Source organism: Marinomonas sp. ATLA20, from assembly GCF_057180105.1.
The window spans coordinates 1-57,671 of sequence record NZ_JBXUKU010000017.1 but is presented as its reverse complement, the minus strand read 5'-3'; the positions used below and the strand labels follow the sequence as shown (position 1 = coordinate 57,671).

At 42.7% G+C, this 57,671-nt stretch carries 55 protein-coding genes, 1 pseudogene and 1 riboswitch (1 of these 57 running past the window's edge); of the genes and pseudogenes, 51 read left to right on the top strand and 5 right to left on the bottom strand.

What is annotated here, in order from left to right:
• The 7 genes from hldE to AC2A4J_RS19100 form a co-directional block, all read left to right on the top strand.
• Positions 1-1,302: the 3' portion of a bifunctional D-glycero-beta-D-manno-heptose-7-phosphate kinase/D-glycero-beta-D-manno-heptose 1-phosphate adenylyltransferase HldE gene (gene hldE, locus AC2A4J_RS19130; RefSeq protein WP_484177121.1), read on the top strand. 126 nt of this gene lie to the left of the window's left edge; only the last 1,302 of its 1,428 coding nucleotides appear in the window; the start codon falls outside the window, past its left edge; its stop codon occupies positions 1,300-1,302.
• Positions 1,303-3,090 (top strand): lipid A export permease/ATP-binding protein MsbA, encoded by a 1,788-nt coding sequence (msbA, locus tag AC2A4J_RS19125; RefSeq protein ID WP_484177118.1) that lies wholly within the window; start codon positions 1,303-1,305, stop codon positions 3,088-3,090.
• A 2-nt stretch (positions 3,091-3,092) separates the two neighbouring features.
• The gene (locus tag AC2A4J_RS19120) at positions 3,093-4,319 is read left to right on the top strand and encodes a 3-deoxy-D-manno-octulosonic acid transferase (protein ID WP_484177117.1); all 1,227 of its coding nucleotides are present in this window, start codon (positions 3,093-3,095) and stop codon (positions 4,317-4,319) included.
• 22 nt (positions 4,320-4,341) lie between these two features.
• Positions 4,342-4,461, top strand: a riboswitch (TPP riboswitch).
• Between the two features lie 79 nt (positions 4,462-4,540).
• Entirely contained in the window at positions 4,541-5,554 is a 1,014-nt protein-coding gene (gene thiB / locus AC2A4J_RS19115) for a thiamine ABC transporter substrate binding subunit (RefSeq protein ID WP_484177116.1), read from the top strand.
• A gap of 11 nt (positions 5,555-5,565) precedes the next feature.
• On the top strand, positions 5,566-7,161 hold the full coding sequence (gene thiP / locus AC2A4J_RS19110) for a thiamine/thiamine pyrophosphate ABC transporter permease (RefSeq protein ID WP_484177115.1): 1,596 nt from the start codon (positions 5,566-5,568) through the stop codon (positions 7,159-7,161).
• Positions 7,148-7,870, top strand: coding sequence for a thiamine ABC transporter ATP-binding protein (locus tag AC2A4J_RS19105; RefSeq protein ID WP_484177114.1), 723 nt, complete (start codon positions 7,148-7,150; stop codon positions 7,868-7,870). Before thiP ends, AC2A4J_RS19105 begins: the two co-directional genes overlap by 14 nt.
• Positions 7,871-7,976: 106 nt before the next feature.
• Complete coding sequence (locus AC2A4J_RS19100) at positions 7,977-8,804, top strand: DMT family transporter (RefSeq protein WP_484177113.1); 828 nt, start codon at positions 7,977-7,979, stop codon at positions 8,802-8,804.
• Here the strand turns inward: AC2A4J_RS19100 and AC2A4J_RS19095 are convergent.
• The 3 genes from AC2A4J_RS19095 to AC2A4J_RS19085 are packed head-to-tail and all read right to left on the bottom strand — an operon-like array spanning position 8,801 to position 11,412.
• Entirely contained in the window at positions 8,801-9,709 is a 909-nt protein-coding gene (locus AC2A4J_RS19095; RefSeq protein WP_484177112.1) for a DMT family transporter, read from the bottom strand. The genes AC2A4J_RS19100 and AC2A4J_RS19095 overlap by 4 nt on opposite strands.
• Positions 9,710-9,723: 14 nt before the next feature.
• Positions 9,724-10,626 (bottom strand): DMT family transporter, encoded by a 903-nt coding sequence (locus tag AC2A4J_RS19090; protein ID WP_255826048.1) that lies wholly within the window; start codon positions 10,624-10,626, stop codon positions 9,724-9,726.
• 60 nt (positions 10,627-10,686) lie between these two features.
• Positions 10,687-11,412, bottom strand: a complete 726-nt coding sequence (locus AC2A4J_RS19085; RefSeq protein WP_484177111.1) for a MipA/OmpV family protein — start codon at positions 11,410-11,412, stop codon at positions 10,687-10,689.
• Between the two features lie 277 nt (positions 11,413-11,689).
• On the opposite strand from AC2A4J_RS19085, the gene rpsF reads away from it, so the two are divergent.
• From rpsF to AC2A4J_RS19055, 6 genes are all read left to right on the top strand, one after another.
• On the top strand, positions 11,690-12,094 hold the full coding sequence (gene rpsF, locus AC2A4J_RS19080; RefSeq protein WP_255826046.1) for a 30S ribosomal protein S6: 405 nt from the start codon (positions 11,690-11,692) through the stop codon (positions 12,092-12,094).
• A 23-nt stretch (positions 12,095-12,117) separates the two neighbouring features.
• On the top strand, positions 12,118-12,348 hold the full coding sequence (gene rpsR, locus AC2A4J_RS19075) for a 30S ribosomal protein S18 (RefSeq protein ID WP_012071134.1): 231 nt from the start codon (positions 12,118-12,120) through the stop codon (positions 12,346-12,348).
• A 21-nt stretch (positions 12,349-12,369) separates the two neighbouring features.
• The gene (locus AC2A4J_RS19070) at positions 12,370-13,230 is read left to right on the top strand and encodes a hypothetical protein (RefSeq protein ID WP_484177110.1); all 861 of its coding nucleotides are present in this window, start codon (positions 12,370-12,372) and stop codon (positions 13,228-13,230) included.
• Between the two features lie 22 nt (positions 13,231-13,252).
• On the top strand, positions 13,253-13,696 hold the full coding sequence (rplI, locus tag AC2A4J_RS19065; protein ID WP_255826044.1) for a 50S ribosomal protein L9: 444 nt from the start codon (positions 13,253-13,255) through the stop codon (positions 13,694-13,696).
• Between the two features lie 142 nt (positions 13,697-13,838).
• A complete protein-coding gene (gene dnaB / locus AC2A4J_RS19060) occupies positions 13,839-15,215 on the top strand; it encodes a replicative DNA helicase (RefSeq protein ID WP_012071131.1) in 1,377 nt (458 codons plus the stop codon).
• A 90-nt stretch (positions 15,216-15,305) separates the two neighbouring features.
• Complete coding sequence (locus AC2A4J_RS19055) at positions 15,306-16,868, top strand: methyl-accepting chemotaxis protein (protein WP_255826043.1); 1,563 nt, start codon at positions 15,306-15,308, stop codon at positions 16,866-16,868.
• A gap of 97 nt (positions 16,869-16,965) precedes the next feature.
• On the opposite strand, the gene bioA is transcribed toward AC2A4J_RS19055, so the two are convergent.
• Together bioA and AC2A4J_RS19045 are read right to left on the bottom strand one after the other, a co-directional pair.
• Positions 16,966-18,252 carry an adenosylmethionine--8-amino-7-oxononanoate transaminase gene (gene bioA, locus AC2A4J_RS19050; RefSeq protein ID WP_484177109.1) on the bottom strand — a complete coding sequence of 429 codons (1,287 nt, stop codon included), beginning with the start codon at positions 18,250-18,252 and terminating at the stop codon, positions 16,966-16,968.
• Positions 18,253-18,328: 76 nt separating this feature from the next.
• Positions 18,329-19,075 (bottom strand): ComF family protein, encoded by a 747-nt coding sequence (locus tag AC2A4J_RS19045; protein ID WP_484177108.1) that lies wholly within the window; start codon positions 19,073-19,075, stop codon positions 18,329-18,331.
• 39 nt (positions 19,076-19,114) lie between these two features.
• On the opposite strand from AC2A4J_RS19045, the gene bioB reads away from it, so the two are divergent.
• The 38 genes and pseudogenes from bioB to AC2A4J_RS18855 all read left to right on the top strand — a co-directional run.
• Entirely contained in the window at positions 19,115-20,212 is a 1,098-nt protein-coding gene (gene bioB, locus AC2A4J_RS19040; protein WP_484177107.1) for a biotin synthase BioB, read from the top strand.
• Positions 20,196-21,407 (top strand): 8-amino-7-oxononanoate synthase, encoded by a 1,212-nt coding sequence (gene bioF, locus AC2A4J_RS19035; RefSeq protein WP_484177106.1) that lies wholly within the window; start codon positions 20,196-20,198, stop codon positions 21,405-21,407. The genes bioB and bioF overlap by 17 nt, the downstream gene beginning before the upstream one ends.
• A 12-nt stretch (positions 21,408-21,419) precedes the next feature.
• Positions 21,420-22,223, top strand: coding sequence for an alpha/beta fold hydrolase (locus AC2A4J_RS19030; protein ID WP_484177105.1), 804 nt, complete (start codon positions 21,420-21,422; stop codon positions 22,221-22,223).
• The gene (gene bioC / locus AC2A4J_RS19025; protein WP_484177104.1) at positions 22,207-23,025 is read left to right on the top strand and encodes a malonyl-ACP O-methyltransferase BioC; all 819 of its coding nucleotides are present in this window, start codon (positions 22,207-22,209) and stop codon (positions 23,023-23,025) included. The genes AC2A4J_RS19030 and bioC overlap by 17 nt, the downstream gene beginning before the upstream one ends.
• 3 nt (positions 23,026-23,028) lie before the next feature.
• Positions 23,029-23,706, top strand: coding sequence for a dethiobiotin synthase (bioD, locus tag AC2A4J_RS19020; RefSeq protein WP_484177103.1), 678 nt, complete (start codon positions 23,029-23,031; stop codon positions 23,704-23,706).
• Positions 23,707-23,957: 251 nt separating this feature from the next.
• The gene (locus tag AC2A4J_RS19015; RefSeq protein WP_484177102.1) at positions 23,958-24,428 is read left to right on the top strand and encodes a helix-turn-helix domain-containing protein; all 471 of its coding nucleotides are present in this window, start codon (positions 23,958-23,960) and stop codon (positions 24,426-24,428) included.
• Positions 24,428-25,582, top strand: coding sequence for a sensor histidine kinase (locus AC2A4J_RS19010; protein ID WP_484177101.1), 1,155 nt, complete (start codon positions 24,428-24,430; stop codon positions 25,580-25,582). The genes AC2A4J_RS19015 and AC2A4J_RS19010 overlap by 1 nt, the downstream gene beginning before the upstream one ends.
• 1 nt (position 25,583) lies before the next feature.
• Positions 25,584-26,930 (top strand): sigma-54-dependent transcriptional regulator, encoded by a 1,347-nt coding sequence (locus tag AC2A4J_RS19005; RefSeq protein WP_484177100.1) that lies wholly within the window; start codon positions 25,584-25,586, stop codon positions 26,928-26,930.
• 89 nt (positions 26,931-27,019) lie between these two features.
• Positions 27,020-27,382 (top strand): flagellar hook-basal body complex protein FliE, encoded by a 363-nt coding sequence (fliE, locus tag AC2A4J_RS19000; protein WP_484177099.1) that lies wholly within the window; start codon positions 27,020-27,022, stop codon positions 27,380-27,382.
• Positions 27,383-27,409: 27 nt separating this feature from the next.
• The gene (fliF, locus tag AC2A4J_RS18995; protein WP_484177098.1) at positions 27,410-29,086 is read left to right on the top strand and encodes a flagellar basal-body MS-ring/collar protein FliF; all 1,677 of its coding nucleotides are present in this window, start codon (positions 27,410-27,412) and stop codon (positions 29,084-29,086) included.
• Complete coding sequence (fliG, locus tag AC2A4J_RS18990; protein ID WP_484177097.1) at positions 29,083-30,096, top strand: flagellar motor switch protein FliG; 1,014 nt, start codon at positions 29,083-29,085, stop codon at positions 30,094-30,096. Before fliF ends, fliG begins: the two co-directional genes overlap by 4 nt.
• Before the next feature lie 7 nt (positions 30,097-30,103).
• A complete protein-coding gene (locus AC2A4J_RS18985; RefSeq protein ID WP_255826029.1) occupies positions 30,104-30,910 on the top strand; it encodes a FliH/SctL family protein in 807 nt (268 codons plus the stop codon).
• Between the two features lie 5 nt (positions 30,911-30,915).
• A complete protein-coding gene (gene fliI / locus AC2A4J_RS18980) occupies positions 30,916-32,247 on the top strand; it encodes a flagellar protein export ATPase FliI (protein ID WP_255826028.1) in 1,332 nt (443 codons plus the stop codon).
• A 53-nt stretch (positions 32,248-32,300) separates the two neighbouring features.
• The gene (gene fliJ, locus AC2A4J_RS18975) at positions 32,301-32,735 is read left to right on the top strand and encodes a flagellar export protein FliJ (RefSeq protein WP_484177096.1); all 435 of its coding nucleotides are present in this window, start codon (positions 32,301-32,303) and stop codon (positions 32,733-32,735) included.
• Positions 32,736-32,786: 51 nt separating this feature from the next.
• Positions 32,787-34,679: a hypothetical protein gene (locus AC2A4J_RS18970; RefSeq protein WP_484177095.1), complete on the top strand. Its 1,893-nt coding sequence runs from the start codon at positions 32,787-32,789 to the stop codon at positions 34,677-34,679.
• Between the two features lie 2 nt (positions 34,680-34,681).
• Positions 34,682-36,580, top strand: coding sequence for a hypothetical protein (locus tag AC2A4J_RS18965; protein ID WP_484177094.1), 1,899 nt, complete (start codon positions 34,682-34,684; stop codon positions 36,578-36,580).
• Positions 36,581-36,611: 31 nt separating this feature from the next.
• Entirely contained in the window at positions 36,612-36,914 is a 303-nt protein-coding gene (locus tag AC2A4J_RS18960) for an STAS domain-containing protein (protein WP_484177093.1), read from the top strand.
• A gap of 27 nt (positions 36,915-36,941) precedes the next feature.
• Positions 36,942-38,630: a SpoIIE family protein phosphatase gene (locus tag AC2A4J_RS18955; RefSeq protein WP_484177092.1), complete on the top strand. Its 1,689-nt coding sequence runs from the start codon at positions 36,942-36,944 to the stop codon at positions 38,628-38,630.
• A 53-nt stretch (positions 38,631-38,683) separates the two neighbouring features.
• The gene (locus AC2A4J_RS18950; RefSeq protein ID WP_484177091.1) at positions 38,684-40,492 is read left to right on the top strand and encodes a flagellar hook-length control protein FliK; all 1,809 of its coding nucleotides are present in this window, start codon (positions 38,684-38,686) and stop codon (positions 40,490-40,492) included.
• 117 nt (positions 40,493-40,609) lie between these two features.
• Positions 40,610-41,119: a flagellar basal body-associated FliL family protein gene (locus tag AC2A4J_RS18945; RefSeq protein WP_484177090.1), complete on the top strand. Its 510-nt coding sequence runs from the start codon at positions 40,610-40,612 to the stop codon at positions 41,117-41,119.
• Positions 41,120-41,122: 3 nt separating this feature from the next.
• Positions 41,123-42,097, top strand: a complete 975-nt coding sequence (fliM, locus tag AC2A4J_RS18940; RefSeq protein ID WP_484177089.1) for a flagellar motor switch protein FliM — start codon at positions 41,123-41,125, stop codon at positions 42,095-42,097.
• 1 nt (position 42,098) lies between these two features.
• Entirely contained in the window at positions 42,099-42,560 is a 462-nt protein-coding gene (gene fliN, locus AC2A4J_RS18935; RefSeq protein WP_484177088.1) for a flagellar motor switch protein FliN, read from the top strand.
• A 6-nt stretch (positions 42,561-42,566) separates the two neighbouring features.
• The gene (fliO, locus tag AC2A4J_RS18930; protein ID WP_484177087.1) at positions 42,567-42,992 is read left to right on the top strand and encodes a flagellar biosynthetic protein FliO; all 426 of its coding nucleotides are present in this window, start codon (positions 42,567-42,569) and stop codon (positions 42,990-42,992) included.
• Complete coding sequence (fliP, locus tag AC2A4J_RS18925; protein WP_484177086.1) at positions 42,989-43,726, top strand: flagellar type III secretion system pore protein FliP; 738 nt, start codon at positions 42,989-42,991, stop codon at positions 43,724-43,726. The genes fliO and fliP overlap by 4 nt, the downstream gene beginning before the upstream one ends.
• A gap of 2 nt (positions 43,727-43,728) precedes the next feature.
• A complete protein-coding gene (fliQ, locus tag AC2A4J_RS18920) occupies positions 43,729-43,998 on the top strand; it encodes a flagellar biosynthesis protein FliQ (RefSeq protein ID WP_255826010.1) in 270 nt (89 codons plus the stop codon).
• Positions 43,998-44,780, top strand: coding sequence for a flagellar biosynthetic protein FliR (gene fliR / locus AC2A4J_RS18915; RefSeq protein WP_484177085.1), 783 nt, complete (start codon positions 43,998-44,000; stop codon positions 44,778-44,780). The genes fliQ and fliR overlap by 1 nt, the downstream gene beginning before the upstream one ends.
• A complete protein-coding gene (flhB, locus tag AC2A4J_RS18910; RefSeq protein ID WP_484177084.1) occupies positions 44,773-45,909 on the top strand; it encodes a flagellar biosynthesis protein FlhB in 1,137 nt (378 codons plus the stop codon). The genes fliR and flhB overlap by 8 nt, the downstream gene beginning before the upstream one ends.
• A gap of 37 nt (positions 45,910-45,946) precedes the next feature.
• Positions 45,947-48,064 carry a flagellar biosynthesis protein FlhA gene (flhA, locus tag AC2A4J_RS18905; RefSeq protein ID WP_484177083.1) on the top strand — a complete coding sequence of 706 codons (2,118 nt, stop codon included), beginning with the start codon at positions 45,947-45,949 and terminating at the stop codon, positions 48,062-48,064.
• A gap of 101 nt (positions 48,065-48,165) precedes the next feature.
• Positions 48,166-49,458, top strand: coding sequence for a flagellar biosynthesis GTPase FlhF (gene flhF, locus AC2A4J_RS18900; RefSeq protein ID WP_484177082.1), 1,293 nt, complete (start codon positions 48,166-48,168; stop codon positions 49,456-49,458).
• Between the two features lie 96 nt (positions 49,459-49,554).
• Positions 49,555-50,292, top strand: a complete 738-nt coding sequence (locus AC2A4J_RS18895) for an RNA polymerase sigma factor FliA (RefSeq protein ID WP_484177081.1) — start codon at positions 49,555-49,557, stop codon at positions 50,290-50,292.
• Positions 50,293-50,346: 54 nt separating this feature from the next.
• Positions 50,347-50,727 (top strand): chemotaxis response regulator CheY, encoded by a 381-nt coding sequence (locus AC2A4J_RS18890; RefSeq protein ID WP_012071097.1) that lies wholly within the window; start codon positions 50,347-50,349, stop codon positions 50,725-50,727.
• A gap of 9 nt (positions 50,728-50,736) precedes the next feature.
• Positions 50,737-51,525 (top strand): protein phosphatase CheZ, encoded by a 789-nt coding sequence (locus tag AC2A4J_RS18885; RefSeq protein WP_255826000.1) that lies wholly within the window; start codon positions 50,737-50,739, stop codon positions 51,523-51,525.
• A 12-nt stretch (positions 51,526-51,537) separates the two neighbouring features.
• Positions 51,538-53,790: a chemotaxis protein CheA gene (locus AC2A4J_RS18880; RefSeq protein WP_484177080.1), complete on the top strand. Its 2,253-nt coding sequence runs from the start codon at positions 51,538-51,540 to the stop codon at positions 53,788-53,790.
• A gap of 27 nt (positions 53,791-53,817) precedes the next feature.
• Positions 53,818-54,882, top strand: a complete 1,065-nt coding sequence (locus AC2A4J_RS18875; protein WP_255825996.1) for a protein-glutamate methylesterase/protein-glutamine glutaminase — start codon at positions 53,818-53,820, stop codon at positions 54,880-54,882.
• Entirely contained in the window at positions 54,882-55,619 is a 738-nt protein-coding gene (locus AC2A4J_RS18870) for a flagellar motor protein (protein WP_484177079.1), read from the top strand. Before AC2A4J_RS18875 ends, AC2A4J_RS18870 begins: the two co-directional genes overlap by 1 nt.
• Positions 55,612-56,430: an OmpA family protein gene (locus AC2A4J_RS18865; protein WP_484177078.1), complete on the top strand. Its 819-nt coding sequence runs from the start codon at positions 55,612-55,614 to the stop codon at positions 56,428-56,430. The genes AC2A4J_RS18870 and AC2A4J_RS18865 overlap by 8 nt, the downstream gene beginning before the upstream one ends.
• A gap of 69 nt (positions 56,431-56,499) precedes the next feature.
• Complete coding sequence (locus tag AC2A4J_RS18860) at positions 56,500-57,273, top strand: ParA family protein (protein ID WP_255825991.1); 774 nt, start codon at positions 56,500-56,502, stop codon at positions 57,271-57,273.
• 9 nt (positions 57,274-57,282) lie between these two features.
• Positions 57,283-57,671: pseudogene (locus tag AC2A4J_RS18855) on the top strand (chemotaxis protein CheW); the annotation flags it as partial.

Here is a 57,671-nt window from a genome sequence, read left to right as displayed (position 1 = left end):
GTATCTAACATTGAAGATAGGCCGGGTGGCGCCGCAAACGTTGCACTTGGGCTAGCTAAACTCGGTGTGCCAGTGACCCTTATTGGCGTGGTTGGTAATGATGAGAATGCCGATATATTAGCTCGTTGTTTAGAGACGGCAGGTGTAAATTGTCGTTTTGTTAAGTCAGAAACATTGCCGACTATTACTAAACTGCGGGTAATGAGCCGTCATCAACAGCTCATACGTTTAGATTTCGAAGAGCGTGAAGATAGCCTCTCGCAAAATGAAGCATTGGCGCAAGTGGTTGCAGAGTGTTTACCTCAATCTGATGCTGTTATTTTTTCTGATTATGCAAAAGGTTGTCTTGCGGACGTTCAATCTTTGATCCAACTTTCAAATGATGCCAATGTCCCCAGTTTTGTTGACCCTAAAGGGGATGATTTTTCTATTTATCAAGGGGCGACGTTAGTAAAACCGAATTTCGTTGAGTTTGAAACCATTGTTGGGCAATGTGCCACGGACTCCGAGGTTCAAAGTAAAGGTGAGTTTCTACGAAAACAATTTAGTTGGGGAGCTTTGCTTGTCACCCGCGGAGAAGACGGTTTAGTACTCTTTGAAGAGGGCTGCGTGCCGTTCTCTTTGGCAACAACTGCTAAGGAAGTTTACGATGTTACTGGCGCAGGTGACACCGTTATTGCTGTATTAACCGCAATATATGTTACGAGTAAGCGCTTTAAAGATGCGGTTGAATACGCGAATCAAGCGGCTGGGTTTGTGGTCGGAAAATTAGGTACTGCATCCATTACAGCCGATCAGCTAGCTGGCATTATGTATCAGCGTTCACACTCAACAAACTTTGGTGTCTTGTCTCCTACAGATTTACTAGAGCAAATTAAGCTCGCTCAAGTGAGTGGCGAAAAAGTCGTTTTTACGAATGGCTGCTTTGATATTCTCCACCCTGGTCATATTGCTTATATGAAGCAAGCAAAAGGCTTGGGTGACAGGTTAGTTGTGGCTGTTAATACGGATGCATCTGTAAAACGCCTCAAAGGTGAAAAGCGTCCTATTAATAACCTAGTTCATCGCATGGCTGTATTAGAAGGAGTTGGTGCTATCGATTGGGTGACTTGGTTTGACGAGGATACTCCTAAAGAACTGATTGAAATGCTGTCTCCGGATGTTCTTGTTAAAGGTGGCGACTACACTATTGATACCATTGTTGGCGCCGCTCATGTACTTGAGCATGGCGGTGAAGTCAAAGTGCTTACTTTTGTGGATGGTTACTCCACGACCTCTATTATTGAAAAAGCGAATCTGTAAATGCAAGATAAAGAGCCACTAAAAAACGCGCCGACGAAAGGTTTACCTAAGTCTGGAATCCAAACGTATTTCCGATTGCTTGGTTATGTAAAGTCTTCTTCAGGCTATTTGATACTAAGTGTTATTGGTTATATTTTGTATGCTGCGATGGAGCCCGCACTAGCAGCCTTGCTTAAACATATCGTTGATATTGTGTCCGAAGGTAAAATAACAGAAAGTCGTCTACTAATCCCCCTATCTATATTGGGCATTTTTGTATTGCGAGGTATTGGGACCTTTCTGGGTAGTTACTTTATGGCTCAGGTAGCCAACAAGGTTGTTTTTGACTTACGTACCAGTATGTTTAATAAACTGGTGTTACTACCATCTAGTTACTATCACTCTATTCCTACTGGCAGGCTGTTGGCTAAGCTAACTTATGACACAGAGCAAGTAATTGGCTCAATAACCCAAGCCATAAGAGTGTTGCTACGAGAAGGGCTGACAGTTGTTGGTTTGTTAGGTTATATGATCTATATGAACTGGCGTTTAACTTTATTGTTTTTGTTGGTCGTTCCATTAATCGGTTTGGTTGTATCGTATGCTTCTAAGCGTTTTCGTAGATTAAGTACCCGTATTCAAAATGCTATGGGTGGTGTAACTGACGTTGCTTCTGAAGCGATTAAAGGCCATGAAGTAGTGAAGACGTTTGGCGGAAGCCAATATGAGACAGAGCGCTTTTATAAGGCTGCTTTTGAAAATAGACGCTCTCAGCTAAAAATGGAAAAGACGAAAGCGTTAAATGTTCCTATTGTGCAGTTTATTCTAGCCTTTGCGATGGCTGTTTTGATTTGGTTTGCTCTTAGTCCTTCAATTAGCTCGAATATGACACCTGGGGATTTTATTGCCTTTCTGACCGCTGCGGGCATGTTAGGTAAACCTATTCGCCAGTTGACGGATGTGAATAGTGTTTTGCAGAAGGGTATTGCTGCTTCTCACAGTATTTTTGATTTCCTCGATATGGAAGAGGAAGTGGATAACGGTACAGTATCGATCGACCGCTTAAAGGGGAATGTGGAATGGCGTTCTATGTCTTTCACATACCCAGGCGCTGACAGAAAAGCTTTGAAGAATATTAACCTATCATTGCCTGCTGGTAAGACTCTAGCGCTGGTGGGGCGATCTGGTAGTGGTAAGTCTACCATGGCAAATTTGATTCCTCGTTTTTACGATTTTGATGAAGGCAGCATTAGTATTGATGGTGTTTCTATTAATGATTATAGGCTGACGGAATTGCGTTCTAATATTGCTTTGGTTAATCAACAAGTGGTTCTTTTCAACGGTACGATTCGCGAAAATATTGCTTATGGTCACCTGAGCGATTCTAGCATTGATGCCGTTGTTGATGCGGCGAAAGCAGCTAATGCATGGGAGTTTATTCAGGAGCTGGATAATGGGTTGGATACCATGGTCGGAGAGAATGGTGTGTTGCTCTCTGGTGGACAACGTCAGCGTATAGCCATTGCTCGAGCCATCCTGAAAAATGCGCCGATTTTAATACTAGATGAAGCCACTTCGGCATTGGACACTGAATCTGAGCGTGCTATTCAGACAGCGTTAGACGGTCTTATGGAAAACCGTACGACTATTGCTATTGCCCATCGATTATCCACTATTGAGAACGCCGATATTATTGCTGTTGTGGATCATGGGGAAATCATTGAGCAAGGTTCACATAGTGAATTGTTGCTGATGAATGGCGCTTATGCGCAGCTTCATAATCAGCAATTTAGTGAGACTTCAGCTTAACTATGTGGCTATACCGTTCTTTATTGGTGTTATTAACGCCGGTTATTTTATCGAAAATACGGCGTTTTAAGAAAACCTATAAACATTATCGTGCAAAAGAAGCCTTTGGCTTTTGGCCTTCTGTTGAAGCGGATTTATGGATTCATTGTGCGTCTGTGGGGGAGGTGCTGGCCGTTCGTCCTTTGGTGCTTCAGTGGCGTGAAAAGTACCCTACGCAAAAATTGTTAATTACTACAATGACACCAACGGGTGCAGAGCAAGTGGTTAAAACCTTCCCTTTTGCTGAGCATCGATATTTGCCAATGGACTGGCGCTCAAGTGTTAAAAGGGCGCTGAAAAAGCTGACTTGCAAACATTTATTGATTGTTGAAACTGAGCTTTGGCCAAACTTGTTGCAACTGGCTAAGTATAAAGGTCTGCGTGTTGAAGTTGTGAACGCACGCCTTAGTGATCGTTCTTTTCTACGTTATAAAAAGTTTTCGACTATTTCTAAGTCTTTGTTTGCCTTGCCTGACTGCTTTTTGGCTCATGCCCAAGCTGATGCTGTGCGCTTTGAAGAGTTGGGGGCGAAGAAAGTATTGGTGACAGGAAGTATCAAATTTGATCTTGCTGTCCCCCCTGAAGTATTCCAAGCCAATTGGCGTGGGCAATTAGGTTCTCGTTTTATCTGGGTGGGAGGCAGTACTCACCAAGGTGAGGATGAAATGCTCTTGCGTATTCATAAGGTGCTCTTACAGAAGTACCCTGATGCGTTATTGATACTGGTTCCTCGTCATCCCGAACGTTTTGAAGCCGTGCAAAGTTTGGCAAAACAGTATTTTGATCGAGTTGCGCTTCGCACTCAAACATCTCTCGATCAATGGACTAACTTCGAAGTGGTGGTCGGAGATTCTATGGGGGAGTTGATGCATTATTATCAAGCATCTGACTTGGCGTTTGTTGGTGGTAGCTTAATTAAGCGCGGTGGACATAACCCTATTGAGCCGGCTTTACTTGGTAAAGCTATTTTGGTTGGACCATATACCTTTAACTTTTTAGATATTACCGAACAGCTTTTACAGGTAAATGGCGCGATTCGTTGCCAAGACGAGGCGCAATTAGAGAAAGTTGTCATTGATCTAGCGGGGCAGTCGTCTCAGCGCTTCCGTCTTGGACAAGCTGCATTGCGTTTCGCAGAAAAAAACCAAGGAGCTGTTACTAGAGTGCTTGCCGAAATAGACTTCCGTTGATCGACTCTTTACAATGAGCGCTCATTATCTCATGGGGTGTTTTAGCATTTAATAAATGTTAAAGCTGAGAAGCGGATTGACCGCTAACCCACCGAACCTGATCCAGATCATGCTGGCGTAGGAATCGAGATAGCAAGTTGAGCTACCTACATGTGTAGTGGCTCAAATATCATTCTTGCCATTTCCCCTGTACGCCGCTCACTTATTTTAGGAGCGACACTTTGAAACCCTTTTCTTTATCCTCTCTTTTTTCTGCGGCTGCCGTTAGTCTTAGTGTGGTTATTTCGCCTGTAACATTGGCGACTGACACTCTAAATGTTTATACCTATGATTCGTTTTCATCTGACTGGGGGCCTGGTCCTAAGATAAAAGCTAATTTTGAGAAAGAGTGCGGCTGTAAAGTAAATTTTGTTGCGTTGGACTCTTCGGTTGGTATCTTGTCTCGTGTGCAGCTGGAAGGTAAATCGTCACAAGCAGATGTGCTTTTGGGACTAGATCTCAATCTAATGGAAGCAGCAAAGCAAACAGGCTTATTAATGGATCATAATGTTGATACATCGGCCGTGACGATTGCTGGTGGCTGGTCTGATAAGACCTTTGTACCATTTGATCAAGGTCATTTCGCCTTTATTTACAATTCTGAAACGCTTGCAAACCCACCAAGTAGTTTGAAAGACGTAGTAGATAACCAAGATTTACGAGTGATTTATCAGGACCCTCGTACTAGTACACCGGGGCTTGGTTTATTGCTATGGATGAAATCTGTTTATGGGGACAATGCTGCAGATGCCTGGGAGCGCCTGTCTTCTCATACAGTAACGGTCACGAAAGGCTGGTCCGATGCATACGGTTTATTCTTGAAAGGTGAGGCGGATGTAGTGTTGAGTTACACGACTTCTCCTGCTTACCACATTGTTGCCGAAGGTGAGAATAAGTATAAAGCAGCAACTGCTAGTGAAGGGCTTTACCCACAAATTGAAGTGGCCGCTATGATGAAAGATGCACCTCATCCCGCGTTGGCTAAGCGTTTTATGCAGTTTATTCTACAGCCAGGATTTCAATCGACTGTCGCTACGGGGAACTGGATGTTGCCAGTGGTTAAGCTTGATGAGAAATTGCCAGCGGCTTTTGATAGTGCTTTAAAGCCTACAAACAATTTGGTCTTGCCAGCAAAAGACGTCGCGCAGTATCGAAAAGCGTGGATTAATGAGTGGTTAAATGCCACGACTCGATAATAGGCGTTAAGTTGCTTTCTTTTCGAGCTGTAAAAGGGTTGTGGCCAGCGCTATTGGGCGTTGGTTTTTTCCTGTTAATGGTGGCTGCCAGTTTGGTGGCTCTTTTGCGTTATAGTGAATTATCCTCCTGGTATGGTTACCTGCAGCAGCCTTATCTTTGGCGAGTTGTGCGCTTTTCCTTATGGCAAGCCTTGCTAAGTAGCGGTATTAGTTTGCTTATTGCTATTCCTGTTGCTTCTTGCCTTATTCATCGCCAGTTTTATGGGCGTGCCGCTTTACTTCAATTGTTTTCCGTCTCCATGGTGGTGCCAACCATTGTGGCTATTTTAGGGTTGGTGGTTGTTTATGGCCGAACTGGATGGTTGAACCAGTTGTTTGGGGTGCAAGTTCCCTTATATGGTTTGGTGGGGATCTTACTTGCTCATGTTTTTTTTAATATGCCATTGGCTGTACGTCTTTTATTGCAAGGTTATGACTTGATACCTTCAGGGCAGTGGCGCCAAGCTTCGCAGCTAGGATTCTCTAGGTGGTCGGCTTTTCGCTGGATTGAATGGCACTATATGAAAAAGGTTCTGCCTGGAGCCTTTGTGTTGATTTTTATGTTGTGTTTTTCGAGCTTTGCTGTGGTGCTAAGCTTAGGTGGAGGGCCAAAATTTAGTACTTTGGAGGTGGCTATTTACCAAGCGCTGAGGTTCGATTTTGACCTTGATAAAGCCAGTTTTTTAGCTTTGTTACAGGTGTCTATATGTACTTTATTTGCGATTATTGTATATCGTCTAGCACCTATTAATCGTCAAGATGTGAGTTTGTTGGCCGTAAAAAGTTATGAGTTTAAAGATTCTTTTTGGTCTAAAGCCACTGATTTTTTAGCCATGCTTTGTGCCTTTTTATTGGTTATCCCGCCCTTTTTAGCGATTTTTGATCCAATTTTCTCACCGGTTTTTTTGAAAACATTGCAATCAGTTGCATTGTGGAATGCTGTGCTAGTTTCCTTACAAATTGCGATTCCTGCTGCGTTGGTGAGTTTGCTGCTAGGCGTCTGCTTTGCTGTGCTTGCACGTTTTTGTATGGCACGTCAGTATTTGGTGTTTCTACCAAATAAAATCGAGCATCTGGGAAATATGATTTTGATGGTTCCTGGTTTGGTTATTGCCACTGGTTTGTTTTTGACTTTACGTGATTTTGGCTGGGGGCTGCAGTCTAGTTATTGGATTGTGGTGTGGGTGAATGCGGTAATGGCATTGCCTTTTGTACTGAGAGCTTTGATGCCAGTCATGTACCAACAAGAGCGGCGTTTTCGAAATGTGTATTTGAGTTTGGGGATTCAGTCTTGGTCACGGTGGCGTTTGGAGTGGTCGTTGATTCGAACCAGTGTTGCCCAAGCCTTGGGTTATGCGCTACTACTTTCTTTGGGAGATATGGGAGTCATTGCGTTATTTGGTAGTCAGGGCTTGGTGTCCTTACCCTTGTATTTATTTCAGTTGATTGGTTCTTATCGTTTGGAAGAGGGAGCTTGCGTTGCTGTGGTGTTGATCTCTCTGTGTTTGATTTTGTTTTATTGTTCATCTCGCTTTATTGGTGGAGTCACTGCACGTGTTAAAGATTAACCTTCAATATGATTGGGAGGCTTTTCATGCAAATTATTGCGTGGATATTGCTCCTGGTGTGACTACATTGCTTGGTGGAAGTGGTGAAGGGAAGAGTACGCTGTTGCATTTATTAGGCGGCTTTTTGGATGGACGTGGTGAGCTGTATTTTAATGATGATTCACTGTTGCCTTTGCCCGCCTATGAAAGGCCAATTTCGACCTTATTTCAAAGTGATAATTTATTTCCGCAATTAACCGTTTGGCAAAATGTTGCTATAGGCTTGTCTCCTTCTTTGTCTTTGAGCAAAGAGCAAAAGCAAAAAGTCCAATGGGCACTTGATAAAACGCAATTGATTGATAAAGCCGAACGTTTCCCGCAGGCTTTGTCTGGCGGTCAAGCTCAGCGGGTGGCAATTGCTCGAGCGCTGGTTCGAAAAAAACCGATCTTATTGTTAGATGAGCCCTTTAGTGCACTGGATCCAGCATTGCGTGAAGAAATGCTACATTTGGTTAATGATGTAACCCAGGAGCTTGGGCTGACGACCTTGTTGGTGTCGCATTTACCAAAAGAAGCCAGTCTAGTTGGCGGTCGTGTGATTTTGATAGAGCAGGGTCGTATTACTGCTCATGAGGCTGTGTCGGTATTATCTCAGGCTGAGCCTCATCCACTTTTCTCTCGTTACTTTGGTGTTTCTAGTGCTGGAGAGATTTCGCGTCATAATGTCTAATAGCTCGACAAGTTAATCTTGTTAGGTTAAATACTTCTTCTGCTTTTCTTAAATAAAGAGTGACCGAGTGCTGGATAATCATGAGTTGTTGAAAAAAGGGATTGTGATGACAATCGCATATGCGTTTGTTATGTCCCTTACGGCCTTAGCGGCTAAGCAGGCGCAAACCATGATTGCTGTATCAACTTTGGTTTTTTGGCAAAGCTTGTTTTGCGCCTTAATTTTGTTGCCGCAAATGCGTGGGCGTTGGCAAAAACGGCCGTTTTCAGTGTGGAAAATTCATTTTCTGCGCAGCTTTGGTGGTTTCATTGGCTTTCTTTGCTATTACTGGTCTTTGAATCATATCCCTTTAGTAGAAGCTTCTTTGCTTAGAACTTGTGCGCCATTGTGTGTTCCGTTAGTGGTGTTGATACTGCATAAAATTAGGATTCCTAAGGCTCGTTGGTTGCCGCTAATTATTGGTTTTATTGGTGTGGCATTTATTATTCAGCCTACGCCTGATCACTTAAATCCTTGGCATCTCGTGGGGTTCGCCTCTGCAGTCGGTTTGGCGTTGTCTATGGTGACGACAAGAATGCTGTCTCAACAAGTGTCAGGTCAAGAAACGTTATTTGTGTATTTTCTCGTATCGTCGATTTTGTCTATACCATTGATGTTGGTGCAAGGTGACTCTTTGATTTTACCCGCTTCGGTATGGCCTCTTGTTGCTGTTGTTACTGTGACTTTGTATGTCGGTATGTATCTTTATAATTTAGCTTATACCTACGCGCCAGCAAGTATTGTTTCGCCTGTTAGCTATATTGGTGTGGTGTTTAGTGGGTTTTGGGGCTGGGTTGTTTGGGAACATGTGCCTGATATATACGCCATTCTTGGAATGCTATTTATTTTTTCAAGCATTTTGATTAGTACTCGAATGGCGCGAAATAGAGGTTAAGCAGTTTGTCGTCGTTTTTTGTTTAGCTGTTTTTTATTAAGTATGGTAGCTACAAAAATACCTGAAAAAATCAGTGTAATACCGACATGGTGGAAGCCAAGTAATTGCTCACCTAAAAAAATCACCGATAGACCGATGCTGAATACGGGTAAAAGGTGGATGAAATGTCCAGCTGTCGCCGCGCCAAGTTTTTGTACGCCAGTATTCCAACATAAAAATGCTCCAATTGAAGCAAATACTCCCATGTAGACAATGGCTCCCCAATTGCTTGCTGTAAAATCAGTTATTTGGCTATGTCCAAATAGTAAAAATAGAGGGGCTTGAAACAGGGTACCTATCAGTGCAGTGCAAGCAAAGAAACCAATCAAAGACATCTCTTTTGGTCGTTTAACAATAAGTACGGAATAAATGGCCCAACTAATAGCGGCGGTAATAATCCATAAATCGCCCTGCGAAAAACTGAGATGTAAAAATGTATCCAAACTGCCGCGACTAACAATGGTAATGGCGCCTAATGTGGAAACAAATATACCTGTATTTTGCAGCCAAGATGTTTTGTTTCCCAGTAGCAGACGAGCAGTAATGAGTATCATCACTGGCATGATGGAATTGAGTAAAACCGCATTGGTAACGGTTGTAGTACTGAGTCCAATATATAGGAAAAGATTGTAATTACAGATGCCAAGCCAGCCAAATAGAACGAGTAAAGGCCAGTTTTTGGCAATGACTTTTCGTTCCCGCCACAGCTTTTTATACGCAAAAGGTAAGATGATCAGACAGGCAAGGCTCCAGCGTAAAAAAGAGACAGAAAATGGATCTATCCCGTCAGAGACCAATATACGTCCTAAAATATAGTTGCCAGACCAGAAGGAAATAGGCAGTAATAGATAGATAAAAGCGGGCATTTGTTATCCTATTTTTATTTTGATTGTCTGTTTCTTTTTGATGCGTTTTGGATGAATAAACCAATAAGAATGCAAGCTAAACCAATGATAGTTGAACGTAAAATGGGCTCGCCAGCAAATTGAGATAGCCAGATAATGGAAAGTAAAGGTGACAGAAAAATTAAGTTTGCCACTTGGCTCGCGTTATTGGTTAGCTTTAGTGCTTTGTTCCACAAGACAAAGCTTAGCCCCATTTCAAATAGGCCAATATAAATTGCGCCCCAAAGTCCTTCACTGTCCCAGTGACTTAGTTCACCTGTTAAGCCTGCGAATACAATGATTAAAGGGAGAGCAAAGGCAAAATTTAGTGTTAAGCCAATAAGACTAGGGCGTTTATCTTTTGTGTTTAGTAACCAGTAAAGCGCCCAGATAATGGTGCTTAAAAGGGCAAAAGCAACACCGGTAATGTTTGAGAACTCTAGTGAGGCTATTTGGCCACGAGTGGAAATATAAAGTACCCCAAAGTAGCAAGCGGCAGCAGCAATATAGTCCGCACTTTTTAGGCGTTGTTTAAGAATGGGAACGGCCATAAAGCTAAGCATGATAGCCCAAGTGTAATTAATGGCTTGCGCTTCTTGTGCAGGAAGTGTGTTGTAAGCTTGCAGCAATATCAAATAATAAAGGAATGGGTTAATTGCACCAAAAAACAAAGACGATTTCCATGATTGCTTAGCAAAACCAATAAGTTGTTTTGCTTCACCTTTTATAGTGATTAAGGATACTAAAAAAATCAAGGAGATGATGTTTGCAACAAGTAGCAATTGTGTTGGTGAAAAGTGCCTTAGTGATATGGAAAAGGCAGTAGCGACCGTTGACCAAAGCATGACAGCCCCAAGTCCAAAAAAAATGGCCTGAGTATTATTCGATAGTTTGTTCATGTATCGATTCCGAAAGCGCTAAATATGTCAGTTTATCTTTGGTGGGGACGCATATTCCAATTAAAAAGAATAAGTAAGGCCAGCTAATAAGGATGTTATCGTATTGTCCTCTACAATTGGGCTTTGTAAAATTTTATCGTCGTATCTTGAGTGGCTGATTCCAATAATAAAAGTGGCATTACGAGACAGAGGGTAAATACCTCTTAAGCCATACTTAACCTCAGAAACAGATCCAGTGTTGTAGGCGGCAATAGCGCCACTGGTTAGTGTAGATTCAGCTTGAGTGGTTCCAAATAGGTGGTTACTCATTTTGCCGTCCATATATTGATAAGAAATAGATGGAATTATCTTCCAAGCACCGACAGGAACAGGGAAGCCGGCGGAAATTTGTGCGTAGTATCCATCGTGTGCGCCGCTGATATCTTGTGCGATTTTGGTCGATATTGGGCCAATTCTATAATTCGCAAACATCATTACGCTGTCATCTCTATCATCAAGCATACTGATATTTATGTCTTCTGAATTGTCAGGGTCAAATTTAGCGCGTTCATAAGATAAGCCAACAGAAAAATTTTGTAGTGAGCGTTGTGGAAAAAAGCGATAGCCAATTTCAGGTAAACGTAGAAAAAAGTGCTCACCTTCATAGGCAATGTTTGGTAGGACAGTGGATTTTGAATCTGTATCTTTGTAAACAGTTTCTGATATGACTCCCATGACCCCTAAACGTGCTTCGGCTTGAGCGATAAATGGGGTAAAAAGAGCAAGTATTAGAAATATTGTTTTCATGATGTCCATATCTTCTGTTGAGTAAATTTAGATAGTTGGCCATTGATTCTATGGGCTTCTATGAAAACTGTAAAATGGTTTATCAAATAGCGACTTTTCATTTGTGTAGTTAGTTCTCTAATGAATTAGGTGGTTGTTTTTTCAATGAGGTGTGTATTTCGTTTACTTATTGTTCACTAGTGCTATATAATGCGCGTCCCTGTAAATCAATACTCCTTGTCTCACAGCTTTTTAACAGGGGAAGCGTGGAGACTAAGAACCCATAAGGAGAGCTTAAATGCGTCATTATGAAATCGTCTTTCTGGTTCACCCAGATCAAAGCGAGCAAGTACCAGCAATGGTCGAGCGTTACACTAACCTAATCACTGAAGATGGTGGTCAAGTTCACCGTCTAGAAGATTGGGGCCGTCGTCAACTAGCTTACCCAATTAACAAAATTCACAAAGCACACTATGTTCTTATGAACATCGAGTGTTCTGACAGTGTTTTGTCTGAATTAAACGACACTTTCCGCTACAACGATGCCATCATCCGTAACTTGGTGATTCGTCGTAAAGAAGCGGTAACTGACGTATCTCCTATTAAAGCTTCTGAAGGTCGTGAAGATCGTCGTTCTGCTCCTCAACGTGAAGAGCGTAATAACGACAATTCTGACGAAGTATCTGAAGAATCTGAAGATTAATCTATTTTTATTAGGAGACACTCATGGCTCGTTTTTTCCGTCGTCGTAAGTTCTGCCGTTTCACTGCAGAAGGCGTTAAAGAGATCGATTACAAAGATCTAGACACACTGAAAGGTTATATAACTGAAACTGGTAAAATCGTACCTAGCCGTATTACTGGCACTAAGGCTCGTTACCAGCGTCAGCTAGCGACTGCAATCAAACGCGCTCGCTACATTGCTATTCTTCCTTACACTGACAGCCACTTTAATTAATAGGCTGAAAGAAGCGCTTTTATGAGTGGTTTAGCTAAATGGGTTATGAAAAAACGCTTAAATGCCATTATTGGTGTGATGGTGTTTGGTCTAATCCCTATGATGTTTTGGCTAGCCGCTGCAATCTTAGGGTTGGTGGTGCTTCGTCAAGGTGTAAAAGAAGGAATACCTGTATTAGCTTGGGGTTGTCTACCAGCACTTGTGCTGTGGATGTACCAAGGAGATGCAACGGCACTTATGGTGTTAGTTGATGTGATGTTGTTGAGCTATTTGCTTAGATCAACAATGTCATGGAGTTGGGTTCTATTAGTCGGCAGCTTTTTGGCGGTTATTAGTACTCTGCTTCAGCCTCTTTTGATGGCGGATGTTCTGAATCTAGCAGTAACCTTGGTTCGGAGTGTTTTGACAAAAGAAGGTGTTGAAGTTCCTGATAGAAATTTAATTTTTAACCAGGCGGTGATGGCTATATCCATCTTCCAAGTGGTCATTGCTATTATCTCTTTGTTTTTGGCAAGGAAGTGGCAAGCAGGGCTCTATAATCCAGGCGGATTACGTGCTGAGTTTCATCAGTTAAGATTGCCAGTAGTGTTTAGTTTGATATTGGGTGGAATGATCCTAATTGGCGAAAGCTTAGGTGGATCATTTAGTATTTTGTCCCAAGCCGCTATACCTGCTTTGGTATTGCCGGGGCTCGCTCTAGTGCATGGTGTTTTAGCAAAAAAAGAAATTGGGATTGTTGGACTGATCGCATTTTATCTTGTAGGTTTTTTTGTTCTGAATGTGTATTTTGCAAATATTCTCGTTGCACTTTGTGTGATTGATAGTTTTGTAGATATTCGTTCTAGAATACAAGGTAAGGCGTCCAACTCAAGTGATAGCTAATGATTAATTAGAGGTGATCGAGATGGAAGTTATTCTACTCGACAAAGTAAACAAGCTAGGCGGTATTGGTGACGTTGCAGTTGTTAAACCAGGCTATGCTCGTAACTTTTTGATTCCGAACAAAAAAGCTGTAATGGCTACTAAAGCTAACTTGGCTAGCTTTGAAGAGCGTCGTGTTGAACTTGAAGCGCAAGCTGCAGAGCGTAAAGCGGCTGCTGAAACTCGTGCTCTAACACTAGAAGGCAAAACTTTCACTATCGCGGCAAACGCTGGTGATGAAGGTAAGCTTTTCGGTTCTATCGGTACTCGTGACATCGCTGACGCTATTTCTACGCAAGTAGCAGTAGAAAAAGCTGAAATCCGTCTTCCAGAAGGCGCGATTCGTCACACAGGTTCTTTCGAAGTAGACGTTCAGCTTCATTCTGAAGTTATTGTAACGGTTGTTTTAGAAGTAATCGCTGAGTAATTTGCTTAGGTAAATTGCTTAAGAAAGATGCGAGTCTTTCTTAAATAAGAGAAGGGTATCTTGCTTTGCAAGATGCCCTTTTTTTGTTGGCGTGATAAGCTAATCCTTCTCTATTTTTTCTGTTCTTGTATGGGTATTTTGCGTGCAACTAAATGATTCTGAAGTCGCTTCTATTAAATTACCACCGTATTCCATTGAGGCTGAGCGTTCAGTTGTTGGCGGGTTGATGTTGGATCCTCAAGCTTGGGAGAAGGTTTCCGAGCTTGTTATTGCTGATGATTTTTATCGTCCAGAGCATAAGGCGATTTTTACTGTAATCGCTCGTTTGGCCGATGAGTCAGAGCCTATTGACGTGGTGACTATTGGGGAGCGATTAGACAAGCGCGGAGACTTAGAATCAATTGGTGGAATGGCGTACTTAATTGAGGTCGCCGAGGCGACGCCTAGTGCGTCTAACATTGCTTCTTATGCTGATATTGTTCGCGAGCGTTCTATTTTGCGCCGCCTTATCTCTACAACAAATGATATTTCTGCTCGTGCCTTTCACCCTGAAGGGATGACGGCAGCGGAAGTGTTGGATGAGGCTGAGCGAAAAATCTTTCAAATCGCAGAAGGTGGTGAGAAAAAAGGTGGACCGCGAATTGCGGCAGACATTCTTAGTGCTACCGTGGATAAAATTGATGAGCTCTACCATCAAGATGGTGCCATTACAGGATTAAGTACTGGCTTTACCGATTTAGATGCGATGACCGCAGGGTTGCAGCCTTCTGATTTGATCATTGTTGCGGGTCGTCCTTCCATGGGTAAGACAACGTTTGCGATGAATCTGGTAGAAAATGCCGCCATGATCAGTGATAAACCCGTTATTGTATTCAGTTTGGAGATGCCTGCCGAGTCGCTGATGATGCGTATGTTGTCTTCTCTTGGGCGAATAGATCAGACGCGAATGCGTTCGGGGCAGTTGGTTCAAGAAGACTGGGATAAATTAATGTCTGCGGTGAAGATGTTAAAAGATCGCAAACTTTTTATTGATGATACCGGTGGTATTAGTCCGACCGAAATGCGTTCACGTGTGCGTCGTATTGCTCGTGAACATGGAGGTGTGGCCATGATCATGGTCGATTACCTTCAGTTGATGCAAATTCCTGGTTTTACCGAAGGTCGTACCAATGAAATCTCCGAAATTTCTCGATCGTTAAAGGCGATTGCCAAAGAAATGGAATGTCCTATGGTTGCTCTTTCTCAGCTCAACCGTAGTTTGGAGAACCGACCTAATAAGCGCCCAGTTAACTCGGATTTGCGTGAATCTGGGGCGATCGAGCAGGATGCCGATGTTATCTCCTTTGTTTACCGTGATGAGGTTTATCACGAAGATACGCCACATAAAGGTATTGCGGAAATTATTATTGGTAAGCAGCGTAATGGTCCAATTGGTACCTGTCGACTTGCATTTGTAGGTAAATACACTCGCTTTGAAGATTTGGCGCCGGATGCTTATCGAGACTTTGATGACGAGTAATATTTACTGATGTATTTTGTTTTCTATTTCAATTAGTAACAATCTAAAAGACATGATAAAAATAACTAATATAAAAATCGAGAGTTGTTTATGCGAAAAATGCCAGTAACAAATAAAGAAAATGATTTCCCTGAAAACTACGTTTTAGTTTCCAGTACGGATGTGAAAGGACGCATTACATTTGTAAATGATGTTTTTTGTGAAGTAGCTGGTTACCAGCGTGAAGCTTTAATTGGTGCACCTCATAACCTTATTCGTCACCCAGATGTGCCGTCTGCTGTTTTTGCCGATATGTGGGCTAATCTTAAGCAAGGTAAAAGCTGGATGGGGTTGGTGAAAAATCGATGTGAAAATGGCGATCACTACTGGGTGAGTGCTCATGTCAGCCCGTTGTTGGACGGCAGCAAGGTCATTGGTTATGAGTCAGTGCGTCGCAAAGCAACAAAAGATGAAATTCAGCATGCCCAGTCTATTTATGACCGTATTAATGCAGGTAAAGCTTTATTGCCAACAACGACAAAAGTATCTGCACATCTTAGCAATGCTTCTTGGCCAATAATGTCGTGTTTTATTTTATTAGCCGTTATCGGTCTGCTATCTAATGTGTTGGCTTTACAAATAGCAGCGCCTATTTTGGCTTTATTGGGCATGTGGTTGACATATTATCAGGCTCAGTCATTGAGTTCAGTGGTTTCTGGTTTGTCGTCAGAGGCACATAATCCAATAGGTCAGTATTTATATTGTAAAACCGTTGGCATTAAGGCTGCGATTAAGTTTGCTAAAATACATCAAGAGGCCGCAGGTAATACCTTCCGCTACCGTCTAAAAGAAGGTGCTCAGCAGCTTCGTCAAAGAGCGTCGGATGCTAAGGAAAGTGTCACAGCGAACTTGGCTAACTTTAATAAGCAGCGCAACACTTTTCAGGAAGTGGTTGCTGCTAGTTCTCAGTTATTGGGTAGTGTTACCCATGTTGCGGAACATGTTCATGTGGCGGTTGAAGCGACAGAGTCGGTTGGTGGCTTGTCTCGTGAGAGTCGTTTGTTGGCTCAGCAAACGGGTGAGACTATGCGTCAGGTTTATCAGGATATTTCTGAGGCCAAAAAAGTTGTCGCTATATTGGCAGAGCGCAGTGATAGTATTAACGAGGTGGTGAATTCTATTAGTGATATTGCAGAGCAAACTAACTTGCTTGCCTTGAACGCAGCGATTGAATCTGCTCGTGCGGGCGAGGCGGGACGAGGTTTTGCTGTGGTTGCGGATGAGGTTCGCGCACTGGCAATACGTACTCAGAATGCAACGCAAAACATCAATAGTATGACGGAAGAATTGAAGAAAAATACCCTAGATGTGACAAATACCATAGATAAAGGGACTGCTGTGGCGCAAGAGGGTGTTGATAGTGTGAATAAAGTTGCTCAAAAAATGAGCGATATAGAATCCGCTATAAAACAGGTTGTTGAAATGACAGCGCAAATTAATGTTTCTTCTGAAGAACAGGCAGGTGTGGCGAGAGATCTAAATGATAAGATGCACGATGTGGATCAATTGAGCGTTCATAGTATTGAGCGAGCAGAAAACATTGTCATCAATATTAGTCATATTGAAGAAGAAGCCTATGAGCAGGGAAACCTTGCTGAGCGAATGAAGCAGTAAAAAATAATGCGATTTTGAGAGTTGGATGTGATTTTAAAGGCCTTTGATAGTTATTTATCAAAGGCCTTTTTTGTATAAGCCATTTATTTATTTTGGTTTAGTGAGGGAGTTCGCTAGCGACGTGATAAATGGCTTTACCAAGAAGATTAATTTGCTCTTTACTGATTACGTAAGGTGGCATTAAGTAAATGAGCTTGCCGAAAGGTCGTATCCATACGCCTAGCTCAACGAATTTTGGCTGTATTTCGTGTAAGTTGACCGGATTTTTTAACTCGACAACGCCAATGCCACCCAGGCAGCGGATTTCTTTTACTTGTTCAAGTTGTTCACATGACCCTAGGGCTTCTTTCATCCAGGTTTCTAGTTGAGTGATTTTTTTTGGAATATTATATTCGCTTAATAGAGTGAGGCTCGCATTGGCTGCGGAGCAGGCAAGAGGGTTTCCCATGAAGGTTGGCCCGTGCATGAATACGCCGCCATTGTCGCTGATTCCCAATGCAACTTTGTCATTGGTTAGTGTGGCTGCCAGTGTCATGTAACCGCCTGTTAATGCTTTGCCTACGCACATGATATCTGGACAGATGTTGGTGTGATCTGTGGCGAACAACCTGCCCGTTCGACCAAAACCTGTAGCGATTTCATCGAAAATTAACAATATGTCGAACTCATCGCAGAGTGCGCGAATCTGATTCAAATACTCCGGATTATAAAAGCGCATGCCGCCAGCATTTTGCACAACGGGCTCGATAATAAAACCCGCTATACGTTCATGATTTTCATCAAACATGTTACGAATTTCGTTTAGATATTCGATTTTGATTGGTTCGCTCAAGCCAGTTGGTGGTGGTGATATGAAGAATTGTTTTGTTAGCGCGTCAGCGAATAAATTGTGCATGCCGTTTTCTGGGTCACATACTGACATAGCCGCGAATGTGTCGCCGTGGTAACCGCTTTTTGGCGTGACGAAAAACTGTTTGTCAGGTTCTCCTTGGGTGTTCCAGTATTGGATTGCCATTTTTAGAGCGACTTCAACGGATACCGAGCCAGAATCAGAAAAGAAAACACGTTGTAACTCAGTAGGAGTTATAGCGATCAATTTTTGAGCGAGTTCAATGGCAGGTTTGTGGGTTAGGCCGCCAAACATGACATGCGAGAATTGCGATAATTGCTCTTGAATTGCGGTATTCATGGTTGGATGATTGTAGCCATGAATAACGCTCCACCAAGAAGACATGCCGTCGATGAGAGTGCGTCCGTCGCTGAGGGTGATGTTACAGCCTGATGCTTTTTCGACAAGGAAATGCGGGCTGGGATTGCTCATTGATGTGTATGGATGCCACAGAAGTTGTTTGTCTAAATCTAGGTATTCTTGATCTGTTTTCATAACGTCACCATTGCTTTGTTGAGGGCATAGTAAACAAAGGTGTCTTCTGTGGCTAGGCTGATATCTTTTTCTATTATTAATTTTCTTTGTCCGGCGTTCGGGCGATAACCCAAACATCCACTCGTTCTGCCCCTGCTTTTAATAACAGTTTGGTGCAATTTTCTATAGTGCTTCCTGTGGTCATGACATCGTCAAAAATCGCGACATGTTTGGCGATAGTGCCATCAAGTTGATAGCTGCTTTGGGGGCTTTTGAGTCGTTCTTTTCGGCTTAATGAGTGTTGAGCTAGCGTGTTTTTAATTTTTTTGAGAGGATTTTTTTTAGGAAGAGTAGGGGGGGGTTTATCTAGACGTTCTTTGAGATCTTTGGTTAGTTGGGTGGTCATGGCTTTTGTTTGACAAAATCCGCGTTCCTTAATTCTGCTTGGATGGCTTGGTACATAGAGTAATTGCTCTGGCCAGTGATCAGTTGAATAGGACTCAATGAGGTGCTCGCTCAATAGGTGAGTGAGTGGTCGTATGTAATGAATGCCTTGATTGAATTTAATGCTGTGAATGAGTGTTTTAATGATGCCTTCGAATCGATAAGGAGCGACGCATATGTGATAAGCGGGTCGGCTGGTTTGGCAGTTTCCGCATAAAATATCTGCACTGTGGGTTGGGCGTTTGCAGTGCTGGCAATGGTTTAGATTGGCTGGAAAGCCTTCATTGCAGGAATTGCAGAGCGTGCTTTGTGCTCTTGCATTGCAGATATAGCACTGGTTTGAAAATATACCATTGTAAACCTGTGTTATTTTTGTGGTTGACAGTTTTTTCCAGTCCATTAGTATTACTCCATTATTTTTTTCTGGATCGAGGATACTATGTCTTTAAGTGCGTCTACAAATGCGTCTGTAGCGAATATATCGTCTGCTAATACCTTGAGCGCACCGCGCTTTGACTGGACTCATGCGGAAATAAAAGCCCTGTTTGATTTGCCTTTTATGGATTTGATGTTTCGTGCTCAGACAGTCCATAGAGAGAACTTTGCACCAAATGAAGTGCAAGTAAGTACGCTTTTATCGATCAAAACTGGTGCTTGCCCAGAAGACTGTAAATACTGCCCACAGAGTGGTCATTACAATACAGAGCTAGAAAAAGAGAAATTGATGGAAGTGCAAAAGGTGCTAGAAGAAGCGGCCTTGGCAAAAGAAAAAGGCGCTAGCCGTTTTTGCATGGGCGCAGCGTGGAAGCATCCTTCCGAGAAAGATTTTCCCTACGTTCTAGAGATGATCAAAGGTGTTAAGTCGTTAGGGTTAGAGTCCTGTGTCACACTTGGGACGCTAAACGATGAGCAAGCGCAGCGATTGTCTGATGTTGGGCTGGATTATTACAACCACAACCTAGACACCTCTGCGGAGTTTTACGACAGCATCATTACGACTCGAACATATCAGGATCGTTTAGATACCCTTTCTCGCGTGCGTGACTCCGGTATTAAACTTTGCTGTGGTGGCATAATGGGCATGGGGGAAGAGCAAAAAGACCGCGTAGGTTTGCTGCGTCAATTGTCTCTAATGACGCCACACCCAGAAAGTGTGCCGATTAATATGTTGGTGAAAGTAGAGGGAACGCCACTTGAAAATGTGGAAGATCTGGATACTTTTGAATTTATTCGCACTATTGCTGTGGCGCGTATCTTAATGCCTAAGTCTCATGTTCGTTTATCTGCTGGCCGCCAAGGCATGAATGAGCAAACGCAAGCCTTGTGTTTCATGGCGGGCGCTAACTCTATTTTCTATGGTGAAAAACTGCTGACTACGGGTAACCCTGAAGCCGATAAAGACATGGCGTTGTTTGCTAATTTGGGTATTAACCCTGAAAAACGTGAAGAGCATTCAGATGAGGTTGTGGCTGAAGCCATTGCAGCGCAGGCGGTTAAACAAGAAGAGTCTAAGTTGTTTTATGAAGCCAGCGTCTAAAACGCCGGATTGGGTATTGGCGGCGCTTGAAGAGCGCCACCAACAGAACTTAATGCGCCACACAATTACATTGGAAAGCCCGCAAGTTCCACATACTCAAATAGCTTCGCAAGATTACACCGCGTTTTGCTCGAACGATTACCTGGGGTTGGCTAATCATCCCTCGCTGATCAAAGCGATGAATGATACGGCTGACACCTATGGGGTGGGTGGTGGCTCGTCTCATTTGGTGTGTGGGCATTTAGCCCCCCATCAAGCGCTTGAAGAAGCCTTAGCTGACTGGCTAGGCTACGAGCGAGTGATGCTATTTAGTACAGGTTATATGGCGAACCTTGGTGTGATTTCTGCACTTGCAGATAAAAAACGCCCTGTTGTGCAGGATAAACTGAATCATGCCTCTTTGATTGATGGTGCTCTGTTAGCACAAGCGCCTTTACGCCGTTATTTGCATGGCGATGTAGCGAGTGCTCAGAAATTGCTTACTAGGTCTTCGGCGGCAGGGTTGTTGATTACCGATGGTGTTTTCAGTATGGATGGAGATATTGCTCCCTTGGCTGAGTTGTCCCAATTGGCTAATCAGCATGATTGGATGTTCATGGTCGATGATGCTCATGGATTGGGATGTCTGGGTGAGAATGGCAGGGGCTGCTTGTCTTTGGAAGGGCTAGATTCTGCGAGCTTGCCTATCTTAGTGGGTACATTTGGTAAGGCATTTGGCACCGCGGGTGCTTTTGTTGCGACCTCTCATGACTATGCAGATTATCTTACGCAGTTTGCACGTCCTTATGTTTATACCACGGCTATGTCACCGGCCGTTGCTGGCGCGACTTTGGCTTCGTTGCAGCTTATTCAGTCGGTAGAAGGTCAGGGAAGGCGTGAAAAGTTGGCTCGACATATTAGCTATTTCCGTCAAAGGGTGCAGTCATTGCCTGTTGAGCTAATGCCCTCAAATACCGCGATCCAGCCGATTGTGATTGGTGATAGCAAGACTGCGATTGCCATTAGCGAGCAATTAAAAACGCTTGGAATCTGGTGTACTGCGATTCGCCCACCTACTGTACCGGTAGGCAGCGCTCGTTTAAGAATTACCTTAAGTGCCGCCCACTCTGATGAAGATTTAATGTTATTATGCGACTCACTCGAAAAAGTTTTAACAGCAGAACTTTTAAGCGCAAAACGTTTAAATCCAATGTAATAGAGGGGTAGCATGCGAGCACGTATTGAAACAGAAGCTTTTGGGAACTTGTCTAATCAAGCGATTTTTATGGTCTCTGGTTGGGCGATGCCAAAAGAAGTGATGCGTTCTTTTGCTTTGCGCCTTAGTCAGCGTTTTTATGTTGTGATGGCGAACTTACCTAGCGTCTCTCTTGATGAGCAATGGATCTCTCGCTCCCGTATTGGGCCTAATTACGATATTGCAGCCTTGTCAGAACAGCTTATTGAAGTTGCACCAAAAGAAGCTTGGTGGATTGGTTGGTCGTTGGGTGGCATGGTGTCGGCTTACGTGGCGGCTCGTCGCTCTAGTTGTGTGCTTGGCTTGATTACCTTGTCGTCTTCACCAAGTTTTATTAAACGTGAAGGCTGGGAGGAAGCAATGTCTGTTGAGGATTTTGATGCCTTTGCTAGCTTGGTTGAGCAGTCGCCAGAAGAGGGGCTTAAGCGCTTTGTCATGTTACAGGTTAAGGGCACGGGCAATGAACGAGCTTTGGCTAAACAGTTACAAGCTTGTTTACCAGTCAAAACCTTGAGTCGTCCGGCTCTGATTGGTGGGTTAAGATTGCTTCGTTCTCTGGATGTGCGTCGCGAATGGTCGCTTTTGGATCTTCCTAATTTACATATATTGGGCGGCAAGGATGCGTTGGTTTCTAGTAAATCATTAGAGCAACAAACTGATGTAAATCCTTTGCAGCAATGTGTTGTACTGTCAAATTGTGCGCATCAGCCTTTTTTTGAAGATGAAGAGGCTTGTGTGCGTCATATAGAAAACTTTATCGATGCTAATAACTCCTGATATATCCGCGCTTAGCTATAAACGACAGCTTGCTAAGCGCTTTGATCGAGCTTCTCGAACCTATGATTCTTATGCTAACTTCCAGAAAATTGTCTTAGATCGTTTGTTGGCGATGCTGCCTTTAGATCAGGCTGATGTCGTACTAGATCTTGGGACGGGAACAGGGCAAGCATTAGGGGCTTTATCTGAACAACTCAATACCACTTGTAACATTGCGCTTGATTTGTCTCCGCAGATGCTAGCGGTGGCATGTGGGCGTTATTCTTTTTTGCCCAATACCTATTATGTTTGCGCCGATGCTGAAAGATTGCCTCTTCGGGATAAGCAGTGTGATTTGGTTTTCTCAAGCCTTGCAATTCAGTGGTGTCTTAATCCTTTAGATTTATTTAAAGAGCTTTATCGTGTCACCAAGCCAGGTGGTTATGTGGTTTTCTCGACCCTATCGCAAGGTTCTATGCCAGAGATTAGCCAAGCTTGGCTTGACCTAGATAATGAACAACATGTGCATGAGTATATGGCACCAGAGACACTTTGGGGTTGTATTAGAGAGTCTGGCTTGAACCTTTCTTCCTCTTTGTTATCTGATATCCCTATGTGGTTCGATACGCCAGAAAGCGCTATTTATTCATTGAAAAAAGTAGGGGCGAGTCTGATTGCCTCTGATGGCGAAAAGCCAATGTCACCAAGTAAGTGGAAAGCCTTCTTACATGAGTATGAAAAGCAGCGGAATGAGTTGGGTATTCCGTTAAGCTATCAGGTTTCATTTGTTGTGGCTCAACGACCTTTCAGTATTCAGGAGTAATGGGTGAAAAAACGTTTTTTTGTAACAGGTATTGATACCGATGCCGGTAAAACCTATGTCACTGTGGGGTTATTGAATGCTGCCAAACGCGCAGGATTGAGGTCAATTGGACTTAAACCGATTGCGGCGGGAGCAGATCGCATTGATGGTAACTTACGCAATGATGATGCTTTACTTATTCAGCAGGCAAGCAGTGTTAAATTAGCTTATGAGCAAGTGAATCCGGTTGTTTTAGAAGAAGCAATTGCACCTCATATTGCCGCGATGAAAGAAGGGCGTTTGGTAACGATTTCTCGGTTAGAAGGGTTTATAAAAGGGACATTACTTACTCCCCATGATATTGCGTTAGTGGAAGGGGCTGGTGGTTGGCGAGTACCTCTGAATGACAGGGAACTTTTATCAGGGTTGGCGAAATCACTAGGCTTTCCCGTTATTATGGTTGTTAACATGAAGCTAGGTTGTTTAAATCATGCGATATTAACGGCTGAAGCGATTGCTCGCGATGGCTTGACGATTGCTGGTTGGGTTGCCAATACTGGTGTTGAAGTTATGCCCTGTTATGAAGAAAATCTTGCAAGCCTTGCTAGTATGCTGTCTGCACCATTGCTAGGCGTGTTGCCTTGGTGTGAAAACGAGGTTGATTCGCAGCAGGTGTTTGATGAATTGTTGCTAGCGCTATAGGAGACCTTCGCACAACTGCTGTGCTTGCCAATACTTTGTTAAAAATAGACTCGAAATGCTTATTTATAGCCCATAAACTCCGCTTTCTCGTCTATTTTTGCCTCGTCTTAGCTTCGCTCGCGACTTTGTGCAAAGGTCTCCATGAGTTTTATGCGATGAAAAACAATGTAAATGCTTGAAAGTAAGCGGTAACTACGCATTATAATAGAGTCCAGATAAGAGCTGCTTATTTTTAAGGTTGAGGTGATGGTGTGAAAGCTTGGTTATGCGGTCTAGATGACGAAGAAATTTCGAGTGTTTCCAGCATTTTGACCTTTATTGGTATTGAGCATGGCACCTCGTTGACGGCCTTTCCTATGCCTGATTTTGTGGTGCTTGGTCGGTCTGTAAGGTCCTTTGAATTGGACGAGATGATTCCTGTTATCTCGCTTTGCGAGTCAATGGATGTGGTGGGAGATTATCATGTTTGGTTTTGCCCTCTCCCTTGGCGCTCTCAAATGCTCTCATCTGTGTTGAAAGAAATTAAGCAATTACACTCTTTTCCTCAGGCTTCTGGTGTGAATCTCAATTTACATGTTCGCCATCTAGAGGCTCTTCTTATTCGTCAAGCTTTGGTGTCTACTCAAGGAGTTGTGTCTAAAGCGGCACAAAACCTACAAATACAACGTACTACGCTTATTGAAAAAATGCGTCGCTATAATATTGATAAATCGGAGTTTTAGTGACAAAAGATGAAGAAATAGCGGAGCTAAAAACCGCGTTTAAAGCGTTTTCCGAATCTTCTGATGTATTGGCAAAGTCCTATGTGGATCTTCAGCAAGAAGTGGTTCGATTATATGAGCAACTAGAAAAATCTGAACAGGATAAGCGCCAAGAGCAGGACAAAAATCGTGTCTTGGTTTTGCAGTTTCAGCAGCTTTTTGAATCTATGCCTGTCGGTGTTTTATTGCTAAATGAAGAGGGTGTGGTTGTAATGGCTAATCCTGTTGCAGATCGCTTATTTAATTTGCCGTTAGTTGGTCAGTCGTGGGGAGCAATTGTCCCGCTGAGCTTTCGTCCGCAGGAAGACGATGGTCATGATGTTAGTATGGTTAGTGGCCGTCGCGTACGAGTAGAGACGGCTTCTCTTGGGAATGTACCTGGGCAGTTGGTCATTCTTGTGGATTTGACGGAAGCGTATTTGCTACAGAAAAAGCTGAATCATCATGAGCGGTTGTCTAATATGGGGAAAATGGTTGCCGCGTTAGCTCATCAAATTAGAACGCCTCTATCATCCGCGACACTGTATGCAGGCCATTTGCAAAAACCAGATTTGGCACCCGTTATGCGCCAAACGTTTGCAAATAAGCTGGTGGATCGACTGGCTAATATTGAAAAGCAAATTCGGGATATGTTGATTTTTTCCCGTAGCGAAATAAAGCTAGATGAAACGGTGAGTGTTGTGGCTTTTCTCAAGGAGTTAACGACTCATAGCGAAGAGATTTGTGATCAAAAAAATATGCAACTTGAGGCGTCAGGGCCCTCTTTTTTAACGACAGATTGTATTCAATGTAACAAAGAAACATTATTAGGGGCTTTATTAAACCTTTTGAATAATGCAGTGGATGCACAATCAGAAGGTGAGACAGTCCAGCTTAATTGGCGCAATCATGACGGCTATGTGACACTGACTGTTAAAGATCGTGGCGTGGGTATGTCTAAAGCACATTTAGAGCATGTCCAAGAAGGCTTTGTGACAACAAAACAACATGGAACTGGGTTGGGTTTAATGGTTGTTAAGGCCATTGCAAGAGCTCATCACGGGCAATTTGAAATAGACAGTATAGAGGGGGCTGGTACGACAGCCAGTTTGACGCTTCCTCTTGTAAGGGTATGACATGTCTGAAGTTAAGTTATTAATTGTAGAAGACGACAAAGGGCTGGCTGAGGCGTTAGAAGATACGCTGATGTTAGCAAGTTACCAGTGCAAAATAGTATATAGCGCTGAAGAGGCTGTGGTCGCATTGAAACATAGCTTATTTGACATGGTGGTATCTGATGTGAATCTGCCTGGTATGGATGGCTATGGCTTATTGCACCATGTTATTGATACATATCCAGAATTGCCTATTATGCTGATGACGGCTTACGGTGATATTGCTCATGCTGTAGAAGCAATGCGCGATGGCGCTGTTGATTATTTATTGAAGCCTTTTCAAGAAGAAGAGCTTCTCAACGCCATAGCAAAATACACGATAAAAGAGGCACCATCTGCCAACCCTCAGCCTATCGCAAAAGACCCATCCAGTATTGCTTTATTGGAGCTGGCAAAACGTGTTGCTGTTACGGATTCAACCGTCTTAATTTGTGGTGAAAGTGGTACAGGTAAAGAAGTGCTTGCCCACTATATTCATCAGAACTCCAGTCGACCTCATGCGCCTTTTATTGCCATTAACTGTGCTGCGATTCCTGAAAATATGCTTGAAGCCATTCTTTTTGGCTATGAAAAAGGGGCTTATACTGGTGCTGTGTCTTCTCAGGCGGGTAAGTTCGAGCAGGCTAATGGTGGAACTTTGTTGCTTGATGAGATTACTGAAATGGATGTTGGCTTGCAGGCCAAACTATTGAGGGTTCTGCAAGAGCAAGAGGTGGAGCGCCTTGGTGGCAAAAAGTCCATTCCTTTGGATGTGCGAATTATAGCAACAACTAACCGTGATCTTGCTGATTACGTTCGCGATGGTGGTTTTAGGGAAGATTTGTATTATCGTCTGAATGTTTTTCCGCTGCGTTGGCTGCCTATTCGTGAGAGAAAAGGTGATATCTTGCCTGTTGCACAGAGTTTGCTTGCAAAGCACGCTGCAAAAATGCGGATTACTGGCGCAGTATTAAAACCATCTGCACAAAGTAAGTTGGAATCGCACCCTTGGCCAGGTAATGTTCGTGAACTTGATAATGTCATTCAGCGAGCTTTGATTCTAAGTCCAAATGCGCAGATTAACGAGGATCATATCGCGTTTGATATGATGAGTTTGGCGCCTGTCGTTGTTGAAACCGTCGCTGATGAAGACAGTGCAGCTTCAATATTAGGTAAGGGGGTTCAGCAGCATGAATTTCGTATCATTGCGCAAGCATTGGTCGATGCAAACGGTAAACGTAAAGTTGTTGCAGATAAATTGGGTATCAGTCCTAGAACTTTACGCTATAAAATCGCTAAAATGCGAGAAAGTGGCATAGACGTTGATTGATTTTTGTATCTTGTTTTAATTAGCTTTATGCTAAGCTGTGTATTAGCGATATTTCGAATCGTACAAATGTGATTTTTTAGGTGAATAACATGATTTCTGGTCGACCAGACATTAATCAGGTGTTGTCCCAAATGAGGGACATGCGGTCGCAGGTTCAGGCGCCCAGCTCTCCTGTGTCTAATGTTGCCAAGGTGGGTGGTGAAAATGAAGGGACCCAGGCTGTAGAGCGTGCTGATTTTGCAGAAATGTTGAAAAACGCAGTTAATAATGTAAATGCTTTGCAGAAGGAATCTACACAATTAGCCCAATCTTATGAACGCGGTGACGAAGGGGTGGATTTGCCTCATGTTATGATTGGTCTACAAAAATCGAGTGTGTCATTCGAAGCAATGACTCAGGTGCGTAATAAACTTGTAGACGCGTATGAAAAAATCATGAATATGCCTATTTAGGCATAATAAACCGCTTGGCGCTTTTTAATGGATAATGTCCCTGCAGAACAATCGGAGCAAAAGCTCTATCTCGAGTTAGTTACCGGCTTTAATAAGCTGACGGTAATTCGTCAGCTTGCGTTAATGGTCGGTTTGGCGGCATCCATCGCAATTGGTTTGTCTGCTGTGTTATGGACGAATGGTCCCGATTATAAGCCTGTATTAAGCAGTATTACGGATTACAACGCGGATCAAATAGTCGAAATCCTCAGTGTTAATAATATCCCTTTTAAATTAGATGAAAATACAGGTGCCTTACTTGTCGAATCCGATTTTTATCATCAAGCTCGTCTTAAATTAGCTGGCTCTGGCATTGTTTCCGACAATATTGTTGGTATGGAGATAATGGATCAAGAGCAAGGTCTTGGCACCTCTCAATTTGTTGAAACGACTCGCTATAGAAGGGGGCTTGAGGGTGAGCTGAGCCGAACTATTACTAGTCTGCAAAGTATTAAAAGCGCAAGGGTGCACCTGGCTATACCAAAAGAGTCTGTTTTTGTTCGTGATACGCGAAAGCCTTCTGCCTCTGTTTTTTTGGAGCTTTACCCAGGGAGACGTCTTGATAAGAGTCAGGTAGAGGCGATTGTTAATTTAGTCGCTTCTAGTATATCTCAGTTGAGTGATAAAGATGTCACCGTGGTTGATCAGCGTGGTACTTTGCTTACAGAAAAAGACTCAGACTCAGAGTTGTCAGTCGCAGGTAAACAGTTTGACTACGCTCGTAAAGTTGAAGATGTATTGCTACAGCGAGTGAATAATATTCTCGGGCCTGTTATTGGGCAGGGGCGATTTAAAGCGGAAGTCTCCGCAGATGTAGATTTTACCGCCGTTGAAAAAACCAATGAACAATACAACCCTGATTTGTTGGCTTTGCGCAGTGAGCAGACTTTACGAGAGAATAAAGGCGCAGGTGCGAATACGAGTGGTATACCTGGCGCCTTGACAAACCAACCTCCTGGCGCTGTGACTATTCCAGAGGCAGTAGATGAAAACGGAGCTCCTATTGGTGGAAATACTGCGGCTAATAATGGTCAATCACGGGAAGAAACAACCCGTAATTTTGAACTTGATCGAAGCATTAGTTATACCAAGCGTCAACAAGGTATGGTGCGGCGCTTGTCTGTTGCTGTCGTTGTTGATGATTTAGTCAGCCTTAATCCAGACACGTCCGCAATTGTGCGTACTCCTTGGAGTGATGATGAGTTGGGGCGTTTAACTCTGTTAGTCCGTGATGCTGTTGGCTACGATCCGACTCGCGGAGACAGTGTGAGTGTGATTAATTCACCGTTTGCTTTGCCTGAACCTGAAGAGCCTGTTGTTGAATTGCCATTTTATCAGCAGACGTGGTTCTTGAATTTAATACAGCCAACATTGGTTGGTTTATTTGTTCTTATTCTATTGCTGGTGGTGGTTCGTCCAATTTTGAAAACCCTTAGTGATCAGAATAAAATTGCAGTTACAGAAGATACTGAGGCAGCAATATTCTCCGATGAAACGGATGAAATCTCAGATGATCAAGTGTCTCTTGTAAGTGCTGAAGATATATTAGTGCCTGGTTCACCTGAAAAAATTGACCGTCAATTGAATGCGATTCGCGGTTTGATTGCAGAAGAGCCAGAGCGTGTTGCTCAAGTCGTTAAACAGTGGGTAATGGAAAGCAAATGAGTGATGCAGGCCAAGGTACAGAATTAAGTTCCGTTCAAAAAGCAGCCGTCCTTTTGATGTCGCTTGGCGAGTCTGATGCCGCGCAAATTCTGAAGCATATGGGCCCGAAAGAGGTTCAGCGCATCGGTCAGACCATGGCGCAATTAGCTAACATTCAGCGTCATCAAGTAGAAAAAGTATTAGATGATTTCTTGGTGTTAGTTGGCGACCAAACAGGGTTAGGTCTTGGTGCTGATGGTTACATTCGGAACATGCTAAGAGAAGCGCTTGGTGAAGAAAAAGCGGGTAGCTTAATTGACCGCATCTTACTTGGTGGCAATACAACAGGGCTTGATACGCTTAAGTGGATGGAGTCTCGTGCTGTTGCTGATGTTATTCGTTACGAACATCCTCAAATTCAAGCCATTGTTATATCTTACTTAGATCCTGACCAGGCGGCAGACATTCTAGCTAACTTTGATGAGCGGGTGCGCTTAGATATTGTGTTGCGTGTTGCCGCACTAGAAACAGTTCAGCCCGCCGCGTTACAAGAATTGAATAATATTCTTGAACGTCAGTTTTCTGGTAATAATTCCACACAATCAACGACTATTGGCGGTATTCGTACGGCTGCCAATATTATGAACTTTATCGACAGCTCGGTGGAGTCGGAGTTGATGGAGTCTATTCGTGATGTAGATGAAGATTTGGCGAATACTATCCAAGATTTGATGTTTGTCTTTGATAACTTATTGGAGGTAGACGATCGTGGTATTCAAGTTATTTTGCGTGAAGTCGAGTCTGAAACCTTGATTCTTGCTCTGAAAGGCGCTGACCCAGATATGCAAGAAAAAGTCTTCAAGAATATGTCATCTCGTGCCGCAGACATGTTGAAAGATGATTTGGAGGCGAAAGGTCCAGTCCGTGTAAGTGAAGTAGAAGTCGCGCAAAAAGAAATTCTGGCCGTTGCCAGACGTCTTGCTGATAACGGAGAGATTGTTCTCGGTGGCGGCGGTGAGCAGATGGTTTAACTAGAGTATGTCCGATCAAAAACAGGAAAAAGAAGAAGGGAAGCTAACGGCTTATGAGCGCTGGGAACTGCCTCATTTAGAAAACAATAAGCCAAAAACGAATTCGGGCCCTGCGATTCTCGTACAGAAAAATGACGCTATAACAACGGAAGAAGTAGATGAAGACTCTTTAATTTATGAGCCGCTAACGGCTTCGCAATTAGAAGAGATTCGCTCTGCAGCTTATGATGAAGGCTTTATTCAAGGTGAAGAGGAAGGCCACAAAAAAGGTCATTCTGACGGCTTTGCTAAAGGTGAAGTGGATGGTTTTGAAAAAGGCCACGAAGAAGGCCGAGCTATCGGCTTTGAAGAAGGCCTGGCTCAGGCAAGAGCGGAAGCACAGGCTCATTTAGAGATAATTGAGACTTTATTGGCGAATGTTGTAAAAGAAATGACATCGCCTTTAGAGGAGAGTCGTGTTGCGGCAGAAAATATTCTGTATCAATCAATGACCAGAATGATTGAAAATGTTTGTCTTTCGAAAATGACTGAAGATGGACATCAAGTATTAAAAGAACAGCTCACTCGAGTATTTGATGAAATTGGCGAATACGAGGGAAGAGTTAGACTGCGGCTTAATCCTGCTGATGTGGTTATTTTGGACGAACTTGGCGTCAAAGATCGTTTAACCATACAGTTGGAAGAAGATGATTCGCTTATTAATGGTGGTTTTGTGATTGATTCAAAATCGTTTCATATAGATGGGCGGGTAGAGCAGCGACTAGAAACAGTATGTAATGAGCTCCGTCAACTCTCCCTTCCTGAGCAGGTTTAACGCTCGTGTCCACTCTTGTAGAACGCCTAAATAAGCTAAGTCATGTTTCCTCTACTTCGTTACCGCCTCAAATTGAAGGCAAGGTGACTCGTATGGTTGGTTTGACCATGGAGGCGGTTGGTTGTGTCGTGGCTCTTGGTGATCGTTGCTCTGTTCAAGTTAGAAAGGATCGCTGGGTAGAATCTGAAGTGGTGGGCTTTACTGGTGATTTAACTTATCTCATGCCGACCGAGGCGATTGAGGGGATTTCTCCAGGGGCGCGTGTTCGTCCGCTACTGGGTGACAGTAAGATGCCAGTTGGTGATGAGTTGCTTGGTCGTGTAGTAAATGGTTTGGGGAAACCTTTAGATGGAAAAGGGCCTATTAAAACCAATGACTCGGTGACTTTGCACGGAAATGTAATTAACCCTCTACAACGAAAGCCCATTAGCGAGCCTTTAGATGTTGGTATTAAGGCAATAAACAGTTTGCTGACTGTTGGTAAAGGTCAGCGTCTAGGTCTTTTTGCAGGCAGTGGTGTGGGTAAGAGTATGTTGCTCGGTATGATGACAAAATATACTGAAGCGGATATTACCATTGTTGGCTTGATCGGTGAGCGTGGTCGAGAAGTAAAAGAATTTATTGATCAAATATTGGGCGAGGAAGGTCTTTCTCGTTCTGTCGTCGTCGCGTCCCCTGCTGATGATTCTGCGTTGATGCGTTTACGTGCGGCTATGTTGGCAACGCGTATCGCTGAGTATTATCGGGATCAGGGGAAAAACGTATTATTGTTGATGGATTCTCTGACGCGATACGCTCAAGCTCAGCGGGAAATTGCATTGTCTGTTGGAGAGCCGCCGGCGACAAAAGGCTACCCGCCATCGGTGTTTTCTAAGCTTCCTCAGTTGGTAGAGCGGGCTGGCAATGGTTGTGATGGCAGTGGCTCGGTAACGGCTTTCTATACTGTATTGACGGAAGGGGATGATCAGCAGGACCCTATTGCGGATGCGTCGCGAGCGATTCTTGATGGTCATATTGTGTTGTCTCGGCGTTTGGCTGAGGAAGGTCATTATCCTGCTATTGATATTGAAGCATCCATCTCCCGAGCTATGCCGCATATAGTCAGTGAAGATCATTTGTATGGAGCAATGCGAGTGAAGCAGCTCTACTCTAAGTTCCAACAAAATCAAGATCTTATTTCTGTTGGAGCTTACGCAAGGGGCAGTGACCCAGACTTGGATCAAGCTATTATACAAATGCCAGAAATTCGCAACTTTCTTCAGCAGTCGCTGGGTGAAAGCTTTAGTATTGATCAGAGTTTACAGGCCCTTGTTACTGCAATGACGAAGGAGCAGTAGACGATTGCGGGTAAAAGCGTCTATTATTTAGCTAGTTTCTGAATGGGCTTTGCATGAAAAAATCACATCGAATGCAGATATTAGTCGATCTTGCTAAACGCAAAGAAGATACGGCCGCACAGCAGTTGGCTCGTGACAAAGCCAAAGTGCAGTACGATGAGCAGAAGCTGAACGAGCTGCGAGAGTATGCAGGGCAATATGAGTCAGAGCGTAATCTGCTTGGATTAAGTGCTTATTTAACAACGAATTATCAGCACTTTGTGAATCGAGTTCAGCAAGCTATTGTTCAGCAAGAGGCTGCGGTGGGACGATCTGAGCAGCAGGCAGACATGAGTATGCGACGCTGGCTGCAAGCTCGTTCGAAAACCAAAAGCATGGATTGGCTAAAAGAAAAAAACCACAAAGCAGAATTGGTCGTTGAAGCTAAGCAAGAGCAACGTCAAAGCGATGAGTTCGCCATGCGCCGTTTTTTAGACAATATGCGATAGTATTTTATGGGCTTTTTTGTATAGCAAACAGGCTTGTTGTTAGGATCAAGTATGGCGAGATTGGATAACGGACTAATTGATTTGTCTCTGCCTATTTCTAATATAGAAGTGGCTTTGCATGATTACGTCTATCATCCTCGTCGTGGATTAGAAAAGCTTCAGTCGGCTTTATTGTCACTGCAAGAAACCTCTCTATCAAATATAACTAATCGTCTCTATTATCTACGTTTGAGCTCTTTTACAGCGGCAGTTGATGAGCTTTTACTATCCGGTTCTCCTTATTTTAGTCACTACCGTTCTGCGCTTTTATCTTCAGCTGATGCACTTTGTCAAGTCGCCATGGCAGGTCAGTTTTCTAATGATCGTTCGCAACAGTTAGATAAGCTTTTGTCTGTGGATCGCTCCTGTTGGGCCCTTGTTATTTCCATTGCTAATGAAAAAGACAGTTCGTTAGTGTATCGAAATTACGAAGCGCGACTGGACTCCACTCAATCTAATGTGTTGAGAGTGGACGATTATTTAGAGGCTTTTTCGAGTGCTGGGCGAGTATCTTTTCAGTTAGATTCGGTGAAAGGTTCTCGTATAAATGGTCGTTTTATATTAATAAGTGTGCAGTCTTTATCTTGGCTGAAACGACGCTTTCCTTCACTTCAATGGCAAATGCTTTCTATTAATGAAAAAGAACCATTGCGCGTCTTGTGTGAATTGAGCTTTTTGCCTCTTTTTCAAAATGTCACCATGTCTCGTGATTCTCGATACCGCCTGTTAGCTTTATTTGAAGATAGGTTTAAAACACTATTTTATCAGGTCTTTAGTTCCCTTTTTCCATTAAGTCTTAACCATGTAGATCAGGTTGGGCGGCTAGTGCCAAGTGTTAATAATGTGACCACTTTTGAGCAAGACGAGCAGTTAGCGTATTTCCCTGTTCGCCACGGGGGCTACGTTTATATCTCTGGTCGAACATTAGAAGCAAGCACTGAAACTTCATATGTAAAGTGTTTGGGTCGTGATTACTTATCGTATTTTTTATATGAAATTGATACTTCGTTTGGGCGTTTTGTTTTTGATCAACAAGAATGTCTTGGTCGATATGAGGTTGAAAGTGGGGACCTTTTTGTTGAGGGGGAGTCCTTTTGGTTTGAGCCTAAAGTAGGTGTGAGGGCGGAAGTTGTGTTAAATATGCCTTTGCTTTCTCCGCAATATACTGTGTGTTGTCCGTTGTTAGAGACTATCAATCAAGTGTTGGTTGTTAAGCAGGGGGAGCTGTATTTTGCATTACCTTATTTGTTTGTTCGTGAGGTGGAAGCTGTTTGCTCTGTTGTTTCTGCTCGCGGTGCTTGGGTGAAGAATATTTGGTTAACTCAAGCCGGAGCGCCTTTGTTAGAGCCTTGGTTATTAGGCAAAAATGAGATTTCCCAATTCTGTATATGGCCAGAAAAAAATAAATCTACACATCCTTCTAGGAATGGTTATTATTTTGGAAAGGTATATGGCAGGATGTTTTGGATAGAAGCGGATTTGATATTGGCATTGTTGCCTTATAAAGCCCCTTTTTCTGTGGGGCGCATGGAAGATGATGAGCTTCGTTCAATGCCTTTTTTTATTCATGATGGACGATGTTTTGATAGGGTAATGTCTGAAGGGCTTCTTTCTGAAGAGTCTAGTTCTTCAGTTGATAAAATGTCTTTTTCAGTCATTCTTGAGTGGATGTCTGAGGCTGTTGTCTTGCCTTTTGCTTCATGTGAGTGGTCTGCCACTTTGAATGCGAGTCACTGTGTTCGAGAGTTCTCTTTGCCTTCTGACATAATGATGAATGGTGACGAGAATATGAAAAGCCAACTTGCTGATACGCAAGAGGGTGATTTTGTAATTAATAAGAAAAATTATTTATCCTTTGTTGCTGGCTTTTGGCCGACATCATCTTTGCTTGAAAGTGATTATTGACTATGAATACACCACATTCACCGTTTGGGGCTCCAAGAAAAGAGCTGATCAATAGCTTACAAAAAGGCGTTGTTGCATTGCTGTTTGTATTGCTGCTGGCTTTTGTTGGCATGTATATGTTGATGAGCACTAATTTGCAAAAACAAAACGCTCACCAAGAAAAGCTTAGTGGGCTTATTGGTTTGGTACACAGTGCAGAAGAGCATTGGTTACAGTGGCTATTGGTTGGTGATCGGGGGATTTTTAGCACTGACAATAATGTTGATGAGCCGTCTGCTAGCTATTTTCATCGGATGTTGGTGGATGAGTATCGCTTGATCAGTAGTCATCTTACTGAGTTTGAATTGACATCTGATGTAGATATTTCTGATTCATTGGCTTTGTTAGATTCTTTGTCATTAAAAGAATTGGACTCAGTGCCTTTAACGGATGAAGAGCGCAGTGCCATTTACTTAACTTTTGAGCATTTAGAAGCGTTAGATGATGAGCTTTTGCAGATAAGTGTTGGTTTGGATTATGAACGCCAACTTTTCATTGAAAGGTTGATTTGGGTGCCTGTCTTTATCTTTTTAATGTTGTCCGCGATTCTAGTTATTCTAGCGGTTAGGTTTAGTCGTCAGCTGCGTTCTGGTTTTTCAAGTTTGCACTCTGTTCTTGATCATCGTAAGCATGGTCATGCTTCTGCGATTCAGTCTCGAAATATCATAGATGAGTTCACCGACTTGAGTCACTTAGTCGATAATGAGTTGGCGTCCCGAGATTTTGATCTGGACCAGCAAAGTGAGAATCTTGATTTGGTTGAAAAAGCGCTTGCTCAAGTGGCTGAGCCTTTTTTTGTAACAAATCGCCAAGGTGATATTGCATGGTTAAGTGCAGGGGCTGAACGACTATGGTTCAGGAATACCTCATTATTTGAGTCTTTATTTGGCATTGATTCAGGCTTGGATGACCCTATTGGTGAGCGCATTGCTGATTCTATTTTGTTTTCAGATCAAGATTTAAAATTGGATTTATCAGATGGCGTTCACTGGTTAAGTGTTCACCACTTTGCCTCCGAAGTGGAAGAGGATGTTGATAGTCTTCAATGTATTATTTCAATTCAAACGAAAGCAGAGATGGCAGAGTTTAATATTTTGCATCACAGTTTGAAGTTAATTGAGCAAGATGTTTGGAATGCTCCAATTCGTTTATCAAGACAGGATTCACCTTACGCAGGCTTTGCTAAGTCATTAGAATCTATGCGTAGAAAGGTTGTGATGATTTTTGATGCGCTGAGTGCGTCCTCTATGCAAACACATTCGCTTGAAAAGATTACGAAACTACAACAAATAGCATCCCTAATTGACGAAAAAACGGATCACAATGAGCAATCGGCAAATGATATTGTTGTTGTAAATGAAGCCCCGTTTGAAGTATTTAATGTTGAATTAAATGACATGGCTTTGCTCTCTGAGCAGGTTAGGGATTCATTAATATTGGGTTATGAATTGGTGTTACAGCGCTTGGCTCTAGTCGAGAAGGATTTATCTTCAGATGTGTTTTTGTTGGGTGATGTTGATCGTTGCCTAAACGAAGTAAGGGCTGGGGTGTTAGCGAGCCTTGCGGCATCAGAAGGGGAAAGTGAAAAAGTTCGTCATCGCTTTGCTGTAGATATAGAGCATGATATCAGTAAAGTTCAAGAGCAGATTGAAGGCATGAAGTCCATGGCGGCCTCTACGCTTTCATTGCTTGAGTCTGATCGTAGTGTTGGTGTTGCTCGTTTGGATAGGGCAAGAGAGTCAATCAATGAGATGCTTGAGCGTATTCATGGCTTGATATCTAAAACGGCACCTAACATTTTAGATGACGATAGGGATGATGTATTTATAAAAGAATCTAACGATGAGTTGGACGAGTTTTAAAAGCTTTCCACTCATACTCTAGGAGTAGGCTGTGGTTGAAAGCTTTTTCGATAAAGAAAAAAAATGTCTAACTATTCTCGTAAAAGGACGTTTTGATTACAGCTGTCATAAAATGTTTAAAGACGCGTTTTCTAGTGGCGAGAAAGTTAAAAAGTATGAAGTGAATCTCAGCGATGTCACTTATCTTGATAGTTCTGCCCTTGGGATGTTGTTGCTACTTAGAGATCACGCAGGCACAGAAAAAGCAGAGATTCATTTGGTTCATGTTAACAGTGCCATTATTGATATCCTCAAAATAGCTAATTTCCATCGACTTTTTGATATTACTGAGTAGTTTTATATGGAACAAGTCTTAACCATATTGATTGCAGATGATAATCCTTCCGATCGTATTTTGTTAAAAGCGATTCTCAGTCAATTTGGTCACAATGTAATTTCAGCTGTTGATGGTCAAGATGCAGTTGATAAGTTTGATCCTCATACTATCCAGCTAGTGTGTTTAGACATCAAGATGCCCCGTAAAGATGGTTGGGAGGCGGCGCTTGAAATCCAACGCATAGCGGGGGATGTGTTTGTTCCTATTATTTTCCTTTCTGGTGTGACTGATCCGATTGCTTTATCAAACTGCTTGCGTATTGGTGGTATTGATTTCATTTCAAAGCCTTACAGTCCCGCTCTTATTACTGCGAAATTAAATGCCATCGTCAGACTGTTAGTGATGCAAAAAACGCTTGAAGAACAACGTGATGCAATGAGTTTATATAATGAGAAACTGCTTAACGAGCAAGAAGTCGCGAAAGTGGTTTATGAAAATATAACCAACTCTAACTGTCTGAAGGACTCAGCTCTTTCGACAATTCATTATGGTACTCATACCTTTAATGGTGATGTTATTTTGGCTGCTTATAAGCCGAATGGTGGTATGCATATACTGTTGGGAGACTTTACTGGGCATGGACTTTCTGCTGCCATCGGTGCGTTACCTCTTGCCGATATCTTTTTTGACTGGACGAAAAAAGGCTTTTTGATGCGTCAAATTATCCCTGAGATAAACGCGCGTCTAAAAAGTATCTTGCCGTCTAATATGTTTTGTAGTGCTGCTTTTATTGATATTAAAGTAAATAATAAAAGTATTGAGGTCTGGAATGGTGGGCTTCCTGATTTATTGTTTTTTCCTCAAAATGCTGACAAACCAATACGGTTCCAATCCAAGAATTTACCTTTAGGGGTTCTGTCTCCTGATGCGTTTGAATGTCAAATTGACCCTATGTCTTTTGCCACTGGTGATCGGTTGATGGCTTTTTCAGATGGTGTTTATGAGGCGCTGGATCTATCTGGTCAGATGTTTTGTCATTCGGTTTTAAAGCCTCTTTATCAAGGTGAAGTTGATTCAGATAAGACCGTTGGCTGGCTTGTCCAGCAGTTAGAAAGAGAAGGGGTTTTGGAAAACCCACATGATGATATTTCTTGTCTAAGTGTTTGTTTGGATACCAATATAGGCATTGACTCATCAGAATACAGAGTATCAAGAGGTCATGATGAAGCGCCAGCTGACTTTTCTTTTGAATATGTCTTAAACGCTGACTCACTACGTAACACTGATCCTTTACCTTATGTTTTACAGATATTGACAACTGTTCCTGGGTTGAGTCGTTTTTCTAGCCAGATATTCATGATTCTTTCTGAATTATATTCCAATGCGCTAGAGCATGGTGTTTTGAACCTAAGCTCGGATAAGAAAAGCTCTAGTGATGGCTTCTCTCGTTATTACGAGGAACGTGAACGTAACCTTGCTAATTTGAAAGAAGGTTATGTCAAAATTTCCGTAAAAGTGACATCTGAGGGAAATAGTAGGGCACTTATTTTGTATGTTGAAGATAGTGGTTCTGGTTTTGATTTTCAGGGTGTTAATTATGATATATGCAATACTGAGTTGCTTTACAACCGAGGTTTGGCATTATTGGATCAGCTGTGTTCAAAGCTAGAATTTTCCAAAGGCGGTAGTGCTGTGACGGCACATTATCGATGGCAAGTAGGTTTGGATAGTTAGTTAGTGGTGTTGGCCTCTCTATTGCATAGTTTTCTTTATCGTTGGAGGAAATTATGCGCACAGATTCAAATTCAATATTGTCTTTACCTTCAGGTGTTCCGCCTAAAAAAAATGTTTCTACTAAGTCTTCCCCTAGTAGTGGGGCTGATTTTGCGAGTGATTTTAATAAAGCAAAAGAAACGGTCAGCTCTAAAAAAGCATCAAATGCTGAGACCTCGTCGACTTCCTCTGCATCAACTACAAGCAACAAAGCGGCAGATAAAAGCAACACTGTTGTTAGTGGTAAAGAAAAAGGCTCAGTATCGAAATTAGAGTCTGCTGACGGTAGTTTAACTGCTGAAAAAAGTAATGCGGCAGTGAGCGATAGCGGCAACGCTTTGCAGCAAGAAGGCGAAGGCTTACCTGTTGAAGACTCATCTGTTGCTGTTGATGCGTCTGATGGTGAAGGTAAGGCTTCTTCAATTGCTCTATCAGCAGAATTAGATGGATCATCTGTCGAGCCTTCAAATCAGCTTAATTCGACTGATTCCCAAGAGATAGCTTTTCCCCGAGATGCTGTAAATATTCCTGTTTCATCACACAGTACTTTGGCGAAAGGCTCTGGTGCTGTTGAAGTATCTGCAGGTGAAGCGAATACGAAGAGTGTTTTTTTGGAGGGAGCTTCAGACGCTGCTACGGTTTCAGACGTTGCTACGGTTTCAGACGTTGCTACGGTTTCAGACTTTGCTACGGTTTCAGACGTTGCTACGGTTTCAGACGTTGCTACGGTTTCAGACGTTGCTACGGTTTCAGACGTTGCTACGGTTTCAGGTGTTACTACAGCTGAAAATGATGTGGTTGATGTGAATTTTATCAAGCGTAATTATTCTAGTGATATTGTTGAAAATACTACGCCATCGACTTTAGTTGCGTTATCTGACAAGGCTTCAGCGGATAGTATTGATCCTTTTAATCATGAAATAGCTGATGGAGAAGAAAGTGAGCTGTCTTGGGTCTTGTCTCAGATGGGGGGGGGAGGAATGAAGGGGCCGACGGCTGAACCAGTAGGTAATGTTGCACTTGATGCAGCAAAAACGACGGTTGCAGCAGGTGTGATCGCTGCTACCCTTGATAAGCAAGGGCGTTCCGAAGCATTGCCGTCTGCTTTGCTGGCAAGTGGTGAAACTTCATTATCAGGCGATGTGGATTTAGATTCTGCAGAATCTCTTTTGAGTGAAGATGGTATCTTAATTAATGAGCCGATTGAGTTGCGTAAAAAAGAACATGAAGCCATGCTTAGCCGGATGACGGCGCAAATTGATGGGGCTCTAGGTGATGATAGATCATCTGGTGGTTTAAACAGTTCATTGCATAATAACGTTAATCGCCCTGCTGCCGCTGCGGCTCTTAATGCTTCAATGTCTAATCCTCAAGCCAATAACTTGGTAATGAGTTTGCCGCCTGGTCATCCTGGGTGGGCCAATGAGATGACTCAGAAGGTTGCTTGGATTGCCCGTGATGGTGGTCATACGGCGCATATTCGCTTAGACCCACCTGAATTAGGTAGTTTAACGGTTAAAGTCTCGGTCGACAGTGATTCTAATACACAAATAAGTTTTGTTGCTGCGACGCCACAAGCGAGAGACTTACTGGAGGGACAAATGGGGCGTCTAAGAGAAATGCTTGCTCAGCAAGGAATGGATTTAAGTCGAGCTGATGTTGATGTCTCGCAACAAGACACTTCAGGTGCACAGGATAGAGCTAGCAATCGTAATGGGGGCTCGTCTCAAGGAGGTATTGCTGGTAATGATGATATTGATGAAGAGCCAATCCAGAGTAATTTATCGTATGTTTCAGCATCTGGTGTTGATTACTATGCTTAAACTTTTGAGAAATTGATGGTGCTATGTTTGATTCTTTGTAGAATAGAAGCTTGTTAATGCATAAGAGCGTTATTATCGCTCTGTATAAAGAATTTGATACACCTAAGGTTTGTGAATATGGCTGAAGAAGACGGTTTGGATATCGGTGCAGAAGAGGGAAAATCTAGTGGTAAGAAAAAGCTTATTATCATTGTTCTTCTTGTCTTGGTTTTGGTTGGCGGCGGTGCCGCGGCTTACTTCCTGTTTTTTAGTGGGTCTGATGATGCTGGTGATTCCGCAGAGTCTGCGGAGGCGGCGCTAGCTAATGAGCCCTCCACGTATTTGGCCTTAGATCCTGCATTTATTATCGATTTTATGGTTGATGGTCGTCAGCGTTACGTACAGTTAAATATGTCTGTTAAGTCAAAAAACACAGCTCAAATAGATGCTGTGACGCTTCATATGCCGCTTATACGTAACAGTCTAGTCTTGCTTTTTTCTAGCCAATCATTTGCAGAATTGCAATCCGCGGACGGGAAAGCGGCTTTGAAGCAAGCGTCTCTTGATGCAATCAATGGCATTCTTGAACAGGAAACTGGTCAAGGGGGAATTGATGCCGTGTTATTTACTAACTTTGTGATGCAATAAATTATGTCAGCTCAAGATCTGTTATCGCAGGATGAAATCGATGCGCTTTTACATGGTGCCGATGAAAAGCCCGTGGATGAAGACAATCGAGATGCCAATGGTGTGGCATCTTATGACATTACCAGTCAAGAACGTATTGTGCGTGGGCGTATGCCCACCTTGGAAATGATAAACGAACGTTTTGCTCGTTATACGCGCATCAGTTTGTTTAATATGCTTCGTCGTACCGCAGATGTGTCATCTGGTGGTCTACAGGTGATGAAGTTTGGTGAATATGTCCATACGCTTTATGTACCTACTAGTTTGAACTTGGTGAAATTCAGGCCATTAAGAAGTACCGCACTTTTTATTCTTGATGCTAAATTGGTTTTTAAGTTAGTAGACAACTTCTTTGGTGGTGACGGGCGTCATGCGAAAATCGAAGGTCGTGAATTTACTCCAACTGAAATTCGTATTGTACAGTTGATGCTTGAGCAAGTTTTTAAAGATTTAACGGAAGCTTGGGCGCCTGTATTAAAGTTAGAATTGGAATATATTAGTTCAGAAGTAAACCCAGCAATGGCTAATATTGTTAGTCCGAGTGAGGTCGTCGTCGTTTCTACTTTTCATATTGAATTGGATGGTGGTGGCGGTGAGCTGCATATTACTTTACCTTACTCTATGATCGAGCCTGTTCGCGAGCTACTTGATGCGGGGGTTCAAAGTGATGTTGATGAAAAAGATGATCGCTGGGGTAAGTCATTAGAACAAGATGTCAAAGACATTAGTGTGAATTTATCGGTGAATGTGGCGAATAGAAAAATTTCTTTGGGCGAGGTATTAAAGTTCAAAGCGGGTGATATTATACCGATAGAGATGCCGGAATTTGTTACGGTTCGAGCGAATGGCATACCAACGTTTAAAGGTAAATTGGGCGTCAGTGATGAGCGCTATTCAGTACAAATGGAAGAAAGTTTTAAGGCGAAGGTGACTAAGTAACATGGCAGAAGAACAAAATCCAGACGCAGCAGGCATGGACGAAGATTTGGCCGATGAATGGGCTGCAGCAATGTCTGAAGCGGGTGAAACAGAGGGCGACGAAGAAATAGAAGATGAATGGGCTGCTGCAATGTCTGAGCAGAAAGTTGAGCCTGTCAAGTTAGAAAATCTGACTAGTTCTTCTGTGCCTAGCGGTGGTGTCGGTTCTGATCTCGATTTAATTATGGATATCCCGGTTGTTCTCTCTATGGAATTAGGGAATACCGAGATAGCAATCCGAAACCTAATGCAGTTAACACAAGGGTCTGTTGTTGAGCTTGATCGTTTTGCTGGTGAGCCTCTTGATGTGCTGGTAAACGGCACATTGATCGCCCACGGTGAAGTAGTTGTTGTGAATGATAAGTACGGTATTCGTTTGACGGATGTTGTAAGTCCTAGTGAGCGTATTAGACGACTGAAGTAGTGCCCATTGAAATTTTCTTTTCTTAATCGTTATGTCTTTATGGCCATGCTTTGTATGGCCATTCCTTATTTGCAGGCCGCTGGTGTGCAAGATGTTTCTGTTACTTCCTCTATTTGGAAAGTGGTAATTTCATTAATTTTCGTTATTGCTTTTATACCTGCTTGCCTTTGGTTAATGAAGCGCTTTCAGTTTGCTCAAATGAAACTGGGTCAGTCGGATATTAAGATTGTAAACGTCCAATCTTTAGGCACAAAAGAAAAATTGATGCTTGTTGAGGTTGAAGGGGAGCGCCTATTAATTGGTGTGACTGCTCATTCTATTAGTCATTTGAGAAGCTTTCCGTCAAAGGGGAAATCGTTTGCCTCTATGATGGACGAAGTGGATAGAGAAAGCTCAAATGACAACAAGAACAACAATGAGGGTGCCCAATGATTCGTTTTGGCCTGATTCTGTTGTTATTGTTACCCACTTTGTCGTGGGCTGAGGTGGGATTGCCTGCAGTAAAAGTTGTAACAAATGCCGATGGTAGTCAAGACTACAGTGTTTCGTTACAAATCCTATTTATCATGACGGCTTTGACACTTCTGCCTGCGGCCTTAATGATGATGACGGCTTTTACTCGAATTATTGTGGTGTTGGCTATTTTGCGTCAGGCCATTGGTTTGCAACAAACACCGTCTAATCAAATTATGATTGGCATGGCCTTATTTTTAACCTTATTTATCATGACGCCCACGTTAGATAGAGTGAATGAAGTAGCGTTGCAGCCATACTTAAAAGAGGAAATGACATCTGTGCAGGCTGTTGAAGCGGCCTCAGTTCCTGTGCGGGACTTTATGTTGGCTCAAACGCGAGAAGATGACATTGCTCTTTTTGTTAAGTTGGCAGGTAGGGAGGGGACTATTCAGTCAATGGATACTTTGCCGTTTACCATTCTGATGCCTGCTTTTGTGACAAGTGAGCTGAAAACGGCTTTTCAAATTGGTTTTATGATTTTTATTCCGTTTCTGATCGTCGACATGGTGGTGGCCAGCGTTTTAATGGCAATGGGTATGATGATGTTGTCGCCAATTATTATCTCGCTACCTTTTAAAATCATGCTTTTTGTTATGGTTGACGGTTGGTCTATGATTATGGGTACGTTGGCTGCGAGTTTCGGGATTTAACTATGAATCCTCAAGTAGTGTTAGATTTATACGGACAAGGTTTTTATCTCATTGTTTTGATTGTTGGGGTGGTGATGGTACCCAGCCTGATTGTGGGTCTTATTGTGAGTGTGTTTCAGGCTGCAACACAGATAAACGAGCAAACTTTGTCTTTTTTGCCTAGATTGATCGTAACGATTTTAGTCATTATGCAATTGGGACCATGGATATTGATGAAGTTGACGGATTTCACGACCAATTTGTTTATTAATATTCCTATGATAATAGGCTGATGTTAGAGCTTCATCCAGATCAGCTACTGGGCTTGACGATTAGTTTTCTTTTGCCTTTTTTTCGGATTGGGGCTTTTTTTATGGCACTGCCTTTATTTGGTAGTCGCTTAGTTAGTCCTCGAGTACGTATTGCTTTTTCCTTTCTTGTTGCTGTCATTGTTACTCCTGTAATTGATGTACCAAACTATGACCCTATCTCTCCAGCTTATATTGTGTTGATTGCTGAGCAATTGGTAATTGGTTTTGTGCTTGGTTTTGTGGTTACTATCTTGTTTCAGTTGTTTTCACTTGCGGGGCAGTTGGCCGCGATGAAGGCAGGTTTGGGTTTTGCGATGTCTAATGACCCTGCCAATGGTATTTCTGTTGCGACGCTTGGTCAGTATTATCTATCCATGGTGGCGCTGGCTTTTTTGGGGACGAATGGCCACTTGGTGATGATAGAGTATCTGGTTGAAAGTTTTACCTATTGGCCGATTGGAGGCGGTTTTGATAGTCAGCGTTATTGGCAGCTTGTATTGCTCGGTGGTTGGATGTTTGAAAAGGCGCTACTGATTGTAATGCCTTTGGCTGTTGCTGTATTGGTGATTAACCTGTCCTTCGGTGTCGTGGCCAAAGCATCTCCGCAATTGAATGTTTTTGCGTTAGGGTTCCCAATCATAATGTTATTTTCTTTGTTCTTTTTCTGGATTATGTTAGATGACTTCTTAAATATCTACTTGTTGTTTTTCGGAGAGATGATTGATTGGATGCAGACAACATGGGGGATTCGTTTAAATGGCTGAGAATGAAGACGGTAGCGAAAAGACGGAAAGTGCCAGTAGTAAGAAGCTTCAGGATGCTCGGAATAAAGGTAATCTCCCCCGTTCTAAAGATCTAAGTTCTGCTCTTTTGTTGATTGTTGCCGCTGCAACTATATACGGGACAGGCACTTTACTTGTGCGTGACTTAGCCGTTTTATTTGACTTTAACTTTCTTGTTGATAGATCGGATGTATTTGATTTAAATCGCATGGTTTTTCATCTCTATGAGTCCGTCGTTGCTATGATGGATTCTATGGTCTTGTTGATGTCTGTTTTGGCCGCTGCTGGCATTATCGGTAGTATTGCGCTCGGTGGTTTGAATTTCGCTTGGGAGCCTTTGACGCCAAAGCTCAGTAAAATGAGCCCAATAGCAGGCCTTAAACGAATGTTTTCCGTTCAGTCTTTGGTGGAGCTTTTAAAGTCTATTGCCAAAGTGACCTTGGTTGGTGTTATTTCTGTGTTGGTGGTGAATTACTTTTTGCCTGAAACGCTTGGATTAACTTTCCAGTCTATAGATCTGGCTATTGCTCATGGTATTGATATTGTTATTTGGTCTTTCGTCTTTGTGACGCTTGCTTTGGCGTTGATTGCGGCAATTGATGTGCCTTTTCAGGTTTGGTCACACAAAGAAAAGTTAAAAATGACTAAGCAGGAAGTAAAGGATGAATTCAAGCAGCAAGAGGGTGATCCTTTAGTTCGAGGTCGAATTCGTCAGTTGCAACGGCAAGCTGCGATGAATCGCATGATGTCTGATGTGCCAAATGCGGATGTTATTATTACTAACCCAACACATTTTTCCGTAGCTCTAAAATACGATCAAACTGGCGGTGTTGCGCCTGTGATGCTCGCCAAAGGGGGCGATTTTATTGCATTGAAAATTCGTGAAGTCGGCAATCACTATGATATCCCTGTGATACAATCGCCCGCATTAGCAAGGGCAATATATCACCATACTGAGATCGGTGATGAGATACCAGAGGGGTTGTTTAAAGTGGTAGCACAACTGTTGGCTTATGTGTATCAATTGCGCAATGCTCGCATGGGGGCGCCACACCCAGAAGCGATGCCAAACTTAGATGTGCCTGATGAATTTCAGTGGGACGGTAGTTAATCATGTTTTATAGCTTTTCTTCCAATAAGGATGTCGTGTGAATTTTGACCGCGGCCGACTTACTGGGCAGGTTCAAGGGATTTTAAGTGGGAATTTAGGTATTCCTATTTTGTTGTTGTCGCTGTTAGCGATGATGATTTTACCTATTCCTGCTTTTTTATTGGATGTCCTTTTTACCTTTAATATTGCCTTAGCCATTGTTGTGCTTTTGGTCGCTATCTATTCCATGCGCCCTTTAGATTTTGCTGTGTTCCCTACTGTTCTTCTAGTATCTACATTAATGCGATTGGCGCTTAACGTAGCGTCAACTCGTGTGGTGTTGTTGAATGGTCATGAGGGTGGTGATGCGGCCGGTAAGGTTATTCAAGCTTTCGGTGAAGTGGTTATTGGTGGTAACTACGTTGTTGGTTTTGTTGTCTTTGCCATTCTGATGATTATTAACTTTGCTGTTGTTACCAAAGGTGCTGGCCGTATTTCGGAAGTAAGTGCCCGCTTTACCTTGGATGCAATGCCCGGTAAGCAGATGGCAATTGACGCTGACCTAAATGCCGGCATGATCGACGCAGATCAGGCTAAGCAGCGTCGTACTGAGATTGCTTCCGAAGCTGAGTTTTATGGCTCTATGGATGGTGCCTCGAAGTTTGTGAAAGGGGATGCTATTGCTGGTCTGCTTATTCTGGGTATTAATATCATTGGTGGTTTGTCCATTGGTATGGCGCAGCATGACCTTTCTTTTACAGAGGCTATCGAACGTTATTCATTGTTGACGATTGGTGATGGCTTGGTTGCTCAGCTTCCTTCATTGATGCTTTCTACTGCAGCTGCAATCATGGTTACTCGGGTTAACGAGACGGGTGATATGGGCGGACAGATAGTTCGTCAAATGTTTGGTTCCTCAAAGGCGCTCTATGTTGCTGCTGGTGTGATGACGATTATGGGGATCGTTCCGGGTATGCCGCACTTTTCCTTCTTGTCCTTGGCTGCATGTTTGGGTGGTCTTGCCTATTTTCTTGAGTATCGTAAGAAGCAGAAACCTAAACAAGGGCCGAAAAGTGCTAGTAAAACGTCAGCAGACAATCCAGCTCCAGCTGAAGTGAAAGACCTTAGTTGGGACGATGTGGCTCCTGTTGATATGCTTGGTTTGGAAGTGGGTTATCGTTTGATACCTTTGGTTGATAAAACTCAGGGTGGTGAGTTGCTTGCAAGAATTAAAGGTGTACGTCGTAAGTTATCTCAAGATTTGGGTTTTTTGGTGCCGAGTGTACATATTCGAGATAACTTAGATTTGATGCCGAATGCCTACAGAGTTACCTTGATGGGAGTGAGTTTGGCAGAAGCTGAAGTGCATCCAGATAAAGATTTAGCAATCGATCCAGGTCAGGTATTTGGTTCGATTGATGGTATTGCAGGTAAAGATCCATCATTTGGTTTAGATGCCGTTTGGATTGATCCTAAGAAAAGAGATCAGGCACAGACTTATGGCTACACAGTGGTCGATGTGAGTACAGTGGTTGCGACTCATATTAATCAGATTATGTACAAACATGCCTATGAATTGATTGGTCATGATGAGGTTCAGCAGCTGTTGAGTCTTCTGAAGCAGTACAATCCCAAATTGGCAGAAGAGTTGGTACCAAATACAGTGCCTTTGAGTGTTCTGTTAAAAGTACTGCAGAATCTATTGATAGAGGGAGTGCCGTTAAGGGATATGCGAACGATTGCTGAGTCAATTATGGGGGTTCAACCAAAAACTCAAGACCCTATGATATTGACTGCAGCAGTGAGAACGTCGTTATCACGCTTGATAATTCAAACCTTGGCTGATGGGGTTGAGGAAATTCCTGTGTTAACGTTAGAGCCTCAATTAGAGAAAATGCTGATGCAGACGGTTCAGCAAAGCCAGCAGTCTGGGATTAAAAATGAAGAGGCATTAATTTTAGAGCCGCAAATGGCAGAGCAGTTACAGTCATCTTTGCGTCAGTCTGCCGAGCAGCAAGAGGCAATGGGAAACACTCCTATATTAATTGTGTCTGCTCCTATACGTCCTATGTTGGCGCGTTTTATGCGCTATGGTATGGTGAATATGTCAGTGCTTTCTTATCAAGAAGTACCGGATCATAAACGTATTACTGTGGTAGGTGTTATAGGTCAATAATATCTGCCTATTAACGTGATGGATTGTATCTATATTTATTGTAATCTTTCGGGTAAGCTATGGATTTGTAAGAAAAATAAACTGGAAGGATTAAGTTATTCATGCAAATTAGGCGGTTTCGAGCACCTGACATGCGGCAAGCGATACGGAAGGTTCGCGATGCTGTAGGCCCTGATGCGGTCATTTTGTCAAATCAGCGTCTGCCTACCGGTGAGATAGAAATAGTTGCCGCTCTAGATTACGATGGATCTTTGCCTTCTAGTATGGCTTCAAAGCGCTCGCCAGCGTCTCGTTCAGAGCAAGATGCAAGCCCAAGTGCAGATTATTTAGAGCGTATTGAAAGAGCAAAGCAACAGACTACTGTCCCGCAAAATATCTCATCTTCAAATACATATTCAGAAAAACAACCTGCAACTCAGTTCGAAATGCCTCCTTTGTCGAAGGATAAAGAGGATCCAGCTGTCGAAGAAGCATTGTCAATTCGTAACAGTGAAAGTTCTAAACAGTTGCGAGAAATGGAGCTTGAGCTTAAAAATGTTCGGACTATGCTAGAGCAACGTCAGCAAGCTGATAGCAAAGCCGATGCAAAAGAAAATGCAGTAGAGTCACGGGCTAGAGAAAAGTTAAAAGGTTTGGGTTTGTCCGATTTTGTCGTGTCTAGATTGATTGATGATATCGATTTAAAAGGGCGAGAAGACGACTGGAATCGTTTGCTTGCCCATTTAGCTGACTATATTCCTGTTCGTTCTAGTTCTTCAGAATTAAAAGGCTGTATTGCATTTATGGGGCCTACTGGCGTTGGTAAGACAACAACGATCGGTAAAATAGCCGCCCAGCATGTTTTGAAAAATGGTTCTGAAGGTGTTGTCTTAATTACTACTGATACTTACCGTATTGCTGCCCATGAGCAGCTACGGACTTTTGGGCGTATATTAAATGTCCCAGTAGAAGTGGTGAATGAATACTCTGATTTAAATGAAGTATTGGCAAAATATGCTAATTATTCTTTAGTGCTTGTTGATACGGCTGGTATGAATCCAAGGGATTCGAATCTTGAGCGCCAGCTTCTAATGATGAAGCGTGCGCGAGCAAGTCTTAAAAAATTATTAGTATTACCTTGCACAAGTCAGAGGCAAGTATTAAAAACAGTGGTCGATGTTTATTCTCAAGTTCAATTAGACGGTTGTGTTTTAAGTAAACTTGATGAATCAGCTTCACTTGGTGAAGCTATTAGTGTAGTTATTGAAGAAGGCTTACCTGTTGTATATATCGCAGATGGTCAAAGAATTCCAGATGACATAGAACCAGCTCGTGCACATAATTTGATTAGTAGGGCTGTGTATACCGCAGAGCATTACAGTCAGCTTTATGGGTCACTAAAGTATGGTAGTTAGTAAAAATTTGTTATTACTGAAAGCGTTGCGCGAAACTATGTAGTACAGTTAGTTAGCGCAACTAACTTAAATGGTAAAGGTTGCTTAGACTATTTTATGCAGAGCAAGAATGGATATAACACATACTCTAAAAAAGCAACGCTTTCGATTGATGCGATTGTTGAACAATATGGGTATTTGGTAAAAAGAATTGCTTACCATCTACTGGCGCGTTTGCCTGATAGTGTGGATGTAGATGATTTGATTCAAGCTGGCATGATGGGACTTATTGAGGCCTACAAACGCTTTGAGTCGACCAAGGGTGCTAGTTTTGAAACTTATGCGGGTATTCGTATTCGCGGTTCCATCATGGATGAGGTGCGAAAAACAGATTGGGCCCCTCGCTCGGTTCGTCGCAACGGTCGAGCTGTTGCTAATGCAATAAAAGAGTTAGAAGCTAAGTTGGGCCGTGAAGTGTCCGATATGGAAATAGCGGCTCATATGAATATAAGTATGGATGAATATCATGACATGATTCATTCATCTATGTCGACTCAGTTGTTTAGCTATGAAGAAATGCTAGACTCTGATACAAATAATTTAGATAGTATCGAATCAGAGGTGGAAAATTCACCTTATTCTTTAGTAGAAGATAGTGGTTTTCAAAATCAATTGGCGAAAGAAATTGATGAATTACCGGAAAGAGAAAAATTGGTTTTATCTCTTTATTATAATGAAGAGCTTAACCTGAAAGAAATTGGTGCTGTGTTAGGCGTTAGTGAATCTAGAGTCAGTCAAATTCATAGTCAAGCGGCTATGCGATTGCGAGCTCGATTAAGTGATTGGCGAGATTAATTATGAGTTATGAAATAATACCTTTGGGGTGTGGAGGTTGCATTGGATAAAAACATGAAGATCCTGATTGTTGATGATTTCTCGACAATGAGACGTATCATTAAAAACTTATTACGGGATTTAGGGTTTACCAATACAGTTGAAGCGGATGACGGAACAACTGCATTGCCTATACTTCAAGCTGGAACAATTGATTTTCTTGTGACCGATTGGAATATGCCTGGAATGACCGGTATTGAACTACTCCGTGCTGTTCGTGCTGATGAGAAACTGAAAAGCATTCCTGTTCTTATGGTCACGGCTGAAGCTAAACGTGACCAGATTATTGCTGCAGCTCAGGCTGGGGTAAATGGTTATGTTGTTAAGCCTTTTACTGCGGTGGCTCTCAAGGAAAAAATTGAGAAAATATTCGAACGAATAGACGCTGCAAAATAGGGAGCTTAGATGTCGAATGTATTGGGATCTGGACTAGTGGATTTTGAAAACCTAGTAAAAGATGGTGCTGTGGATCTTTTAAATCACATTGAAGTCGGTGATTTCAGTGGTGCTATTAAAGTAATCCAAGAGTTAAGCGAAGCTCGTCATAAAAGCTTTTATAACGAAGTGGGATTTTTAACTCGAAGTCTGCATGATGCTATTCGTGATTTTCAAGTCGATTCAATGGACTTAGTTGTTGGTGAGGGTGGAAAAGATTCTGCTACTAAAATTACTGACGCCTCTGACCGACTGAATTATGTTATAGAAACAACTAGTGCGGCGGCCAATAAAACTATGGACATGGTGGACAGCAGTGTTCCTGTGGCCAGTGAGTTACAAAGTCAAGCAAGGGAGTTGCGAAAAGACTGGAGTCGACTAATTCAGCGAGATTTAACACCTCAAGAATTCAGAGACTTATATAAGCGTATTGATGTATTCCTGTCTTATGCTGATGACAGTGCCACTACCTTGCATTCAAACCTCAACACAATTCTTCTAGAGCAAGGTTATCAAGACCTAACGGGTCAAGTGATCGCTAGAGTGAATGATTTAATTCGAGATGTAGAAGAAAAACTTGTGCATCTCGTTGCTGTTGCTGGACGCGTTGATAGTATCTCGGGGATTGAACACCAAGAGAAAGAGTCTGAACACGATGACACTCGTGGTCATGGCCCAGCTATTAATAAACAAAACAACCCTGAAGTACTGAGTAGTCAAGACGAAGTAGACGACTTGCTATCAAGTCTTGGTTTCTAGAAGGAGCTGAGGATGAGTTTCGAGGTCGATGAAGAAATTTTACAAGATTTTTTGGTAGAAGCTGGCGAAATCCTAGAACAGCTTTCCGAACAACTAGTAGATTTAGAACAAAACCCTGATGATAAACAACTGCTTAACGCTATTTTTCGTGGTTTTCACACGGTAAAAGGTGGTGCTGGATTTTTACAATTAAATGCCTTGGTTGGCTGTTGTCATTACGCAGAGAACGTTTTTGATATATTAAGGAACGGTCAGCGTAAAATAGATTCTGATTTGATGGACATTGTTTTGCAGGCACTTGATGCTGTAAACGAAATGTTCGAGGTTGTTCGTGCTGGTGGTGAGCCTGAGCCTGCTTCACCAGAGCTGATCGCAGCGCTTGCCGTATATGCAAAACCGCCAACTGCAGAAGAGCTTGCTAGCGCAGATGATGAAGAGCTAGATGAAGTTGAAGATATTGCTGAAGAGCAAGCTGACTCTGATGTTGAAGAAACTGAAGAAGCTGTTTCAGCAGCGGTTGAATCTGTTGATATTTCTGATGATGAGTTTGAATCTTTATTGGATGCTTTGGGCGATACTTCAAATGAAAATCAAGAAGTAGAAAGTAGTTCAGCAGAAGAGAGTAGTGCAGCCCCAAGAACTGATGACGAAATTACTGAAGATGAATTTGATGCATTATTGAATCAACTTCATGGCAGCGGTGCACCTGGAATTAGTGATGAGCCGGCTGAAAACGTTAGCCCAGATGATACATCTTCTGATGAAATTACCGAAGATGAATTTGAAGAGCTTCTTGATAAGCTTCATGGTGAAACGCCTGCAGCAAATAAGAAAGAAGATGCACCTAAAGACGATGCGAAAAAGGCAGAGCCTAGTGCTGGTGCAGAGTCCGACTTAATTACTGAAGATGAATTTGAATCTCTATTAGACAGCTTGCAAGGTAAAGGTGGTTCAGAAAAGTCAGAAGCTCCTGCAGCTAAGAAGCCTGAACCTAAGGCTGCTCAAGCTAAGCCAAAAGCTGATCCGAAACCTGCTCCAAAGCCTACGCCTAAAGCGCCAGAGCCTGAAGTAAAAGAGAAAGTTAATACTCCTGTTACTCAAGAAGCAACAGTGCGAGTAGATACAAAACGCTTGGATGACATCATGAACATGGTTGGTGAGCTTGTATTAGTTCGAAACCGTCTTGTTCGTTTGGGACTCCAAAGTGATGATGAATCTATGGGGAAAGCGGTTTCAAACTTGGATGTTGTTACGGGCGATCTACAAAACGCCGTAATGAAAACTCGAATGCAGCCAATCAAAAAAGTATTCGGCAAGTTCCCTCGAGTGGTTCGAGATTTGGCCCGCAACCTGAAAAAAGAAGTAAATTTAGAACTTCGTGGTGAAGAGACAGATCTGGATAAAAACCTCGTTGAAGCACTCGCCGATCCGCTTGTCCACTTGGTTCGAAATTCGGTTGACCATGGTGTTGAGGCACCTGATGTTCGTGAAGCGAAAGGCAAGCCAAGAGTTGGCCATGTTATTTTGTCTGCAGAACAAGAAGGCGATCATATTTTACTCTCCATCGATGATGATGGTGCAGGTATGGACCCTGATGTGTTGCGTAGAAAAGCCGTTGAAAAAGGCTTGATGGATGCGGATGCAGCAGAGCGTTTATCTGATGAAGAAGCATTCAATTTGATTTTTGCACCAGGATTTTCAACAAAAGTTGAGATTACTGATGTGTCTGGTCGTGGCGTTGGGATGGATGTTGTTAAAACAAAGATCTCACAGTTAAATGGTACCTTACAGATTAAATCTGTCCTTGGTCAAGGGTCTAGATTTATCATCAAAGTGCCATTAACGCTTGCGATTATGCCGACTCTGATGGTGACACTATCAGATCAAGCATTTGCGTTCCCATTGGTCAGTGTTAATGAAATATTCCATCTAAATTTGAAAAAAACCAATGTGGTAGATGGTCAGCAAGTGGTTGTGATTAGAGGTAAGACTTTACCAATTTTCCACCTGAAAAGCTGGCTGATCAAAGGGAATAGTCGCGATGATTTACCTGCAGAAGCGCATGTGGTTGTTGTTCAGGTTGGTATGAGCGAAGTGGGTTTTGTTGTAGATCAGCTTGTTGGTCAAGAAGAAGTGGTTATAAAACCATTAGGTAAAATGTTGCAAGGTACCGCTGGTATGGCAGGTGCAACAATTACAGGTGATGGTCGTATTGCATTGATTCTGGATGTGCCTAGTATGCTTAAGTGTTACGCATCTAGGTAATATTTTTTTTCATTTAGGGGATGTGATATGCCTGTTAAGGTGCTGGTTGTTGATGATTCTGGTTTCTTTCGTCGCCGTTTGGTCGAAATTTTTGAAGCCGATCCTCGATTAACCGTTGTAGGTACTGCAAATAACGGACGTGAGGCAATAGATAAGGTTCAATCCTTATCTCCTGATGTTGTTACTATGGACTATGAGATGCCTGTTTTAGATGGTATCGCCGCCGTAGTTAACATTATGAAGCTAAAGCCAACACCTGTGCTGATGTTTTCCTCATTAACTCATGAGGGCGCAAAGGTTACTCTGGATGCCCTAGAGGCAGGTGCTGTTGACTTTATGCCTAAGAATTTTGAGGATATCTCTCGAGATTCAGCGGTAGTGAAACGTGCATTGGTAGATCGGGTGTTAGCGGTTGCAAGAACTCGCTTAGCAGGCGATAGAAAACCTGTCGCAGCACTTGCTCCACGTGAGGCGCCTAAGCCGATTGTCACTGAGCGTGGTGTTATTATTCCACGTATGAGAAAACGAGTGAGCCTTGTTGCTATTGGAACATCCACGGGTGGCCCTATGGCTTTGCAGGCGGTTTTAAGCAAATTACCTAAGGACTTCTCAGCTCCTATCGTATTGGTCCAGCATATGCCAGCGGCCTTTACTGGGGCTTTTGCTGACCGATTGAATAATATTTGTCAGATTACTGTGAAAGAAGCCAAAGATGGCGATCGTTTGCAAGCTGGTGTTGCGTTATTAGCGCCAGGTGGGAAGCAAATGATGATTGACCCTCGAAATGGTGGTTGCGTTCGTATTCTTGATGGCGATGAACGACTTAACTACAAACCTTCGGTTGATGTTACTTTTGGCTCAGCATCGAAATGCTATCCAGGAAAAGTGTTGTCTGTTGTTATGACTGGGATGGGCGTTGATGGTCGTGAAGGTGCTCGTATGCTGAAAAGTTCGGGTTCAAGAGTTTGGATTCAAAGTGAAGAGTCTTGCGTGATCTACGGTATGCCAATGGCTGTTGAGAAAGCAAATTTAGCGGATGACATTATTGATTTAGACCATATCGGTGAGCGTATTGCACGTGAGGTTGGCTAGTGGATTTTGTTACCTTAGCAGGACTATTAATTGCATTCAGTTCAGTATTTCTAGCTAACTGGTTAGGGGGAGGAGAGATCGTTCTCCTTCTAAACCTTCCATCCGCTATCATCGTTATTGTTGGTAGTATTGGCGCAACACTTATTCAAAGTAGTATTCAAGAAGCAGCCCGTTCTCTTGTATTGATGAAGTGGAGTCTTTTCCCGCCTGTTTATGATTTCAATTCTGCCCGTGTATTAATAAACAATCTTGCCCATAAAGCGAGACGACTTTCTCTGCTTGCTTTGGAATCTGATATTGAAGCGTTGGGCAACCGTTTTACTAGTCGAGCTATGCAAATGGCTATCGATGGGACGGATCCTGATTTATTAGCTGATAGGCTTCATGATGATGCAGTCCGTATTTATGATAAGCGGATGAAAAGTGTCTCATTTATAGAATCGATAGGCGGTTATGCACCTACTCTAGGTATCATGGGGTCTGTACTGGGTTTGATTCAAGCTATGGCTAATTTGGACAGCCCGGAAGCATTGGGTCATGGTATTGCCGTTGCTTTCGTTTCAACTTTATATGGCCAAGGGTTTGCTAATCTGGTTATATTTCCAATTGTTAAAAAATTAACGGGCTATGTCGATAAAGAGCTTCTTTATCATCAGCTACTAATTGATGGTATCTGTGGAATTGCTACAGGCAAGCATCCATATCGATTAGAGTTAGAGCTAAATACCTATGAGTGATACTCCTCCTAGGGTTTCAAAGCGCCGTCGGATGGCGACTAAGTCGCCAAGGACGAACATGCAGGGGCGAGACCGTTGGATCCTTTCTTATGCAGACTTTATCACTCTGCTTTTTGCTTTTTTTGTGGCGTTGTACTCTCTCTCATTAAAAAATTCTGGTGATGAACAGCGTTTGAAAGAGACGTTGCATGGCGTTTTTGATGCTGTTCAGAAGTCTATTAAGCCTATCAACATAGGAGAACCTATTGTTGGTGAGCCAAAAGATGTCGAAGTGGTTGAGGCAAAACCAATTCCAGCTGCACCTCCGACTATAGAAGAGAGTAATTCGTCTGCTGTGTATGCATTGCTAAGTCAAGTTGTGGAAAACCAATTTTCTGGGTTGCATGCATCAGGTCAGATATCCGTTACTGAATCGGCGGATTGGGTAAGCTTGGAGCTGAAGTCTGGTCTATTGTTTGGACAAGGAGAATACGACTTAACGAATGAAGCGGTCGCTTTGTTGATTTTAGTTGCCAACATATTAAAAGCGCATCCTTCAGTTATATTGGTTGAGGGTAATACAGATGATTTGCCTGTTAACTCAAGACGTCTAATTTCGAATTGGCATTTGTCTAGTTTACGTTCTTCTTCTGTTGTGGATGAATTGGTTTACAGAGGGGTCGATCCAAAGATGATCGCACCAATTGGCTTTTCCAGTGAACATCCTAAAGTAAGAAACACCAATGATTATGCTCGTCAGCAAAATCGTCGTGTAATATTGCGTATTAGTAAGCGTAAGGCCGATAATCTCTATGATTACTTGTTTCAATAGCGTGTTACTGTATATGATTGCAAGCAATTCGTAAGCAAAATAACAGCATAGGGTATCAGGGGAGTCAGAGTGCACATTTGGGCAGTGGCGAATCAGAAAGGCGGCGTTGGTAAAACGACCACAGTAGTTTCATTAGCAGGGTTGTTAGCTGATGCTGGCCATCGGGTATTAATGATTGATCTTGATCCTCATGGGTCACTGACCAGTTACTTCCGCTTTGATCCAGACTCCATAGAAAAAAGCGCGTACAGTCTATTTCAAGCTACTGGAAAAATCCCAGAGGATTTACCGGCTTCGCTAATTCTAGAAACAGGGCATCCTAATTTATCTTTAATGCCTGCGTCGACAGCGTTAGCTACTTTGGAGCGTCATGCTCAAGCGCAAGGTGGTATGGGATTAGTTATTTCTAAAACGTTAGCGATTTTATGGGATGACTATGACTATGTGTTGATTGATAGCCCTCCAGTATTGGGAGTTCTGATGATCAATGCTTTGGCGGCTTGCCAGCAGTTGGTTATACCTGTCCAGACTGAGTTTTTAGCGATAAAAGGGTTGGAAAGAATGGTCCGTACATTGACCATGATTAACAGAGCAAGAAAGCGACCAGTACCGTTTTTAATAGTGCCAACTCTTTTTGATCGCCGTACTCAGGCTTCTAATAAAAGCTTACGTAGTTTAAAAGATACTTATGAAGAGTTGGTGTGGCATTCAGTAATCCCTGTTGATACAAAGTTAAGAGACGCTAGTACAGCAGGTATTGCTCCTTCAGCGTTGGATCCGAATGCTCGAGGAATTAAGGCTTATGCAAGTCTGATGGATTCTTTGCTGAACCCAGCGGGATAGTAACAGTTTATGAAAGATACAAAGAGTAAAGAGCAGACGTTAATAGGACCGCAGATAGCCGTTCAACGTTACCTTGATGACCTATTACAAGAAGCGACTTCTGAGCCGTCTGTAAACGAGGTTGATGAAGCTGAATCTATGGCCGATGGGGAGCCTGACTTTAGTGAACCTGAAGCCACCGATTTAGACGATGGACTTACTGAAGAAGAGCTTACGTCATTAGATGCTTCATTTCACGATTTTGAAGAAGCAATTTCTGCTCAAGCTGATGGCTTGCCAGCAGATTCTGAAGAGCACAATATTATTCAGCCAGAGCCAGAGCCAGAGCCAGAGCCAGAGCCAGAGCCAGAGCCAGAGCCAGAGCCAGAGCCAGAGCCAGAGCCAGAGCCAGAGCCAGA

Bases quoted from the DNA above. Each gene is read 5' to 3' on its own strand.
- msbA (WP_484177118.1), top strand. From the start codon at position 1,303: ATGCAAGATAAAGAGCCACTAAAAAACGCGCCGACGAAAGGTTTACCT.
- AC2A4J_RS19120 (WP_484177117.1), top strand. From the start codon at position 3,093: ATGTGGCTATACCGTTCTTTATTGGTGTTATTAACGCCGGTTATTTTA.
- AC2A4J_RS19100 (WP_484177113.1), top strand. From the start codon at position 7,977: ATGACAATCGCATATGCGTTTGTTATGTCCCTTACGGCCTTAGCGGCT.
- AC2A4J_RS19095 (WP_484177112.1), bottom strand. From the start codon at position 9,709: ATGCCCGCTTTTATCTATCTATTACTGCCTATTTCCTTCTGGTCTGGC.
- AC2A4J_RS19090 (WP_255826048.1), bottom strand. From the start codon at position 10,626: ATGAACAAACTATCGAATAATACTCAGGCCATTTTTTTTGGACTTGGG.
- AC2A4J_RS19085 (WP_484177111.1), bottom strand. From the start codon at position 11,412: ATGAAAACAATATTTCTAATACTTGCTCTTTTTACCCCATTTATCGCT.
- rpsF (WP_255826046.1), top strand. From the start codon at position 11,690: ATGCGTCATTATGAAATCGTCTTTCTGGTTCACCCAGATCAAAGCGAG.
- rpsR (WP_012071134.1), top strand. From the start codon at position 12,118: ATGGCTCGTTTTTTCCGTCGTCGTAAGTTCTGCCGTTTCACTGCAGAA.
- AC2A4J_RS19070 (WP_484177110.1), top strand. From the start codon at position 12,370: ATGAGTGGTTTAGCTAAATGGGTTATGAAAAAACGCTTAAATGCCATT.
- rplI (WP_255826044.1), top strand. From the start codon at position 13,253: ATGGAAGTTATTCTACTCGACAAAGTAAACAAGCTAGGCGGTATTGGT.
- AC2A4J_RS19055 (WP_255826043.1), top strand. From the start codon at position 15,306: ATGCGAAAAATGCCAGTAACAAATAAAGAAAATGATTTCCCTGAAAAC.
- bioA (WP_484177109.1), bottom strand. From the start codon at position 18,252: ATGAAAACAGATCAAGAATACCTAGATTTAGACAAACAACTTCTGTGG.
- AC2A4J_RS19045 (WP_484177108.1), bottom strand. From the start codon at position 19,075: ATGGACTGGAAAAAACTGTCAACCACAAAAATAACACAGGTTTACAAT.
- bioB (WP_484177107.1), top strand. From the start codon at position 19,115: ATGTCTTTAAGTGCGTCTACAAATGCGTCTGTAGCGAATATATCGTCT.
- bioF (WP_484177106.1), top strand. From the start codon at position 20,196: ATGAAGCCAGCGTCTAAAACGCCGGATTGGGTATTGGCGGCGCTTGAA.
- AC2A4J_RS19030 (WP_484177105.1), top strand. From the start codon at position 21,420: ATGCGAGCACGTATTGAAACAGAAGCTTTTGGGAACTTGTCTAATCAA.
- bioC (WP_484177104.1), top strand. From the start codon at position 22,207: ATGCTAATAACTCCTGATATATCCGCGCTTAGCTATAAACGACAGCTT.
- AC2A4J_RS19005 (WP_484177100.1), top strand. From the start codon at position 25,584: ATGTCTGAAGTTAAGTTATTAATTGTAGAAGACGACAAAGGGCTGGCT.
- fliE (WP_484177099.1), top strand. From the start codon at position 27,020: ATGATTTCTGGTCGACCAGACATTAATCAGGTGTTGTCCCAAATGAGG.
- fliF (WP_484177098.1), top strand. From the start codon at position 27,410: ATGGATAATGTCCCTGCAGAACAATCGGAGCAAAAGCTCTATCTCGAG.
- fliG (WP_484177097.1), top strand. From the start codon at position 29,083: ATGAGTGATGCAGGCCAAGGTACAGAATTAAGTTCCGTTCAAAAAGCA.
- AC2A4J_RS18985 (WP_255826029.1), top strand. From the start codon at position 30,104: ATGTCCGATCAAAAACAGGAAAAAGAAGAAGGGAAGCTAACGGCTTAT.
- fliJ (WP_484177096.1), top strand. From the start codon at position 32,301: ATGAAAAAATCACATCGAATGCAGATATTAGTCGATCTTGCTAAACGC.
- AC2A4J_RS18970 (WP_484177095.1), top strand. From the start codon at position 32,787: ATGGCGAGATTGGATAACGGACTAATTGATTTGTCTCTGCCTATTTCT.
- AC2A4J_RS18965 (WP_484177094.1), top strand. From the start codon at position 34,682: ATGAATACACCACATTCACCGTTTGGGGCTCCAAGAAAAGAGCTGATC.
- AC2A4J_RS18950 (WP_484177091.1), top strand. From the start codon at position 38,684: ATGCGCACAGATTCAAATTCAATATTGTCTTTACCTTCAGGTGTTCCG.
- AC2A4J_RS18945 (WP_484177090.1), top strand. From the start codon at position 40,610: ATGGCTGAAGAAGACGGTTTGGATATCGGTGCAGAAGAGGGAAAATCT.
- fliM (WP_484177089.1), top strand. From the start codon at position 41,123: ATGTCAGCTCAAGATCTGTTATCGCAGGATGAAATCGATGCGCTTTTA.
- fliN (WP_484177088.1), top strand. From the start codon at position 42,099: ATGGCAGAAGAACAAAATCCAGACGCAGCAGGCATGGACGAAGATTTG.
- fliP (WP_484177086.1), top strand. From the start codon at position 42,989: ATGATTCGTTTTGGCCTGATTCTGTTGTTATTGTTACCCACTTTGTCG.
- fliQ (WP_255826010.1), top strand. From the start codon at position 43,729: ATGAATCCTCAAGTAGTGTTAGATTTATACGGACAAGGTTTTTATCTC.
- fliR (WP_484177085.1), top strand. From the start codon at position 43,998: ATGTTAGAGCTTCATCCAGATCAGCTACTGGGCTTGACGATTAGTTTT.
- flhB (WP_484177084.1), top strand. From the start codon at position 44,773: ATGGCTGAGAATGAAGACGGTAGCGAAAAGACGGAAAGTGCCAGTAGT.
- flhF (WP_484177082.1), top strand. From the start codon at position 48,166: ATGCAAATTAGGCGGTTTCGAGCACCTGACATGCGGCAAGCGATACGG.
- AC2A4J_RS18895 (WP_484177081.1), top strand. From the start codon at position 49,555: ATGCAGAGCAAGAATGGATATAACACATACTCTAAAAAAGCAACGCTT.
- AC2A4J_RS18890 (WP_012071097.1), top strand. From the start codon at position 50,347: ATGAAGATCCTGATTGTTGATGATTTCTCGACAATGAGACGTATCATT.
- AC2A4J_RS18885 (WP_255826000.1), top strand. From the start codon at position 50,737: ATGTCGAATGTATTGGGATCTGGACTAGTGGATTTTGAAAACCTAGTA.
- AC2A4J_RS18880 (WP_484177080.1), top strand. From the start codon at position 51,538: ATGAGTTTCGAGGTCGATGAAGAAATTTTACAAGATTTTTTGGTAGAA.
- AC2A4J_RS18875 (WP_255825996.1), top strand. From the start codon at position 53,818: ATGCCTGTTAAGGTGCTGGTTGTTGATGATTCTGGTTTCTTTCGTCGC.
- AC2A4J_RS18865 (WP_484177078.1), top strand. From the start codon at position 55,612: ATGAGTGATACTCCTCCTAGGGTTTCAAAGCGCCGTCGGATGGCGACT.